Origin of the sequence: Ruegeria aquimaris (assembly GCF_025751555.1) — a bacterium.
GTDB lineage: Bacteria > Pseudomonadota > Alphaproteobacteria > Rhodobacterales > Rhodobacteraceae > Ruegeria_B > Ruegeria_B aquimaris.
The window spans coordinates 1-54376 of the sequence record NZ_JAOWLB010000017.1 but is presented as its reverse complement, the minus strand read 5'-3'; the positions used below and the strand labels follow the sequence as shown (position 1 = coordinate 54376).

Sequence of the window (54376 nt, the reverse complement as noted above, 5' to 3'; positions counted from 1 at the left end):
CAAACCCTCGATCGTCTGACATCAAGGTTCGAGCGGGCGGATGCAAGCGCCGATGGCAGCGGACTCGGGCTCGCGATCGTCGCGGCCATTGCGAATCGGATTGGAAGCTCGCTCTTTCTGAAGTCGCCGCGCCCAGGCGAGTCGTCCGGTTTTCAGGCGTCACTCAGATTGCCGACTGATGTGACGATCCGTTCCGAGAGGTTCGATGCATAGTCGGGGCAAATACAGAGACATCGGCAGTTCAGTGCCCGCTCAAGCTTCACGAAATAGGTGCTTCGCATCTCCGCAACCGTCAACAACCCAAGCATTGAGGTCAGTTTCTAGGTCAACCGCCCCGGCCAATCATGGATGCAACCGCTTGGCTCTCTCAGCCATCCTGACTACTTGAGCGCTGGCCGTCACTGCAGCACTCCGCACAACTGCGGGACTCTGCACCACGCCTCGCCCGATCGCCTCTCCAGTGGTCAGTGCCCCGATTCTCGCCCTGCCTTTGACGCCGACCGTATTGAAGAGCCCGCGCATGATCCCGGTAGATCCGGTAACAACAGCGGGTGCCACCGCCACCATCAGGTTACCCGAGATACCGCGCACGATCAGGGGTGTTGCTGCGACGAAACCCTTCGCCAGAAAGACCATGACGAAGAACGGTACGAGCGCGCCGATGTTGGTTGCCGAGTTTGGGTCACCGAGTTGGGCCAGCAGCGAATTCGCCATGCCGACGACGGTCGAAAACATCGCTGCAATGACGATGGGGTAGAAGGCATAGCTGACCGTCGTCGAGACCCACCTATGGAAGAAATCCTTGGTTGCATCGAAGAGCGACAGCGCGATCATGATTGGTGCGAGGCCCAGCATCAGGGTCAGCATCATCTTGGCGAAGATGAGGACGATCCCGGTCATGAAGCCAAGGAGGCTGAGGAGCACCAGGCCGATCCCACCCAAGATCGCGCCTGTCATCCAGTTTAGATTGCTGCCGATCGCGTTCAGATATGTCGCGAAGCGCTCGATCAGGTTGTCGAACTCTCCTGCGAAATGGGTTGCGCCTGCGCCACCCCCGCCAACGGACGACACCAGCGCGCCCGCTACATAGTCGAGGCCCCCGATCACAGCGCTGGATACCGCGTTGAAATTGACCCAGTTGAAGGCGAAGAGGCCTATCAGTGTCAGCTTGATGAGATACCAGAAGAAGCTGGCCCCATCCATGCTGCGGAACTGGAATGCCATGTTTATGCAGACGCCAATCAGAGAGAGGGTAACCATCAGCAGGACGATCGTGCCGGTATTGCTTGCCACGGCCCCGAACTGGGACTCGGCCGCATCGACAAGGAACGCGTCTGCGGTTCCGACCATCCAGCTGACGACGCCCATTACCAGTTGCCCTGAGCTTCGCAAATTTCCTGAACTGCCAACCGTAGATCGTTCCGCTGCCTTCTGATGTCCCGCTGCGCGGTTGTGTGTTCCGCAGCCGAGTCCAGAAGGTGCTTTTCATCGAATTCCTCAGAGGCATCTTCCCAGGACGGGAAGCGGACATCGCAACCACAGTTGCCTGTCTCGACAATCTGTTCCCATGCCCGAAGTTCATAAAGGTCCATCAGCGTCAGCGCTTTGTAAGCTTCCCGCGGATTGATTTCGTCCATCCAGGTCGGGCGCGCCGGACGATCGTTGCAGATCCGGTATTGTTGAGGCGACATATCTACCGTGAGATCGTTTGAGATCGGAGGCGAAGTCTGCGCCACAAGTGGGCCCGCAAGGGCGGCAAGCATGACTGCGAGGATTGGTTTTCGCATCTGGGGGGTTCCTTTCTTACTCAGCGGCAACGGAGGGACTCTTGTTGCCTCTGCCGTCGACCGTGTCGAGGTTCAAATCTGTGGTTTGGCCCGGGAGAAAGAACTCGGTGATCCCGCGCGCGCCTTCATGGCGGCCTGCCTGAATGATCACGTCGATCGAGCCCTCAATATAATCGATCATGTCGGCGTAGGTCATTGGCACATCGGTTTTCAGGGCGGCGATGGCGAGGCGGCGGACAGCAAGTTGTGGGGTCTCGGCATGCAGCGTAGTCAGCGATCCACCGTGGCCGGTGTTGATTGCCTCGAGAAACGTCATCGCCTCGCGCCCGCGGACTTCGCCCAGGACGATCCGGTCGGGTCGCATGCGAAGCGTTGAGGCCAAGAGCACATCGGCACTGCGGGCATCCGTGTCCCGGTCCGCGATCAACGTCACGGCATTGGGCTGCTCGGGGCGCAGCTCGGCCGCCTCCTCGATGGTGATGATCCGCTCTTCGGGCGGGATCAGCGAAAGGATCTTGCGCGCCGCGACCGTCTTGCCGGTCGATGTGCCGCCCGAAACGATCATGTTGAGCTTGTTCTCGACGCAGAAGCGCAGCGCGGCGTCGATGTCGCCGGAGGCAACCACATTGCGCAGCGCGGCGTTTCGTTCGCGCCGCAGACATTCGAGGCTGCGCACCTTTCCATAGAGGAAGCCGAGCCGAATTGCCTCCAGCGGCAGGGAGGAGAAGAACCGCAACGATATTGAAAACCCGCCCTCGACTGCCGGCGGCTGGATCACCTGCGCGCGGATCGGGCGATCTCGATATAGGATCGAGACCGAGACGATAGGCTTCTTGGTGCTGAGTGTGGTCGAGGCGGCGGAGGCAATCTGGTTGCCGAGGTCCTTGATCTCGGTTGGGCTCAGCGGGCTGCCGAGACCTCGCATGAAGTGGTCGCCCTGGAATTCGCCCCAGACTTGTCCGTCGGGATTGATGCAGATCTCGATCGTGTCGTCGCGCAGGACCTCGGGGCCGAAACGGTCGAGCGACGCTTCCAGATAACTCGCAGCCATGTCAGAAAATCTCGAGGTCACGATCAACCATGACCGTGATCCGTGTGCCCTGATCGACATGTATCACTGGCCGGATCGCCAGATAGTCCTGCATCACGCTTTGCGTACTATCGCGCAGGTCGGTGCCGACATCACTCGCAACATCGGCCGCCGCCTCGCTGTCGATTTGACCCGCTGCAGCCGCAGGCAAGGCGCCGATCAAGGAGATCAGCGCGGCGGAGCCGAAGCGTTGCGCGAAACGGGTGTCGACAAACCCGGTGGTGCCAGTACGGCCGAGTTCGTCTCCACCGAAGGCGCTGATCTGCACGGTCTGATTATCGGGCAAGATGATCCGATCCCATGCCACCATGACGCGCGATTGGGCGAGTGCGACATCGGAGCGGTAGCGCCCGATCAGCCGCGCGCCGCGCGGGATCAGGATACGCGTTCCATCGAAAGAATGGACGTCTTCCGAGACGATGGCGCGGATCGCGCCGGGCAGTGTGCTGTCGAGGGCCGTCTCTGTCACAGCCTGAATCATGGTGCCCTGAACAACCGTGTTCGATGGGTTCGCGATCACTTCGGCACGTGTCACCTGTGCTGGTTGCGCGCCCGAACGAACAAAGGCTTCATCTGCATTCAGACGCGCGGCTTCCAGCGTATTCTCCCTATCCGCACCCGCGCCCATCCCGGAGAACGCGATCATAGGAGACGCGATGCGCTCTGCGCGGGCCTCAGCTTCGGCTGCGCGCCGCCTTTCGAGTTCGGCCAGCCGCAATTCTTCTTCACTTGGTCCCAATGAGGTCGGCTCTGGTGGTACAAGCCGTGCAAGCTCCAAGTCCATGCGGAGCTGATTCAATTCGCGATCCCGCTCGGTCAGCTGCCGCTCGAGGGCACGCTGAGCCTCGGCGGATGCTTCCTGTAAGGTGGCAATTTGCGCCGTCAGGTCCGCAATCGCCTGCTCCGCCCCGCTATCTGCGGCCTCGGCCGGTCTTGCGCGCAGGTCCTCGAGTTCCGCTCTCAATGTCGCAAGACTTTCCATCAGCGCGAGTTCCGACTCGCTCGGACCTGTGTCCGCAGGCGGGGCTTGGCTGGGCTGCGGGGCAGAAATCGGCGCCAAATCTCCGAATCCGGGGCCGCTGCTCTGGAACTCCTCCGGCGCGGCGGTCGCCATTGGTGCTTCTGCTGACGGCTGCAGGGCAGCCCATGCCAGACCGCCTGCTGCCGCGATGCCGACGACCCCAAGGATCGCGGCAAGCGGCGCAGGCCGCTTGCTTGCCTTCGCTTTGCCTGTCGAGCCTTCGAGAGCCGCGAGGCGCGCGGCGAGGTCTTCCGTACCTTCGGTCATGATGTGGCCTGTCCTGCGTCCTGGACGCAAACCACCTCTTCGCCAAGGCGAAGGACCCATTGTAGGTTGACGCCGGACACGCGGATGACGCCGTTACTCAAGGCTTGGCTGTTCACCGCGCGTTCCCTGCCGTTCGAATAACGGAAGATGGCGGGCACCGGCGCATTCCGTGCGAACCGGAAATACGTGAAGGTACCATCATCCCAGATGGCCGTCGGCGTGAACTCTTCTCGGGCGCTGACCGCATAGTTCGCATTCGGCGCATCGGCCGCAACCGCCCTGGTGGGTTGCACGTGGTTTTCAGGATAGCGGAACTGAACGACATAATGCGGCGTCTCCCGGGCTTCGGCGACATGGAAGTAGTAGGAGCGACGGTTGGTGTAGACGGTGATGTTGGTGGCGACGCCAGATGCTGTTGGCTTGATGGCGAAGGCACGGCCACCCGGGACACCGTCGAATTGAAACCCGACCGTATCGCCGGCGATGATCGAGCGGATGGTTTCACCCTCACCGAATTCGACTGTGGTGACGCGGGTCAGAGTCGTGACGACACGGTAAACCTGGCCTTCAGTCCAGGTCGCGACGCGCACGCGATTGTCATGAGAACCTGGACGGGGCGTAGTTTCGGCCAAAGCAGTCGTTCCCGCGAACGCGAGAATACTGGCGGCCAGCAGCGCAGAGATTGGAGTGCTAGTCATTCGGAACGGTCCGATCGGATGGCATATTGGGTAACGGTGAAGCCGAAAGGGTTTTGCCAAACATCGTCGATCGCGCGGGTCCGCTCGGGCCGGAATTCGAACATCAACGTGGCAGTGAACGATCCATCCTGTACCCCTTGCGGGCTTGTCAGGCGCTTTCTGAGCCGCACCTGGGCGCGGTTATCGCCAATAAGGGTGATCGATGCGATCTCAACGGCCATCTCGGCCGCAGCCCCGTAACGCGTCGGCGGATAGCTGTCCTGCCCCGATGTCCACATCGCGCGCATGTTGGCTTCGGCCGATCCGGAGGACTGTGCGAGGACACGGCGGACGCGAAGATCGTTGTCGAGCTGGTTGTAGGTTTCGCGGTCGAGAATGTAGCGGTAGATTTGCGCTTCGATCACGGCAGGCCGTTCGGCGAGCGACACGGTTTCAACCGTGGCATTGGGGAGCGCCATCCCGGTCGCGGGATCGTAGGGGACAACCACGGGAGGCGGCGTCTCGACCATCAGCGCGACAGCCGCAGCCGTCAAACAGCCGAATACGCCAAAGCCTGCCCCGGAAATGCCGATCATCCGCCAAAGCTGTTCCCGGCGCAGGGCACCGTAGACAAGTTCCTCTTCCACGAGCTCGCGCGCAGTCATCACCCCTGCCCCACTCATGGCTCAAGATCCGGCAAGGTGAAGTCCATGTAGCGGCGTTCTTCGGCAACGGTGGCGGCGTCAACCACGCCTGCATTGCCTGCGCCTAGGGTTTGGATCGCTTCCAGCTCCCACATCCGGGTCATGGCGATGGCGAGTTCCGCCGTGACGCGTGTGTTATGATCCATCGAGGCTTTGAGATCCTCCATGTCGGGGATCATCTCGACCAGACGTTCCACCCGTTCGAGAGACTGCTCCGCCTCTGCGTGGCTGTTCTGCGCCGCCGCCGACATCACAGCACCTGTGGTTGCCCGCGTGGCCACGCCTTCGGCGCCCGGATTGCCGCTGGTGGCGATCTCGCGGAGTGAATCCTCGTCGAACCCGGCGCTTGCCAGCGCCTGTTCCATCTGCGTGCGCATGGGCCCGGCATTGGGCCCGATGAGCGCGCTCCAATCGCCCGCCTGGATGCCTCGGATCAGGCCGGGGATGTCTTCGAAGTTGGCCTCAAGCAAGGTGTCGAGGTCCCCGCCCATGGCAAGCCCGAGGATGCTGCGCGGCCCGGTGAGCGAGGCATACATCTCGTTCAGCTGATCGAGCTGGCTTTGCAGCATGTCCAGTTGCTCCAACGCATTGTCCAGAAGATCGGTCTGGATCCCGAAATCCTGCAGCATCTGTTGGAGCTGGCGGATTTCCTGAGCTATGTTCTGCGTGTCCACCGTGGGCACACCCTGTGCCGCGGCAGGTCCGGTGACATTGAGGGCAAGCGCGAGAGCGATGCTACCGGCGAAAAGGGAACGGGGCAGGCGCAGGTTCAACGCAAATCCTCCTGACTGAAATCCATGAATTGCCGCTCGGCAGCCTGGGCCGCCGCCAAGGCGATCTGCTCGGCACTGAGTGGCTCGGTTCGGGCGGCCTTGATCCGGGTCCGGATTGCGACCAGCCGGGCCAGTTCGGCCCGGGCATAGGTGTTGAGCGCGATGGCCTCGTGGAGATCCTCGGTCTCACCGATGCGGGTGATGATGTCCTGCACGCGCAGGGCGGCGGCACGGACCGAGACCAGCGAATAATCGCCATAGACCCCGGCGCCATGGGCCGAGAGGCTGAAACTCGCGTTGGCGAGGAGCACAGGGTCGATGGTGCCGAGCGCATCGATGCCGCCCACGGCCGCGAGGTAGCTGTTGTACTGCTGCGGGATCACCACGACATAATGCTGGGTTTCCGCGAAGGGCGGCACACCGCCATAATCCTGCACATTGCCCGGACCGGCGTTATAGGCGGCGAGCGCATGGATGATGTTGCCATCGAACATGTTCAGCATCTGGGCGAGGTATCGCGCACCGCCCGTGACCTGCAGATAGGGATCGTCGTAATAGGCCGGGTAGATCCCGAGATCGCCTGCGGTACCGGGCATGATCTGGGTGAGGCCGAACGCCCCCACGGGTGAGCGTGCCCCGATCTGGAAACGGCTTTCCTGCCAGATCAGCGCCTGCAGGAGGCAGCGCCATTGCACGAGCGAAAGACCTGCGCGGCCGATCCCGGACAGACTATGGGTGTCGCGTGCTGCGCGGATGATCAGCTCCTCGATCCCCTCCCGGGCATCGCCGAACATCCGCGCTGCCGCTGGATTGGTGTCCTCGGGCGCATAAAGACTGGCGGCCGCGCTTTCGACGTCGTCTACCGCTCCCTGCCCCGCCTCGAGCCCCGCCACGGTTTCGGCCACGTATCCAGCGCCAAGCGACATGGCATCCATCAGCCCTTCGAGGGAGGCGAGTTGCTGGCGCTCGATCTCGGCCAGTTCCTCCTCGCGGCTTAGCCGGTCCTGCTGCAGTGCCAGGTCCCGATCGGTCTGCTCAAGGATGGCCTGCCGCTCTGCGAAGAGGCGCAGATCGAAGGTCGGCACGCCTTGGGCGACCGCTGGCCCCGCCGTGGGACCTGCCAGTGCAAAGCCGATCATCGAGAGAGGAAGCCAGGTCCGCATTGGCTCAGCTGCCCGCCCCCAAGAGGACGAAATCGCAGGCCGTGTCGCGGCGCGTGACCTCCGCCCCCATGGTCGAGATCGTGGCGGTGGCGGTCCCTGCCTGCGCAGGAGCCTCGCGAAAATTGAAGCAGTTGGCCTCTGCGGGGTTATGCTGCGCACAGGCTGTCAGGGTCAGGCCGAGCCCGAGCAGCACGACGCTGCGAATGATGGTACGGGTCATGTCACTCTCCAGAAATCAGGACGTTCGCGATAATCGGCGCCGACAAGCGCTTCGCCCTTCTCCATTCCGCCAAGGATGGTCACGAGCGGGCCGAGCGCGCTGAGATCGGCATCGATCACGACGGAACCACGGTCGTCGCGTACAAGCGCGAGCCGCGAGGCCGAGCCGACGCCCAGAAGCACGTCGAGCTCTTTCTCGGTCAGGCCGAGCATCGCGTAGTCAGCGGCGGAAGCACGAATGTTGGGCAGGAGCACCTGGGTCGGCACCGCTTCCACGATGGTCTTGCCGGTGCGCGTGCGCTCGAGCTGGCTGGCATATTGCGTCATCATCACGACGACGGCGTTCTGCTTGCGGGCTGTCACCAGCCAGTTGCTAAGCCGCTCCGCAAAATAGGCGTTGTCGAGGGCTTTCCATGCCTCGTCGATGACGATGATGGTGGGCTTGCGGTCCTCGATCACCCGCTCGACCCGGCGGAAGAGGTAGGACAGGACCGCCATGCGTTCCCGCTCGCTCTCGGAATCGAGGATGCCGGTGAGGTCAAAGCCCGCGACGTCTCCATCGATGCTGAAACTGTCCTCGGCATTGGCCCCGAAGATCCAGCCGTAGCGACCCTCGGCCGTCCATTCCTGCATACGCTCGAAGAGATCGCCCTCGTCATCGGTCGAGACCAGCAGCGAGGCGAAATCCGACCAGTTTCGTAGGCCCGCATGTCCTGCGCTCGCGTTCTGGCGCACGACTTCCTGCAATCGGTTGGTCTGAACCGGGGTTAGCGGTCGATCGCGCCGCTCCAAGAGGCTCGCGAGCCAATCAGCAAGCCATGCCTGGCCCCGCACGTCGATCTCGGTCTGGAGCGGATTGAGGCCCGTGGGGCGCCCCGCCCGCACGGTCGAATAGCTGCCGCCGAGCGCGCGGACGGCCATCTCCATGCCCGCGCGATAGTCGAATACGAAGACTCGCGCACCTGCCCGCCGTGCCATGGTCATCAGGAAAGCCGCCAGGACGGATTTGCCGGAGCCGGGACGGCCGAGGATCAGCGTGTGGCCTCCCGTGGGCTCGCGATCCGGCGCGCCCTGTTCGTGGAAGTTGAAGCGAAAACCACTGCGCTCGGGTGTCGGAAAGAGCGTGATCGGCACGCCCCAGGGGACTTCCCGCCCTGTCTTTCCGAGCGGGGTGCGGTGGAAGGTAGCGAGATCGGCGAAGTTGTGGTTCGTGATTGCGGCCTTGCGGCTGCGCGCCCCTGTGTTCCCGGGATGCTGCGCCATGAAATGCGCCCGCGCCCCGAAGGCTTCCGAGATCAGGTTGATCCCGGAAGTGGCGGAGATGTTGCGGATTTCGGCCGCGATATCGTCAAGCGCCGTCTGGGTGCGGGCATAGACGGCCACGGTCATGTGGTGCTCGCCGAAGATCAGGCGTTTGGATTCCAGATCGTCCTGCGCGAGTTCCAGTTCCTGGGCGAGACTGACGGCTCCGTCATTGGCGGCCTGCATTAGCCGCAGCTGCCGCTTGATCCGGCCCGCCATGATGTTGGCGTTGATCGGCACAAAAGAGTGCGTGACCACCATGTCGACGGGCAAGTTCAACTCGTCGAGCATCAGGCTATCGGTCTTGGCGGGGTAGTTCTTCACCGCAAAGATCGCCCCGAGCTTGTCGCCGACGGCACCGTCCGAGAGTGCGATGGTCGTGCCGCGGAAGGTGACGCGGGTATTTGCGACGTCCTCGGCGATCACACCGAGGCGCGACCGGGGGAAGAGCGGGTGCTCCTCGCCTGTGTTGAGTGAACCGAGGAAGCCCAGAAGCTTGCCGCTGCTGGCGGCCATCAAGCGGGGCTTCAACTCGTCGAAGGAGGACAGCAGAAACCCCACGACCTCGTCGAGCTTGCGCAAGCGGCGGGTGGTGTCGGCCGCATGTCGCGAGCGAGACGCCCCAAGTCCTAACGGCAAGCGGCTGCCGGTCTCAGGTCGCTTCAGCACCGTCAGGGTCAGCGTCTTGTCGCGCAAGCCCGCGCGGCCGAGATGCGCGTGCCATCGTTTGTCGACGGCGGCAGAAAACCCCTCACCCGGAATGGGCGGCAGGGTCACGTCGACCGCTTTCGAGACCTTGTGCAGGTAGAATGAGAACTCGGTCCCGACCTGCGCGACGATGCCAGCCAGCAACCCTCCGATCCGGTCGAGATGCCCGTCCTCGCTCGTGGTGCTGTTCACCCCTTCGAGGCGGATGCATTGCATCAGCTCGTTGCCGCGTGTCCGGATCGTTCGGTCGTTCACGAGGCTCACATAAGGCAGCATCATTGAGAGCCGCTTCTCGCCCTTGACCCATGCGGGTAGCGCGGTCAGCGGATCGATGGCGTTCTCAACCTCATCGGCAATTCCATCACGGGGCATAGCTGTCGCCTCCGTGCAGCTTGCGGTTCGTCGTGGGCGGGGTTTCCTGCAGGGTGATCACCAGGACATCGAGGAAGTTCGGATCCCAGTCCGCGGCTTTCCAAAGCGCCGGCCAGGCCAGCCCCGCGAACACAGCCACCACCCAGCTCTGCACCCAGAGGAACAGAAGCGTCGAGCCGAAGAGCCAGACCATTGCGTACATGATCGGCAAGCCCATCAGCTTGGGTGGCCTGAGAAGACCGATGAACACGCGGGACTGGTCAGCCATGGATGGAGCTCAGGTGGTCCAGATGGCGGCGACGATGGTGGGTGCTGCGGCGATGCCGGCGATTGCAACCACGACCCAGAGCGCCTGACGAAAGTCGAGGATGCCAAAGAGCCAGGAAAGGAACACCCCGATCAGCGCAAGCGTTCCGATCACGATCCCCAAGGGACCGGTGATCGCATCGACAATGCCTTGAAGCAGGGTCTGCACCGGCGAGAGGTCAATGCTCTGCGCAAGCGCTGGACCCGCCAGCACTATAAGGGCCATCGCGCCGGACGCGGTGATCGCCCGCGTGCGGAGCACGCTTTGACGTTTTCTCGATGTCATGAAAGATCTCCTCTGAGCCGCTCAAACACGGCGGTCACACGGGCCACATGCCCTTGGGTTTCGCGAAAAGGGGGAATGCCGCCGTGGCGTGTGACCGCCTCAGGGCCAGCGTTGTATGCCGCAAGGGCCAGAGAGCCCTCGCCGAACTGGTCGAGCATCATCAGCAAGTAGCGGGCTGATCCGTCGAGGTTCTGCGCAATGTCATGTGGGTCGACGCCGAGGTCGCGGGCAGTATCTGGCATAAGCTGCCCGAGGCCTATGGCACCGACAGGGCTACGTGCAGCCGGATTGTATGCGCTCTCGACTTCGATATTGGCCCGGTAAAGGAGCGCCCAATCAGTGACTGAAAGCCCTGCGCGACGCAGCGCACCATGCCCGGCATACCGCAGAGCCGTGGTCTCGATCGCATGGAGGATTTCTGGAGTGGCGCGGGCGGCGGATCGTGCCGGGATCGCTGTCTCGCTCGTTGCGTCAGGAACGCGAGGTTCTGCGAAGAGAAAAAGGCGCCCGTTTGCCTCTTGAGAAGAGGAAATCAATTGGCCGTCTGGACCAACCGAAAAGATGAAACCGTCGGCCAGGGCCGGGGGCGCGGAACAAACGCCTGTACCCAAAGCAACGACGAGCGCAGTCGCGCGGTCAGCTGCCTTTGACCGGAGGCGCGGCGTGGCGCTCGCGGCCACCTTCTTCAAGTGGGATGCTAGCGGTCGTACAGCCCATGTCGGCCAGGAAACTGACAAGGCCAACGATGGTTCTGAAGTCGCGGAGCTTGAGGACGCTTCGGCTGGTGACGAGCATCTTATCGTCACGCCCATCAGTGGCGACGGCGCGGATGACCCACGAGCCGTACCAGCTGTTATGGCGCTTCTCTGCTCTCTCCTTGCAGACCACCTCAATGAGGTAGCCCTCGGCGAGCAAGCCGCGCAGTCCGTCTTCTGTAACCACATTCGGGGCTTCTTCTATCATGGCCTTCCCTTGGGTCCTTGTTCTGCCTGGGTGCAGTATCAGGCCCACGGGGTCGCAACACCGTGAGCGATACAAAACAACATTAATGATAGCAAGACAATAATAACGTGTTGACGAAGTTCGCCTTGCTCCGATAACGGTGATAGCCGACAGAATGATAATCTTAAAGGCGGCAAAGGAGTTTTGCCCTGCGCTTGTTTATTGCGCGCAACGCACCGTTGCTGTTCGCGTTCCTGCTTGGAAGCATGCCGATAGCCGCGGCGGCAGATTGCGTACCTCCCGAACGACCGTTCTTGCCTCAGTCGCAAGAAGACATGCGTGCCCATGCCGATCTGTTGCGTTCTGATTTTGAGGGCTACATCGCCGACATCCAGGACTACTTCCGCTGTCTTGATGCCGAGCGCGCCCGCGCGTTTCAGGAGGCGCGCGAGGTCAGTGAAGACTATGGAAGACTAGTCGAGCTATTGGAATGAGGAAACGCATGGGCTTATCCGCCGTCGAGATCCTCGTAGTAGACGAGCGCGGGCATGTTGCGGCGCTGGTGCACGATGCGCAGGATGACTGCCGCGCCTTCCGCCACATCGAGACGCTTGTAGAAGATCACGTGACGCTGGCAGTTGACGGACCGCATCCCGGGGACGAAGAGACTCCTGTCCCGACCCCGGTCGGGATCCCCGGTGATCCGCTCGAAGGCGGTGACCAACTGGCGGTAATAGACGAGCCATTGGTCCCTCCCCCAGGTCTCGACTGTGTAGGCACGGATCTCTTCAAGGTCGGACGTGGCCCGACTGGAAAGCCGAATAGTCATGCGGGTCAGCGATCAAACGCATCCGGTTCGAAGGCTTGGGCATCGAACTCGGCGAAGTCTCCATTTTCGGCCAGGGTGGCTGCCATCTCGAGGTCGGCCTTTAGGGCGTAGAACTGCCGCGCGCCGTCCTTCTCCATCAGCATCCTCACGCCGGCGCGCACGACTTCGCTCAGATTGGCGTAAGCGCCGGACTCGATCTGCGCCTGCACATATTTCTGCATCGGTTCGGTCAGGTGGACGTTTGGCATCAGACTCTCCTATCCATGCTCAATCGTATCAGATACTGACATAAATCTTCAAGGTCATGTTCGGTCCCAACATAGGCTCGTTGCTCCACCCCGTCCTTCTGCGCCCGGATTCCCGCCGGGGAACCAGGCGAGACAGTTTTCCGTTCTGCCATTCCCGAGACCATGAGCGCTGCGACTCGCCGTGTGACGGGCTCATGCGGCCTGTTCTTCCATGACCGCTTTCGTGGCCGCATTGAAATGCCATATTTGTATTTGGTTACAGATATTTGAGTGAAAGTTAACATGAAAGAGGTCCGCAATTTTGGCCACTTTCAAGACGCCGAAGCAGCCAGAACCGACGTCAGTTCTTGGAAGCCATCAAGCTAGACAAGCGAACAATCGCACGCAACCATCAATCAAATCTCCTTGCTATCATTAATGTTGTTTCGTATCGCTGCACCATTATAGATGGAGTCGGCATCATGAAGCACGTGATCCACGGCGTGGCAACAGCCACGGCAATAAGCATATCCGGACTAATGGCCTCGTCAGCTCCGGCTCAGGCCTATCAGGTGGATTGTGCGATCCTCCTCTGCCTTGCGGGCGGTTGGCCTGCCTCTGCGCCCTGCGCGCATGCCAGAGCGGTCTTCATTCGGCGGATCACGCCATGGCCGATCGAGCCGCCCTTACAAATCTGGCGGTGCCCAATGGGTGTGTCGTTCAAAGACCCCAGTCCAATGTCGCCTATGGAACGCCTTTATGACATCACGTTCCGCGATCCGCCCGAACCGCAGGAATCGACTCCTATGCCCCTTGTCCGCGTCCAAGCGGATGAACAAGCCGACATCGACATCTCGGGCGACGCCTTTGATTTCGTGCGCAGCATACGGGTCTATCACATCCAGTATCGCCAGCACGAAAACCGAGATGGCGACTGCAATCGCAGCGACTCGACGCGATTGGGGTCCTACGGCGTGCAGGGCGACTACCGATGGACAAGATCCACCGTGGGCCAGGTGCCAGCCGCATCTGGCCTGAGCATCCCGAATGGATGTGGCAGCTACTTTTACCGTTCCGTCTTCGTCGACTGGCGTGATCACGCCGGGAACTATGGTTCTGAAGAAGTTCGCTACTGACAAAATCTGCGCGCGGTTTTTACCGCGCGCGTCCTGACAACCCCGCACGGAAGGCTGTGCAAAACCCCCGAAAAGGAGACGACGCCAGACCGTGAAGCCTGACGCCGTGCTAGAAAACTCCGTGAACAAGAGTTTCCTAGCGCACCGCTAAAACACCTGCAACCAGCAAAGTTGTTTTGCTGGCAAGAATGTTGTTGTCTCACGACATGGCGTCGGATCTCCAAGGAGACCTCGACCATGGAACCTACGACCGGCCTGATCCTGCGACGGATCACGCAGACAAATCTCTCTGTTGCAGCGCACAAGCTTGCCACCCTCATCCTCGATGCCATCGCCTGGAAGGATGGCTACAACGGTTTGTCGCGCGGAACGGCAGCCTTCACCCTCTCGGCCCTGGCGGAGAAGATGGGTGTCTCACGGCAGTATCTTGCGGTTCTTCTGAGCGAACTTGAGGCTTCGGAGTTGCAGCTCGAGCGGGCGAAGCCGAATGGCAAGTTCGCGCCCTGGATCTTTCGGTTTTCCGCTTTCGACGAGGAGAGTGAAACCCATGATCTCGTGTCAGGTGAAGGCGACACATCACTATCTAGAGATAATAAAAACAAAACTATCTTCTCAGGGCTGATCGATATCACCACGAGTTCGAACGTTTTTCAGACAAGTTGGGCGGAGCTCATCAAAGCAGCGAAGGCCACGTTGCCCTGCTGGAACATCGACACCCAGGTCATCTGGGATCGCTTCCTTGCCTTCAACCGGTCCCGAGGCAACGGCAGGGTGCCGGCCGGCTTCCTGCTTGGCTTCATGCGCCGATGGCGAAATTCGTGGGGAACTCCAACTCGTCCCGCGGTCAAGCCGCCCGCGAGACCAATAACGGATCCCAAAGAGCGCGAATTGCTGAGACAGATGCAAGCCGCACCAACTGCGAACCGCCAGTTCCACGCGTCCGACTTGTGTCGCTTGATCGGACACGCTGCCTACGAAGCGCGGGTACTCGATGTGATCCGCAAGTTTGGGTGCCAGAGGTTTTCAGCAACCTTGGCGGTGCACGGACGAGCGGTGCTGGAAGGGGAGATATCCCGGTAGCTTCGCTTGCTCGGACTTGGAGTCCATGAAAGCCCCGCTACAGATGTCAAGTTCCGATAGTGAAGTTTATGTTAAATTTCGAAGAATTCAGCGCGTAGGGACTTATTATGCAGCCTAAAGTCGACATCAAACTGCATCGGATTGTTTCATCCGAGCAGACAAATGTTGCTGACTACATTTAGATCGTTCCGTTCCTCCATTAATCGTGAAGCATCTGATGTGATGTCAATTTCCAGGCCAGAGTCCTTTTCTTGCAGAATCGCTGGCTACCCGTCACGCGCCCACGCAATTGCGGACTCGGTATCGCTGGATTCGAACCACTGCATCTCGGAGCCCGTCAATAGGTTGACCACCCGTGCGCCCCATTCCATCCATCTGCGTTCTCCGACAACCGCTATGCGACCGAAATCGTTCGCGTGGGCGGTGTCGACCTTCAGATCTTCTAGCATCGCCGAAGGCTCTTCGTAGCCCTCGAAACTTGTAAGGTCGAGAACCAGACCCGGATTATCGGTTGTTCCAAGACGCTCATGAAGCAGCGCGTGCATTTACTTGAATTCTGTCTCCGTCAACTTGCCTTCGCAGACGAGCCCGATGACATCATCACGCTCGGTCAGCGTTTCCTTGAACATTGGTCTTCTCCTTTTCACTTGCGTTGCCGTGACCGTAGAGATCGGCGTTCTGATGAGCGCGATCCTCGTGCTCGAATTCGAGGCTGGAATGGCTGATGCCGAATTCTTCCTTCAGCCGCTCCTTGATCGCGCTCTTGATCTCTTCGATCTTCGACCATCCCTCGGCTGCCACGACGACATGACAGTCGAGCGCAGCCTCGTGCTCTTGCATTTGCCAGAGATGGACGTGGTGGACGTCGGCGACGCCTTCGACTTTCCGCATCGCTTCGACGACGGCCTCGTTGTCGATGTCCGGCGGGCTCCCGAGCATCAGGGTTCGGATTGGGCCGCCTATTTCAGTGAAAGACAGATACAGGATGTAGGTCGCGATGCCGATGGTGATGGCAGGATCGACCCAACGCATGTCGTAAAGGATGATCAGCGACCCAGCGACGATAACCGCGACCGAAGCAAGCGCATCCGAAAGGTTGTGGAGAAAAAGCGCACGGATGTTCACGCTCCCCTTCTGCATCGAATAGGTCAGCATTGCGGTCAGCGTGTCGACCACAAGCGCGATTCCACCGAGAATGACGACGGTCCACCCCATGACTTCGGGTGGATCAATCATGCGCATGCCACCTTCGTAGATCAGATAGAAGCCGATCACGATGAGGGTGGTGTAGTTGATCAGGGCCGCGACGATTTCGACCCGGCCATAGCCGAAGGTCATGCGCTCATCGGCCGGGCGGCGCGCGATCTTGCGTGCGGCAAAGGCAATGACAAGCGAGGCCATATCGGAAAAGTTGTGCAGCGCATCGGCGATCAGTGCCAGGCTGCCCGACAATATGCCCCCGACGATTTGCGCAACGGTAAGAAGCCCGTTCGCCCAGATCGCGATGGCAACCCGCCGATCGCCAGAATCCGGATCGATATGCGCGTGCCCGTGGTCATGTGGCATTGGCAGGCTCCTCATGCGCGTGTGTCGCGCGTCGGTCAGTCTTGAGGCGGTCGCTGCGGAAACCACGAACGCGCGCATTCATCCAGTGGCGTATGATATGACGGTAAAGGGCACCACGCAGCCATCCAAAGGATTGCTCATGGGAAAAATAGAAGGCGTCCGGCGTATCAAACACGCCGAAATCCTGCACGATGCCGGTTTTCTGAATGTAGGTATCTTCTCCGTTCCAGGCGACGGGAGGCGCGCCAAGGCAATCCGTGCCCGCGCCATAACCGCAGAGACTTTCTGTGTCCGAGAATGACGTTTGCAGGACATCGAGGAAAGCGTCATCCAGGATGAAGCCTTCAAGGTTGATCCAGGCACCTTGAAATTCGATCTCGACCCATGAGTGGAGAATTTCCTGCGGAGCAAGCGGATACACCAGCTCAGGGACAACACCGCGCTGCAAGCCTTTGTGGATCGTAAACCCATGCAACCGGCAACGAATGCCGACACCACGCAGCAGCGCCATCAAGAGCGTGCTTTTGGTATTGCACTGCCCATAGCCGTCGGAAAGCACTTCGGATGCGGGGATGTCGTCAGCTCGATTGTATCCGAACGCGATTTCATTCCGAACGAAATCATAGGCAGCTCCGATCCGATCGTATTCGGATAAGCCGCGCCAGCTGCGGTTCTCAATTAGACGCGCAAGAGGCGCGGCATCAAAATCCAGTAGTTTGGTGGGTACAAGTAGGGGGTCGATCATCTGCAACGGGTCGCTCCTCGAATCGTCTTGGAACAAGACTAATTGCTATAGTCACTATAGCTTCAATCCTTTCTTTCAGAAAGAATCTCCCGCAACTATTTGTCCGTGTGAACCGCTTTGTGGTGTTCGCCGTGTGCGTCGCGCAGGATGTCGATACCGCCCCAGGCCGCGATCCCGGCGACGATCACACCGACGACAAGGTCCGGCCAGTTGGTTCCTAGCCAAGCGACGAGGCCACCGGCCACGACGATCCCGAGGTTCGCGGCGAAATCGTTGTAACTGAAGGTGTTGGCCGCGCGGATATTGACGTTTGGATTTTTGAGCTTAGCGAGCAGCCAAACGCAGACTGCGTTGATAGCCGCCGCGATCAGGGCCATTGCAATCATGATCGTCCCGAGCGGATCTGACCCACCGATGTAGCGGCGCCACGCATCGTAGAGGATGCCTGCAGCGAACAGGATCAGCAGCCCGCCGGAAACGTTCGCCGCCCCGCGTTTCCATTTGGCGGATCGGGACAAAGCGAAAAGGCTGATCGCGTAGACGAAGCTGTCGGAGAGGTTATCGAGCCCGTTGGCGATCAGGGCACTTGAGTCGCCGAAGGCGCCTGTTGCGAAAAAAGCCACGGCCAAACCGATATTGAGCGCCAGAACGATCCAAAGCGTCCGTCTCTCCATTGAATCTTGTCTAGCGGCCATTTTGTGGTTCCAGCTTGTGTTGTACGACACATTAACTTCTGCGGCAGATCTGCGTTCCAGCCGGAATGTTGGCTGAATTCCTTCAGGCCCCGATTTCCTCGTGTTCGGTCAAGCATTCCGAATGGTCCCGCAACACCTCAAGCACCTTGCAATCTCCCGTCCGCCCGCCGCTGCATTCGTGAACCATGCGTTTCAGTTCCGTGCGCAGCGCCTTCAGGCGGGCCATGCGCTGCTCCACCTGTTTGAGCTGGCGACGCGCGATGGCATCAGCCTCATCACAGGGCCGGTTGGGATGGTCGCTGAGGTCGAGCAGCTCGCGGATCGCATCGAGCGAGAAACCGAGTTGTCGCGAATGGCGGATGAAGGACAGCCGGTCGAGCTGTGCATTGTCGTAGCGCCTCTGCCCGCCTTCGGTCCTGCCAGGTTCGGGCATGAGCCCAATCTGTTCGTAGTACCGGATGGTCTGCACCTTCGTGCCAGTCTTCTTTGACAGAGTACCGATCGTGAGCATTTTCGCCTCCATGAAAAAGATACAGTTTGTGTAGGTTTTGCCGTCGGAATAAACAAGTGTCGGTTTCACAGACGCGTGAGTTCAAGCTATACCATGATTTCGTGCTTGAACCTCTAGCGGCTAGAGGATGTATCCGCACTTGCAATAAGAATCAAAAACAGGCGAACAGGATTGTCCCTTACATCGGCACAGAAGTTTCTTTGGGTTTTGGCAGGCGTGGCAGCGCTTGCCTTCGTATGGCTCTTGCTATGGTCCGATTATCGTGCCGATAGCGCCCGAACTGACGCCGAGCCGCCTTTTTTCGCTGAGTTCGAACTGACGGACCACCAGGGTATGGTTCAAACCGAGGAGGACTTTGCGGGGCGCTGGATGCTGGTTTTTTTCGGCTTTACCAACTGCCCCGACGTCTGCCCGACGACCCTATCTGAGGTCGCGGCGGTGATGGACGGTCTGGGCGACGATGCCGCCAAGGTCCAGCCGATTTTCATCACCATCGACCCCGAACGGGACACGCCCGCCGCACTCGCCGAATACGTCCCGCTGTTCGATGCGGGCATCATCGGTCTGACCGGCACGCCGGAACAGATCGCCGCCACATCCGAGACGTTTCCGATCTTCTTTGAACGCGTCGAAGAGGCTGCGGCGCCGGATGGTTACACGATGGGCCACACGTCGCATTTGTTCCTCTTCGATCCCGACGCGGGCTTCGCCGACTCGTGGCCCTACGGCACCTCCGCCGAAGAGATACTCGCCGATCTGGAAGAGAGGTTCTGACCGACATGAACCGTATGTCCGGAGAAACAGCCCTCGGGCTGGCGTGGATCATCGCGCTCGTCGCCTCGCTTGCCGTGCTTTTTGTCGGCGAGGTGCTGGGGCAGACGCCCTGTGTGCTGTGCTGGTTCCAGCGCGCCTTCATGTTCCCCTTGGCCATTGTCCTCGGGCTCGGCCTTTGGTGGCGGGACGGCCGCGTGGGGCGCTACGGCATCGCATTGGCGCTTGGCGGCGGCGCAATCGCCCTCTGGCACATGGGGCTGTACGTCGGTCTTGTTCCCGAACGCGTCCAGCCCTGCACGGCCACCGGCCCCTCTTGCACCGATGACAACCAACTGGTCTTCGGCATCCCTATCCCGCTGATGGCGCTCGCCGCCTTCGCGCTGATCGGGGCGCTGTCGGCCCTTTCATTGAAGGACACACGAACATGAATCGACGCGGCCTGATCCTGTCCGTTCTTGCCCTCGGCGCCGCCGGTTTCGGCGGAGCCACCTGGTTTGCAATCCGCCCCGGCCCAGTGGCCGAAGCGGAGCCCGTTGCTCCGGAACTTGCGGAGGCGATGATCCGCCCCTACTCGCCCATCCTCGGGCCTGCGGATGCGCCCGTCACGATCGTCGAATTCTTCGATCCGGCCTGCGAGGCCTGTCGCGCCTTTCATCCCATCGTGAAGGACATCATGGCCGAGCATGGGGAAGCTGTCCGCGTCGTGATCCGCTACACGCCCTTCCACGGCGCGGCATCCGAGGAAGCCATCCGCGTGCTCGAAGCGGCGCGCATGCAGGACGTTTACGTGCCGGTGCTCGAGGCCGTTCTGCGGGAACAGCCGAGATGGGCGTCGCACGGTGCCCCGGCGCCTGGCCTGATCCTTCAGATCGCCGCCACGGCCGGACTCGATGCCGAAGCCGCGCGCACGCAAATGCTGGCACCCGGTGTCGTGGCGATCCTTAACCAGGATCGTGCTGACGTCGAGGCCGTGGGAATTCGCCAGACGCCCACATTCTTTGTGAACGGCAAGCCGCTCGATCCATTCGGGGAGGCAGAGTTGCGTCGTCTGGTGGCCGCCGAAGTCGCTGCCGCGCAAAGCTGAATGGAAAGGGCAGGATCAGAACGATGAAAAAGTATATTTTGACTGGCACACTGGCCGCGCTTTTGACCCTTGGAGGGCTCTCGGTGCCCGCGCTGGCCGGACCCGAGGATGTTGTCGTCGAGAACGCGTGGTCCCGCGCCTCCATCGGGATGAACCGTCCCGGGGCCGCTTACATGACGATCCGCAACACTGGCGACGAGCCGGTGACGCTGATCGGCCTTACAACACCGCTCGCGATGATGCCCGAAATCCACGAGACGAAGACCAATGCCGAAGGTGTGAGCTCCATGAGCCCGGCGGGGGAGATCGCGATCGCCCCGGGCGAGAGCGTCGCGCTCGAACCGGGGGGCCTGCACGCAATGCTGATGCGGCTACAAGAACCGATGACGGAAGGGGACACCTTTCCGCTGACCCTGCTTTTCGACGACGGAGGCGAAGTGACGGTCAAGGTGCCGATCCTCGGAATCGCCGCGCGGGGGCCAGAGGACTGATGCGGCGACGGGCGGTCCTGGGGTACGGCGCGGCTGGTGTCGGGGCGGTCGCCCTGATGCTCTTCGTCGGTTGGTGGCAGGTCGATGGACCCGGTGGACCCGAACCTGTCGGGCAGCGGCCTGTGGCCCTGACCGAGATGGATTTCCGTCTGACGGATCATGAGGGCAACGCGGTCGGGCCGGAAACCCTGATCGGTCGCCCGACGATGGCGTTCTTCGGCTTCACCTACTGTCCCGATGTCTGCCCGACCACGCTTTCTGACATTTCGGGATGGCTCGACGATCTGGGAGACGAGGCCGACGAGATGAACGTGGTTTTCATCACGGTCGATCCCGAGCGCGACACTGTCGAAACGATGGCCGAATATGTCGGCTACTTCCATCCGGCGATCCGCGGCTGGACGGGACCGGAAGAGCAGATAGCGCGCGTCGCGGACGGCTTCCGCGCCACCTACGAGCGAGTACCGGCGGAGAGCGGCGATTACACGATGAACCACACCGCGAGCGTCTTCCTGTTCGCAGCCTCTGGGCGATTCGTCACCATGATCGACTATCACGAGCCCAAAGAATTCGCGGTGCCGAAGATCCGCCGCGCGCTGGAAGAAGAAATGGAGGGGGCGACATGAGGCTCAGAACTTTGGCGGCTTGTGTCGCAATTGCGGGGACGGTTTCGGGAGCGGCTATCGCCATCTCTGATTCCATGTCGAAAGAACCCGTGCCGCCGGAACTTGCCCAGGCAGGTAGCTGGATGCCCCAAGGTCCTGAAGCCCCCCAGAACGTTGACATCCCCGTGACGCTGCCCGCGGCGGCATGGGCAGACGATGCACCCGACCTCAGCCCGCTGCCCCTTCTGCAGGCCGCGTTTGCCGACAGGCCGGTGCAAGCGATCGAGCCACCCCTGTCGACGTGGTCGCGCGACATTGCTCCGGGCGAAACGCTCGATTTCTTGCTGTCAGAGGCCGGTCTTGCGGCACCTGACAGAGCCGAAGTTGCCCTCGCGCTTGGTGCGGAATACGATCTGCGACGGCTGCGGCCGGGGCACTCGGTCACTGTCGCTTCGACCGTGGACGGCAGCCCCCGCACCGTCTCACTCGCCGTCGAGGACGGGGTTCGGATCGAGGTGGTTTTCGGCGAGCAGATGTCCACGCAGGTCGTGGCTCCGGATCCGGAAATCGTAACCCTTGCCGGCGAAGCCATGATCGACAGCTCGATCTTCGCGGCACTCGACGAAGCCGGCATACCCGCCCGTTTTTCCGTGGACCTTGCGCAGATGCTGGGTGGGACCGTGGATTTCCGCCGCGAGATGGCCGGTGGCGAAACACTAAGGCTTCTCTGGCGTGAGGCGCGGGTCGGAGAGGACAGGATCGGACAGCCCGAACTCGCCTTCGCCGCACTGGAGATCGGCGGTTCGCTTTACGAGATCGTATGGCCGGACGACGGCAGCGGTCAGGCGACGATCTACGTCGATGGCGAGGTGCTGCGCGTCTTCGCACAGCCGGTAGAGGGTGCGCGCCTCAGCTCGGTGTTCGGACGCCGCACGCATCCGGTCTTTGGCAACGTCCGGATGCACACCGGCGTCGATTTTGCAGCGGCACGTGGGACACCGGTTCAAGCGACGGCACCGGGGCGGGTCAATTTCATCGGCTGGCGCGGCGGATATGGTCGCGTGGTCGAAATCTTGCACGGCTCCGACACCATGACGCGCTACGCGCATCTGAGCGCCGTGCCGGAAGACTTGGCACAAGGCCAACGCGTTGCGGCGGGAGACGTGATCGGCCGCGTCGGCGCGACTGGCACGGCGACAGGTCCGAACCTGCACTATGAGGTGCTCGTGGATGGGCGCCCGACTGACCCCCTCTCTGACGACCGGCTCGCCGAAGCGGCCGAGAGCGATGCGGATGATACCGCCGCGCTCTCGCGTCTGGCCGAGGCGCGGGCGCTTCTGAATGAAAACCTCGGCAGCGAGATTGCCAAAACGACAACCGAAAGGCTCTGACCCATGAAACGCATGACACAAGTTCTTGCCATCACGCTCGCCCTGTTCCCAGCGGCCCAGGCCCTCGCAGAGGCAACGGCGATCGACGTCCGCAAGACCAACGGATGCGGCTGCTGCCTCTCGTGGATGAAACATCTCGAAGAGAACGGGTTTGTGCCGACCGGCCAGGACATGTTCGGCGGGCTTCTCGTGCGCTTCAAGCTAGACAACGGCGTGCCGCAGCGCATGGTCTCCTGCCACACCGCGCTCATTGACGGCTACGTGATCGAGGGCCATGTACCGGCCGCTGACATCCGCCGCCTTCTCGAGGAGCGCCCGGACGCCGTCGGCCTCGCTGTTCCGGGGATGCCCTATGGCTCGCCCGGCATGGGGCCAGAAGACGACCGCGAGGCCTATGATGTCTTCCTCATCCGCAAGGACGGGTCGACGGAAGTCTTTTCGAGCTACGCCGAAGGATAATCTGGCCCGCCCATGGAAAATCTGTCTCCGATAATGCTCGGCTTTCTCGGAAGTCTTGCCGCCGGATCGCTCACAGCAGTCGGAGCAGTTCCCGTGCTGTTCGGGCGCATCCCGTCTCGGGCCACACGCGATCTGTCGCTCGGCTTCGCTGCCGGTGTGATGCTCGCCGCTTCTTTCTTTTCGCTGATCATCCCGGCATTGGATGCGGCGGAGCCGATGTTCGAAAACGGCGCGATGCCTGCGGCCATCGTATGCGTTTCGATTCTTCTGGGCATGGGGGCTGTCGCCCTGATGAACGAAAAGCTGCCGCACGAGCACTTCAAGACGGGACGCGAAGGGCCCGAAGCGGCGTCTTTGCGGCGGGTCTGGCTGTTCATCATCGCAATCACGATCCACAACTTCCCCGAAGGCCTTGCGGTTGGGGTCGGCTTCGGATCCGGAGGTATGGAGGGCGGTCTGCCGCTCGCCATCGGCATCGGGCTTCAGAATGCGCCCGAAGGATTGGCCGTCGCTGTATCTCTGCTGGGCGAGGGATATCCGAAGCTGCGCGCCTGGGGCATCGCGGCGCTGACGGGCATGATCGAGCCGATTGGCGGTTTGCTCGGGGCCGGCATCATCACACTGTCGGAACCGCTGCTTCCATGGGGTCTGGCCTTTGCCGCGGGCGCAATGCTCTACGTCATTAGCCACGAAATCATCCCCGAAACCCATCGCAGCGGCCATCAGAACAGGGCGACGCTCGGTCTCGCAGTCGGGCTCGTTCTGATGCTGTTCCTTGATGTCTGGTTGGGATGAGGCAATGTCACTAAACAAGGTATCTCCGATGATCGGCGTCTTCGCAGCACTTGCTGCGTTCGCGATCGATCAGATCACCAAAGCCATTGTCGTTGCGAATGCCGTCACTTTAAGCGCCGGAATTCCCGTGTTTCCGGGATTCAACCTCGTCTTTTATCGTAATGACGGCGTGACTTTCGGGATGTTGGGCGGCGCGCCGTGGTGGAGCCTCATCGCTTTCGCTCTTGCCATCTGTGTTTGGCTGGGGGTTATGCTGTTTCGCGCCGACAATGCGGTGGAAACGCTTGCCTACGGTGCGATCATTGGCGGAGCCCTGGGCAATGTCATCGATCGTGTGCGGTATCGGGCTGTAACAGACTTTCTCGATTTCTACATTGGCACAACACATTGGCCTGCCTTCAACTTGGCCGATGTATTTGTCGTCAGTGGCGTGGGGCTCTTGCTCGCCGCGCCATGGATCAGCGCGCGGCGTTCGATCAAGTCGTGAAGCCGGAAATTCTGAACCGCATCGCTCTGCGCCACCGTTTGCTTTCGCGGATGACGCTTGGTTTCGCCGCCGGGGCGATGACCGTTCTGACTTTCCCGCCTCTTTCGATTCTCCTGCTCGTTCCCGTTGCCTATTCCGCGTTGTTTGTCGGGCTTCGCGATCTCTCCTTCGGGCGCGCTTTCCTCGTCGGCTGGGCGTTTGGTCTCGGCCAGTTCGGTTTCGGGATTTGGTGGATCGCGGAAAGTTTCTACGTCGAGGCCGAGCGGTTTGGGACGATGGCGATTCCGGCGGTCGCGGGATTGTCCGCAGGTCTCGCGATTTTCCCAGCCATTGCCGCTGCGCTTTTTGCCGAAATCGCGCGGCGCGGAGCCATGGGCAGTCTCTTGGCCTGCCTCCTGTTCGCGACCTCCTGGACCGTGGCCGAGTGGTTGCGTGGTCACGTTCTGACAGGGTTTCCCTGGAACCTGGCCGGTTACGCACTTGTAGACTACGCCGCCCTTCGCCAGACCGCCGCCTGGGTCGGAAGCTATGGGCTAAGCTTTCTCACCGTGTTCGTCGCGGTACTCCCTGGCGCGGCTGCTATGGCGTCCGGGCGGCAACGATTGACCATCTCGCTCATGGCGCTGGCCGGAATCGCGACGATGTGGGCTGTCGGCACGCTGCGCCTCCAGTCGGATGCACAACAGCCACCCGGTGTCGACCTGCGCATCGTCCAGGGCAACATTCCACAAGAGGAGAAATGGGCTCCCGAGAACCGCGAGGCGACCTTCGCGCGCTATCTTGAGCTTTCAACCCGGCCCGGCGATTTCGACGTGCTTCTCTGGCCGGAAACCGCCTTTCCGGGTTTCCTCGATGAGGATACGGAGGCACGGGCCCGCATTGCCGCAGCGCTACCAGACGGCAGAGTGCTGCTTACCGGTGTGCCGGACCGTGTACCGAGCGAGGATGGCACCCGATATTTCAACACGGTCCAGGCATTTGACGAGACCGGCGAGATCCTGACCGGATACGCGAAACACCATCTCGTGCCCTTCGGCGAATATGTGCCATTCCGCGGCTGGTTGCCCATCGAGCGGCTCACGGCGGGTCTGGGCGATTTTACGCCCGGACCGGGCCCGAGAACGCTTGCGCTTCCGGGTGTGCCGCTGGTCGCCGTGGCGATCTGCTATGAGATCATCTTCCCAGGGCATGTGGTCGACGACCTGTTCCGGCCGGACTGGATTTTCAACGCGACAAACGATGCCTGGTTTGGCACCAGCATCGGACCCGAGCAGCATCTGGCTTCCGCACGTATGCGCGCCGTAGAGGAAGGCCTTCCAGTCATCCGAGCCGCGAATACGGGCATCTCTGCGGTCATCGACGCGAGCGGAGAGATCGTTGCGCGGCTCGATACCGGCGAAACGGGCATCATCGACGCTAGCCTGCCCTCCGCGCGACCGCCGACACTCTACGCGAGCTTCGGGGACTGGATGCTGTTGGCGCTCATCTTGGCTTCGTGGAGCTGGGCAATGGCGCCAATGCGACGGCTCACTACCGCCGCATGAGAAAGACCGTCATGCAAAGATGTGGATAGGTGTCCCGTCCTTCACCATTGCATAGATGTCCTCGATCTCCCGATCCGTGACCGCGATGCAGCCAGCTGTCCAGTCGCGGACATTTGTCGGGTCGATGCCGGGGCGTGGGCCACCATGGATGAAGATGTCGCCGCCGGGGGAAAGGCCCTGCGCTTCGGCAAAGGCGATGTCGGCCTCGTTCGGATAAGAGATGCCAATCGAAAGATGGTAGGTGCTGTTGGGGTTTCGCCTGTCGATTGTGTAAACTCCTTCCGGAGTCCGGCCATCCCCCTCGAATTGTTTGTGACCCTCAGGAGCGAAACCCAGCCCGACCGGATAGGTTTGCAAGACGCGATCGGCTCCGTCGAGAACAAGCAAGCGCTGTCCCTTGTAAAGCCGAACACGGGTGACTTCGGGTCCGTCATAGCTGCGGAACTTGCTGGCACACCCGGACAGAAACGCTACCAGCCCGCCCAACAGGACGGCGCGGCGGGGAAATCGGATGGTTTTCACTGCTCGATGCCTCTTTCGTGAGGTCTGTTATGGACATTACGTTACCTTGCAAATGCTGCGTGATCAATGTCCGTGGGCAAGCGCGGCCTTTGCCATCTGTGGGCCAACCTGCTCACCGCCGGACGGCGGCGCCTTGGCCTCTTGGCTGTTCAGCAGGCGCAGGGCATTGGCCACCACCAGCAATGACACTCCTACGTCGGCTGCAATCGCGCCCCACATCGATGCCAGTCCGAACGCGGTAGCGACAACGAAAACGCCCTTGGTCGCCAAGGAAATACCGATGTTCTGATGAATGATCGACATTGTCCGGCGCGAATGACCGATCAGCCAAGGCACCTTGCCGAGATCGTCGGTCATCAGGGCTATATCCGCCGTCTCGATTGCCGCGTCCGAACCAACGGCACCCATTGCGATGGCGTAATGCGCGCGCGCCATGGCCGGGGCGTCGTTGACCCCGTCGCCGATCATGGCCACCATGTCATGCGTTTCGACCAGTTCTTCGATGGCAGTCACCTTGTCTTCGGGCAGAAGCTCGGCACGGACCTCGTCGATGCCGACCTCGGCTGCAACAGCGCGCGCTGTCCGCTCGTTATCACCGGTCAGCATGACGATGGTCTTCACACCCTGCGCGTGAAGCTGCGCCACGATGCCTTTGGCATCCGGGCGGATACGGTCGCGCAATTCCAAGATGCCGGTGACACCGGTGTCGTCGCCCACGGCAACAAGGGTGCTGCCAGCCCCTTCGATGCGGTCGCGCAAATCCTTCGGAATGGCGTCGCCGAAACCCTTCTCCTCGGCAAACCGGTCCGACCCCAGCCAGATCGACCGGCCGTCTGTGCGTCCTTCAAGTCCCCTGCCCGGAACGGTTCGGGTATCTTCCGCGGCGGATACCTTGATGCCGTCGGCTTCTGCCCGCGCAAGAATGGCGCGCGCCAAGGGATGCGAGGAACGTGCCTCCAGCCCAGCGGCGAGGGTCATCAGATCTTGCGCCGATGCTTTGCCCAGCGGATGCACCGCCGCCACCTCGGGCTCGCCCATGGTGATCGTGCCGGTCTTGTCCATGGCCAGTGCAGTGGTCTTGCCCGGTGCCTCAACATATGCACCGCCCTTGATCAGCACCCCGGCCCGCGCTGAGGCGGTGAGTGCAGCGACGATGGAGACCGGTGTCGAGATGACCAGAGCGCATGGGCAAGCGATCACCAGCAGCACGAGTGCATTGTAGAACCAATAATCCCAGGCCCCCCCGAAAATGAGCGGCGGCAGCAGGGCAATTGCAATGGCGAGAGCCATGACGATAGGCGTATAGATGCGGGCGAATTTCGCCACCCACTGCTCCACCGGCGCGCGGCGGGCATGGGCGTCGCCGACCATGCGGATAATCTTGGCCAACACGGTGTCCGAGGCGGCCTTCGTGGCGCGCACCGTCAGTGTGCCTTCGCCGTTGATCGTACCGGCATAGACTTCGTCGCCCCGTTCCTTTGGGACCAGCGCACTCTCTCCGGTGATCGGCGCCTGATCGACGGCCCCTGCCCCATCGACAACCTCACCATCCAATGGGATGCGGTCTCCGCCGCGCACGATGAAACGTGCGTTGATAGCAACCGCAGAAGCCGGAACGTCCGCTTCCGAGCCGTCATCATGAAGAACTCTTGCCGTCGGCGGCGCGAGGTCGAGCAGAGCTGAAACCGCATTCCTCGCACGCCCGACGCTCCAGCTTTCGAGGTAGAGCGAGAGCGAAAAGAAGAACGCGACTGTCGCCGCCTCGAAAAATTCGCCAAGCCCGATGGCACCGGCCACGGCGACCACCATGAGCAGGTTCATGTCGGGCGACAGCCGCCGAGCGGACGACCATGCCTTGGGTGCCACGAGCCAGACACCGAACAGGATCGCAACCGCGAACAGCCCTGCCTCGACCAGTGGCATCGGCGCTTCGCCGTGACCCGCGAAGAGGCCGAGCGCCCCGCCCATGCCGGTCTCGATGATGTGCCACAGAAATCCCGCGGCCCAGAAGCCTCCACTGAGCGCCGTAAACAGCCGCTGTCTTGCAAGATGGGCCGCCTGGTCGACCGACGCGTTCTCGGCATCCCAAGGCTTGGCGGTCATGCCGGTGCTTGCGACCAGTTCTGCAATTTCGCCGTCCGATAAACTCTTGGCGCTGTCGAGAATAGTCATCCGCCCATTGATCACGTCGAACGCGAGATGCTCGGCCCCGCCGATCTTCGGGCCGACCACCTTGTTCAGGATTGCTACCTCCTCGGCGCAATCGAGGCCGGACACCTGAAAACTGCGCCCGCCCGCTGGCGCGGGGGTCGCCGGAACGATGTCGCCGCACGTTCCGGCGCTCCCGCAGCAGCTGCCGCCGCTTGTCTGGGCATCTTCGGCGTGATCGTGGTCGTGACGATGGGTGTCGGGCGGCATGAATGGACCTCTGGATTCGGGTGCTTTACCATGACATAGCCCCTACAGTAGCTAGAGCTTCAAGAGCAAAATACGGTGGTATTTCAGTTTGTTTTATTGCTAGAGGATGCGGCGACCGGCTCCATCACGCCTTGAGGCATGAAAAGCCGATGCAAAGAAAAACAGACACGAAAGGAAGCTTGATGCGGGTTTTGATGCTGAAGCAAAAAATAATTGTTGCAGTGGCGCTGTCTCTTACGGCCGGGTGCGCAATCCAGCCGACTGGACCGGGCGACTCGGCAGACCGGCGGGGCAAAGTTCCCGAAGCCGTGATTGCAATGGCTGCCCCGGATCAGGATGTTGCAACCGCGCGCTTGGTGCCCGAGGACGGGTGCTACTGGTACAAACACAGCGGCCCCGTAGAAACAACCTTGCTGCCGCTGCGCACGGCGAACGGCAATCGTATCTGCACCCCTCGCGAAACTTAATTGCGTTTGCCGTCCGCTGCTTGGCTTAGCTGCGGGCAGTCACGCTGTCCTCCGCCGAGTAAAGATAGGCGGTAGAGCCGGTCTCGACGTTCGGGTAAAGATCATTGATATGAGCCATGACCATCCGTACGCAGCCCGAACTTGCGCGGCCACCGATACTCCGTGGGCTCGGAGTGCCATGGATGCGCAAAAGGGTATCGCGATCCCCGACGTAGAGATACAGCGCCCTCGATCCAAGCGCGTTTTCCGGTCCCGGTTCCATGCCATCGGCAATGTCAGCATAAAGTTCGGGGTCGCGATTGATCATGCTCTGTGTCGGTTGCCAGTGCGGCCACCTGACCTTGCGCTTGATGGTATAGACACCCGGCTCGTAGAGGTTCCCCCGCGCGATGGCCACGCCGTAGCGCATCGCGGTTCCACCCTCTTCAATGTGGTAAAGATATCGTGCGACCGCGTCGACATGGATATCTCCCGGCACGAGACCGGCCTTCGCGACCACACGTTGCGGTAGGAACCGCGGGTGCAATCCCCATGGGTTGGAAGTCTCGGCAACATAACCCTGAGGCGTCACCTGTGCGTCCCATTCAGCCTTCTGAGCCTCGGTGGGCCAAGTGTCGGCAAAAGCCATACCGGGACCGGTCACCGAAAAAAGCGCCGTTGTTGTCTGAATGAAGTGTCGTCTTGTCAGCATTTCGTACCCTTTCGGTTCTCACCGGCGATTGATGGCAAGAACGGTATGTGTTCTCCTTGAACAGATAGGACTTCTAGTGGCTAGAGGTTCAAGGGCAAATTTTCGTAAGTAGACATGCGATCCTTGCAGTTTCCAGTTTGCTAGGGAGGAGAAAACTGCTCGCACAATACCTGGTCCGAAGTTGCGCAGCGACAATTCGTTAAGTCGCAGATTGTCTGGAAATTTAGGCACAGCGGCTTCGATATCGCGACCATGAGATCGGGAACGTCACGGCACAGGGAACTTGCGCCACTCGCAAATGCTACGATGCCATCTCTGGCTCCGGCTCTCATTCCGTTATTTCGCCCCGTTACAACCTTCACCCACTGGAGCTTCAAGCGATCAATTGTCACAAAAACGTGAGACGAATGGCTAACGAACGCTTTGGGCTGGAAAAGCCTTGTCGCATTCGAACGGAAAGTGGCTTAAACGATCATCTGGGGCGGCACTAAAGCGTGCCAGGTCAAGCCGGTGTCAGCCTCGACAAATGACCTATATTAGGTCAGCTTTCCACATGCGATACCTCCCGTTCCCCGTCACCTCGCGGATCAAACCGCTTGCCTCCATCCATGCGAGATTGCGCTGAACGGCGGCGCGGCTGGCTCCGGTCATGGCCTCAGCCATCGGGGCGGAGACCAAGGGCCATTCCGTGAAAACCTTTCGCAAGGCAACCGGCGTGCGGCCAGATAATTGCGCCATGACGTTTTCTGCCCGCCCGATCCACACTTCAATATCATCAAGTGTTCGCATCGCCGTTAGAATTGCGCTGTTCATCCCATCCAACCAGCGGGCCAAACGCTCGGGTGGCAAGCCCGAAACGCGCAGCCCCCCGGCCCCGGCCATAGCGAGCGGCGCGAAGATGGCACCGCTTCCATCGCTGGTCGCGATCCTAGACGCGGTGACGGCAGCTTCGATCTGGTCGCCGTGGCGTCCGAGGCCCGCCAAGCTCCACAGGTGATACCCCATGCACGCCCGCGTGATCGGGTGGAGACCCTTTGCGGCTGCCATGACGTCCAGCCACCCACCCGCGCGATCCTCGAAACGCTCAGCGCTGTCTTCAATGTTCTCGGGGTCGCGGCGATCCAGAAAAGCGGCCAGGTCAGCCATCGGTCCGGGACCGCCTGTCAAGCGCCGAACAGCCCATCCAACGCGTGCCAAGGCATTTGGGTCATCCTGTGCACCTGACAGCCGCATGGATACCCAGAGCGCCAGACGATCAGTACTCACCCGATCTCCTGCGACCCAGCTGAGGGCCGCTGCCTCGACAAGAGCGAGGCGATGCCGCCAGCCTTCCGGGCCGCGCAGCAGCCGGTCATCCAGAGCTCCCAGGCGTCCAGCCACCTTTGCTAGCCGCGCAGCGTGAACGCCTTCTGCCTTTGCCCAGTCTTCGATGACGGCAGTGTCCGGCGGTTCTGCACGCGGCCCGGGAGGCAAATCATCTGGTTCTTCTTCGAATGGTCCCGGCAGAAACCAGAGATCCTTTTCGTGAGCCTCTGCATCCTCCTCGGTAGTGATGAGGGGGTCGTCGTAACCATCAGTCAAAATAGAGGCTCTCGTATTCATATGTGCAAAATACTTATTTTTTGCACATTACCCAAGTGATTTTGTGGCGGTTGCCTACGCCCTTTATATAGCACGCTCGCGCGACTGCCGGCGGAACCTCTCAGATCGCGCTCAGCGCTAGGGAACCAAGGGTCTTAGGATGAACGCGACGAGAGAGCACCTACTTGCATTCGTTTACAAACGGTCGTTTATTAGAAATATCTTAAATTGCAAAGAGCCCGATTTCATGCCCCTGATAGGTTATGCGCGCGTCTCCACAGAGGATCAGACCCCCCTGCCCCAGTCTGAGGCCCTGCAGTCTGCAGGATGCATTGAGGTCTTTGAAGAGCAAGCCTCGGGCGGCAATCGTGCGCGGCCGGTGCTGGCACGCGTGCTGGAGCGCGTGGGCCAGGGCGATACGCTGGTCGTCGTTCGGATCGACCGGCTTGCGCGGTCTCTGTCTCACCTTCTCGAGGTGATTGAGCGTTTGGAGGCCAAGGGCGCCTTCTTCCGCTCCCTGCAGGACCCCATCGACACCGCATCCCCGCAGGGCAAGTTCACGCTGCAGGTTCTGGGCGCTGCGGCTGAGTTCGAACGCGCCCTGATCCGCGAGCGTACCAAAGCCGGACTTGCCTCGGCACGCTCAAAGGGCCGCGTCGGCGGCAACCCAGGTCTTCGCGCCAAGGACCCTGAAGCGCTGCGCAAGGTGCGGCTGGCGCGGCAGGACGGCTACATGGAGCGCTTGAACGAAACTGCGCAGGATTGGGTGCCCCATGTGCGCCGTTTGCGCCCCGATATGGCTTGGGAAGACGTCCTGCGGATCATCAATGGCCCCCTGCCCCATGATCGGCGCTGGACGCAAAGCCGCCTGCTCCGCGCCGTGAAGGCATACGTGGCGGACGGATTCCTGCCCGCTGAAGTGCTTGGACGCGCTGGACGTCGCGAAACCGACGATCGCCTGCCTGCGATTGTCGCCGCAATCAAAGGTGCTGACCCCGAGATTACCTTGCAGGCAATCTGCGACCGACTGGAATCCATGCGTGAGCGCACCCCTCGCGGTCGCACCAGCTGGCAGCCTTCCTCAGTCAGAATGCTGCTGGAGCGTGCTGAAAAGCTGGGGCTCCTCTGAGGATCACACTTGTGTTGGCCTAACCGATTGCCACTAAATCTAGAAAGTGCTTGCACGAATCTGGTTGGCCGGGCAATAGTCTCGAAAAATAACGCGCGGTCACATAAAAAACGCGCCCACGGATCGGGGCAGACATGAGCGAAGTAGAGCAGGATCTAGACATCGCCATCGGGCACTACGCGGAACTTCTCGCGTCGAACCTGCATGCTCAGCGCGCCGCACACTTCCCTCCGGATGCAAAGAAAGTGATGCGCACTTTGACCAGCGGCGAAGCTGCTGAGCTCCTTGGCGTCGACCATACCTATCTTCGGAAGCTTCATCGAGAAGGAAAGATCGTTGACGTTGAGACGACGGCTGGAAGTCATCGTCGCTATACGCTCGACGATATCTGGGAAATCCGGCAGACGCTTGAAGGAAACGCAAAAAAGTCTGGAACTTACGTGCCTGGGCGCCGCGACGGTGACGAGCTTCAAGTTATTTCAGTGGTGAACTTCAAGGGCGGGTCCGGCAAAACGACGACGTCTGCTCACCTCGCTCAGCGCTTGGCGCTCAAGGGGTACAGGGTTCTTGCGATCGATCTCGACCCCCAAGCATCTCTTTCGGCTCTTCACGGAATCCAGCCAGAACTCGACCTTATGGAGGGCGGAACCCTCTATGATGCCGTTCGCTATGACGATCCGGTTCCGATCGCCGAAGTGATCCGCAAGACCTACATCCGCGGCCTTGATCTTATCCCGGGCAACCTTGAACTCATGGAGTTCGAGCACGAGACGCCTGCTGCTATCCAGCGAGGCGGAGCGAAAGCATTCTTCGCGAGAGTTCATGACGCACTCGATAGTGTTGAAGCGAACTACGACGTTGTTGTGATCGACTGCCCGCCGCAGCTTGGTTTCTTGACGATGTCAGCACTTTCCGCGTCCTCGGGTGTCCTCGTGACGGTTCACCCGCAGATGCTTGACCTCATGTCGATGTCCCAATTCCTGCGAATGACCGCGGATCTCCTAGGAGTGATCAGGGATGCAGGCGCAAATCTGCGCTTCGATTGGCTGCGTTTTTTGCCAACGCGATACAAAGTCGGCGACGCGCCACAAACCGAAGTCATCGCTTTCATTCGCGGACTGTTCGGGAGGTCGGTCCTGACCAATCACATGGTTGAATCGACCGCAATTTCTGATGCCGGCTTGACCAAGCAAACGCTCTACGAAGCTGACAAGAAGGACTTCACGCGTCAGACGTTTGATCGTGCGATCGAATCCATGAACGCAGTGAACGATGAGATCGCTGAAATCATCCAGAACACATGGGGGCGGAATGGCAAGAAAGCCTAAACTTGGCCTGCCGCTGCAGACCCTTCGCAACGCTCCTGACGCTCTTGAAGGGCGCCGACTGCGTGGCGGTGTATTTGAGATCGATCCGGCGCAGATTATTACCGAAGGACGATTGGATGACAGGCTTCAGATTGAAGTTGAGGGCCTGAAGAATTCAATCTCCAAGAACGGTCAGCGTGTGCCTGTCTTGGTCCGCCCACTGGAAGGCGATCGCTACAACCTGATCTATGGCCGCAGACGCCTGGAAGCATGTCGCGAACTCGGTATCAAAGTTCGAGCCATCGTCACGGAAGTTGATGGTGATCAAGCGCTTCGAGATCAGCTTCTCGAGAACCAAGAGCGTCGTGATCTGAGCTTTATTGAACGGGCGCTTGTTGCGACGGCGCTTCTGGACGGTGACCATTTGGAAGGGGCTGAGCGCACCAATCGAGGTGTCGCCGAGGTCCTTAACCTCCACGAAGCTGGGGTTTCACAACTCTTGAGTGTCGTTCGGACAGTCGGCGAGGAACTCATCCAGGCAATTGGTGCAGCTCCCGGGATTGGTCGCCCGAGATGGGAAGAGCTCAAAAAGGCTTTGGGTGCCTACGACGGTGATCGAGACCAACTGCAAGCCGTAGCTCATGCAGCCAAGTCCGAAAGTTCCGGCTCGGTCGATGAGGTTTCTGAGCGTGCGTTTCTCGCAGTTCTGGCAGCTGCGAAGAGTCCAGAGAAGAAAGCAAACCCGTCTAGAAAGGGCGTGCCTGCTTTGGCGATCCCCGGTGTCGGAGCTGCGACAGTCAAGACCGGTCGCCAAGGCAAGCAGCTAAAACTCGATCTGACTACGGATGAACCTGAATTTGTCAGCTGGTTGGAGGGCAATGCCTCAAAGCTGATTACCGAGCTTCATGAGCGCTGGAAGCGTTCAGAAGACTGAGGAAGAGCAACCAACAAGAAGGAGGCACGATACAGGCAAAAAAGAAAAAGGCCCCGAGAAGCTAGCTTCACGAGACCTTTGTAAGGTTTCGCACCGGGATCAGCCCGCTACAAAATCTCAGTTTTCGCACTTCTGAATGTAGCGTTCTGGCCCCTACCCCGCAAGCGCAAAGCGATTCGCGGGCCGTAGAAATTTTGCCTTCGTGAACGTTTTCATGGAGTACACACCGATTTCGCCGTTTATGCGGCCGATCTCGCACGCCCATCTGCGCGTGATTGAGCGACCCGAGGCTTCTGTTCCGGGCAGACCCGTCAACAAGTGGGAACTCCTGCGCGAGCTCTCCAAGGCGCAAGCGGCCTTTGGCGTGTCAGAACGTGATTTGACTGTTTTGCAGGGTCTCCTCAGCTTCTTTCCAGACGATGCACTTGGCGGGAACGCCGAGATGGTAGTCTTCCCCTCGAACAAGGCGATCTGTGAGCGCCTGAATGGTATGCCCTGCTCCACGATGCGTCGTCACCTCGCGCGTCTTGTCGAGGCTGGCTTGCTCCAGCGGCGTGATAGCCCCAATGGAAAGCGCTACGTCCGCAAGCACGGCGAAGAGCGCGTCGCCTTTGGCTTCGATCTTTCCCCGCTCTACTGCCAATCCGAGGAGATAGCACGGGCCGCAGAGGCCGTACGTGAGGCTGAGGAGCGCGTCAGGCGTCTGAGAGAGGTTGTAAGCCTCATGCGGCGTGATCTCGCGGCTCTCGCGGAGTTCGGAGACGAGATGCAGCCAGGCCTAGGCATCTGGGACCAGCTTCGTGACAAGGCTATCCTCACAGCGCGCGCGCTTCGCCGTAAGCTTTCAATTGAGGACCTCGCGGCATATCGAGCCGATCTTGAAGCTCTCCTCGACCAGGCACGCAACATCATTGATGGCTCTGAAACAGAAGAAATGAACACCAATGATGCTCGATCTGAGCGTCACCATCATAATTCAAATAAAGAATCTATAGATCTTGAACCTGCTTTAGAAAAAAGCGGGGCGGCGGCCGGCGTGCCAGATGTGGACAGGGATGAGCCCGTGGCTGACGTCGATGAACAGGACACAAGACACCTGCCAAAGATCCCGCTGCACCTGGTGATCGCAGCATGTCCCTCGCTCAAGACCTTCTACCAAGGCGAAATCCGGCATTGGCACCAGCTTTTCGATGCAGCATGCCATGTGCGACCAGCTATGGGGATCAGTGCGTCTGCATGGGAAGAAGCGCAGCGGTTCATGGGTCCGGAGCAAGCGTCGATCGTCGTTTCTGCCATGCTGGAACGCTTTGAGGACATCAGATCGCCTGGTGGATACTTGCGAGCTCTGACTGCCAAAGCTGTGGCCGGTGAGTTTTCCTGTGGGCCGATGGTCATGGCATTGATTGGACGACGATCTGCAGCTTAACAGCTGTTAAGGTTGAGAGACTGCGTACTGTTCCGCCACCTCGGGACTGACGACTTAACAGCTGTTAAGGTCCTGTCTCGGGAGTGTCAGAACAGGAGAGGGAAAGGTTTGTTGGTTGGAGGGGTGACGGGAAGTGAGATCGGAAGAGTGGCTTCCGGCGCCCGTCGTGGAGAAGATCTGATGGCGAAATCTGCCCAGAAAGTCACCCTGTCCCCGTCCCGGGACATTCCCTTCGACAAGCTCGTGCTGAGCCAATCCAACGTCCGGCGCATCAAGGCCGGCATCTCGGTCGAGGAATTGGCCGAAGACATCGCCCGCCGCGGGTTGCTGCAAAGCTTGAGCGTCCGGCCCGTTCTGGCCGAGGATGGGTCCGAGACCGGTGAGTTCGAGATCCCCGCGGGCGGTCGGCGTTTCCAGGCCTTGTCTCTCCTGGTGAAGCAGAAACGCCTGGCCAAGACCACGCCCATTCCCTGCATCGTGCGGGATGCCACTTCCGCGATCCTCGCCGAAGACGACTCGCTCGCTGAGAACATGCAGCGCGCAGCCCTGCATCCGCTCGACCAGTTCCGCGCCTTCGTGGCGCTTCGGGAGAAGGGTCAAGGCGATGAAGAGATCGCAGCCGCCTTCTTCGTCACGCCGCAGGTGGTGAAACAGCGCCTGAAACTCGCCGCCGTGGCCCCTGCCCTGCTCGAACTTTATGCCGAGGATGAAATGACGCTGGAGCAGCTGATGGCCTTCACCGTCAATCCGGATCACGAGCGTCAGGTTCAGGTCTGGGAGGCGATCCGGTCGTCGTGGAACAAGGAACCCTATCAGATCCGGCGGATGCTGACGGAAACCTCGGTGCGCGCCTCTGACCGTCGTGCCGTCTTTGTCGGCATCGAGGCGTACGAGATGGCTGGCGGCACCATGTTGCACGACCTTTTCCAGGGTGACGACGGCGGTTGGCTGGAAGACCCTGCCTTGCTTGATCGCCTGGTCAGCGAGAAGCTTCAGGCTGAAGCCGAAGCCATCGCGCCCGAGGGCTGGAAATGGATCGAGGTCTCGCTCGACCTGCCCTATGGCTACAGCCACGGTTTGCGGCGACTGAGCGGAGATCCAGCGCCGATGACGGATGACGAAGGCGCGGCCCATGCCAAGCTGCTTGCCGAGTACCGGGCGCTCGAGGAGGAATACGAGGGCCAGGATGAATTCCCCGAAGAGATCGACGCGCGCCTTGGCGCGTTGGAAGTCGCGATGGAGAAGCTCGAGGCCCGGCCGCTGATCTTCGACGATGTGGAGATCGCACGGGCAGGGGCTTTCGTGACGCTTGACCGCTTTGGCGAGCTTGCCGTCTATCGGGGCTTTGTGCGGCCCGAGGATGAGCCACGGGAAGACGCCGATGTCCACAGCGGTGAACCGGCAGCAGACGGGCAGGGCACTGAGCTTTCGGCTGCGAGCAGCGCGGATGGTGTCGGCCATGGCACGGTGATCACCTCTGCCGGTCAGGCGCTTGCCGCCAACGTGCCCGACGACGAGGACGATGGTGCGTTGAAGCCCTTGCCCGAGCGGTTGGTCATGGAACTGACGGCGCACCGCACCCTGGCATTGCGGGAAGCTGTCGGGCGCTCGCCTGACGTCGCCCTGACCTTGCTGCTCCTGAAGCTTGTCTGCGACACCTTCCGGACGTCCAGTTCGGCCGGCAGCTGCCTCGAGGCTTCGGTGCGTCACGTCTACATGTCGGCGCAGGCGAGCGATCTGAAGGACAGCGTGGTGGCCAAGCTGTTGGACGATCGCCACGCGGAATGGGAGGCCGACTTGCCGCTCGACGACGATGCCGCGCTCTGGGACTACCTGACCTCCCTTGATCAGCCGAGCCGGCTGTCCCTGCTCGCGCATTGCCTCAGCTTCGGGATCAACGCGCTCCACGAGAAGGTGAACCCTTATGGTGCCGGTATCTCCGCCGGCGGTTTGACCAGGCGGATGACCCAGTCCGACTTGGTCGCACAGGCGGTCGATCTCGACATGGTCGAGGCGGGCTGGGAGCCGACGGTCGATACTTATCTGAACCGTGTGCCCAAGGCCCGGATCCTCGAGGCCGTGCGCGAGGCGAAGGGGGAGGGGACGGCGCAACTCCTCGATCACCTGAAGAAGGGCGAGATGGCGACCGAAGCCGAGCGTCTGCTGAAAGGCAGCGGCTGGTTGCCGGAGGTTCTTCGCCGTCACGATCTGGCAGCACTCGACGAGGCGGAAGGGCGGGGGGCGTCTGCGCCCGTTTCCGACGCCGGCCAGACCGAGGATGTCGGCCTTCCCGCCTTCCTAACCGCTGACCTGCCGGGTGATGATGCATCGATGATGGCTGCGGAGTGATCCGCGCCATTCGAGGGCGGGTTTCCCCGCCCTCAATCACATAAAAATCAACAATATCAATATGATGAATGCAAAATGACGCATTCAGGATGAGGAATCATGTCTGCAACCACTATTCTCGATGACGCGCCCCTGGGCGCGCTCATTCGCTACACCGACAACAGTCCGAAACCGCCTGCGCGGTTTACGAAGAAGCTTGCGGCCTGGGAACGCTCGAACGGCGTCGGTCGGCTTGTGAAGAAGGAGCCGCCGCGACCCTATCGGACCTGGACGGCGCCGGCGTCGTTCACGCTGCACGAGGGGAACTTCTCCTCGGACGGGGTCATACTCGTGACGATCATGCGGACCCATTCGGCGGATAGCGCCTTGACCTTCGAGGTCGCTGAGGAACCACAGCCCGGGCAGGTGCGTGTCCTTTTGGATTTCGGCGGTTGCACGGAGCTGCTCCACCTGGCCGAGTCTGTCACGGCTGCGGAACTCTGGATCGCCAGAGAAGGCTATCGCAACGCGCGGCTGGAGATTGTCGGCAGCGAGGACGGCGATAGGGCAGGGAACGCAGAACTCGCCGCCTGAGCCTGTAAAATCCAAGGGGCCCGCCCAAGCGCGGGCCTCTCACCCATCACGACTCTGTCCTGTGAGATCGCGGGGCACCATAGGATCCAATCCATTACGGAAAGAGATCTTCACCCAAGAGCCTGCCCGGGAGGCTGGCAGCGATAGCATCAGCGGGACACTCGGCTCCAGTCAGCGGTCGCACCATCCCCCGCTCGCCATTCCCTTCCTTGCCCCAAACCCTGTCTTGGAGATCAACCCGCAAAGGGGTCGGACTACGGGCGAGCCCGTGCCGCCGGGTGGATTCGGACGAGCCGAACGCACCCGGTGATGTCAGCCAGTCTTCGGGCCTGCGGGGTCCTGTCGCGCGGGGGATGGTCCTCCGCCTCCAAGACAGGAGCCAAACAGATGTCCCGCAAAGATGCTCACGCCTTCGCCGCCTCTCTCGCCGCCACGCTCATGGTCTCGATCGTCGTCTTCCAGGCCGGTGATGGAACCTATGGCGCCGTCCCCGCCGATGAAATCGACGGAGACGAGGTCGTGATCGTCTCGGAATACGATCCCTTCGGGTGAGGCTTCGGCCTCACTTCCCGAGGGCCCAGGCAAGGCGCAGGTGCGCCCCCGGGCCTATCGCCGACAGAGTGACCGGCGGTACCTATCTGAAGAACGCCTGTGTGCCACCAGCGCAGATTATAGAGCTTACAAGGGCTCAAGCACGCGAAAATTGACTTGGAGAGAGCACGCTAGGATAAGTGGGAAAAACAAATCGTTAAATGATTGAGGAACGACAGTGACGCTGGATATCCGCGGTAGCCTAAAAAACACGCGCATCAGTAAGAATCCATTGGTGGTCGTGGATGAGCTACTGGCGAACTCGATCGACGCGTTCCTGATCCGAAAGAGGGATGAGGCCGACGCGGTTGCCCTGGAAGTGACGCTCAAGGTGAAAGCTACGAAAGCGGACTTGCTCGGCGAGGTGTTCGAGCTTGAGATCACCTGCGAGGACAACGGTTGCGGTCTTGGGCCAGAGCAGCGCAAGGCCTTCCTGACTAAGGACACCTCCTACAAGGACGACCTCAACATCCCTGGCATTGGGAAGTGCAAGGGAACGGGTCGCGTCCAGTTCTTCCACCATTTCACGGCGGTGTCACTATCATCAACCTACAGAGAGGGAGACGGGCTTAAGCATGTCTCACTGCCTTTTCTGCGCGACCGAAAGACCATCGAAGAGACCGATTTCACGGTAGAGGATCGGGACACCGGCGAAGTCGGGACCCATATACGACTTTCGCACGTGGTGCCGAAGCTGCGCGAGACCATCCTATCCGTCGCCAGCGTGCACAGGACGTTCACTGCCGAGGCGATCCGACAGCACGTTCTCTTCAACCTGCTGCAAAGGTTCGTCAGCCTTAAGGATGACCTCGGCGACTTCCGGATCAAGTTCGTCAGTGACCTCGGGGGCAACAAGTCTGAAAAGACCCTGACGCCCGCGGATATCCCCGAGCACACGTCCGTGACGTCGATTACCGTCGAACACGTCGAAGGTAAGGAAAAGGTGTCAGCCGACTTCACCATAACGCACTACAAGCTGGACGAGACGCAGTACCCGTTGCCTCGCAACATCATAGGTTTGTGTGCGAAGGCATCGATCGCTGAGCTCATCACTGGTCGTTACCTCAAGACCAAGACGCTCGAAAACAATGCGATTGACGGTCATTACCACATTGTCCTGATCGAGGGGGCCCTGTTGGATGATGGTGTGAACGAGCAGCGCGATGGGTTCGATAAGATTCCATTGGACGACGGCTCAGGCGACCTCTTCGGAGGGATGCAGATTACGTTCGAAGACATATTCTCGGTTCTCGACGACAAGGTACAGGAGCTCATAACGCCACCGGATTGGTCCAGGGACACTATCGTGAAAGACGTGGCGAAGGACTTCGGCGTGTCTGAGGAGATGCTCTCGTACTCGAACACGCGCGTGAAGTTCGGGGACACCCCGAACGAGGTCGCGAAGCGTGTCTTGACGAACCTTCAGGAGCAGGTGGTCAACGAGACGTCCAGCCTCTCGGCCATGAAGGAGGCCATCAAGGGCCTCGCCCCGGACAGCGATGACTTCCGACGCAAGATCGACGATCTTTCGTGGGAATTCGCCTCCTCGCTCAAGACGATAGACATGGCCAACCTTTCGCAGCTGGTTGTTCGCAGGTCAGCATTGATCGACGTGCTGGACTTGGCCGTGAAACAGGGCCTCAACGTCCAGACCGAACTACCCGACGGAAAGCGCCGCAAAAACGAGGCCCTGATCCACAGCATCTTCTTCCCGATGCGGAAGGACAGCGAGGATGTCTCGGACCACGACGTCTGGTTGCTCAGCGAGGAGTACCACTACTACGACTACATCGCCTCTGACATGCCGCTGAACCAGATCAAATGGGACAATGGCCAAAGCCTCTTTGAAGCCGACGTCGATGATGCCGTTGGCGAGTTGCTAAACCGGATAGGTGAGGAGAACGGGGGCTGCCGCCCGGATATAGCGCTGTTCCACGAGGAAGGCTCCGTTGTGATCGTCGAGTTCAAGGCGCCCGGCGTCAGTCTCGACGAGCACGACAACGACCTGATGGAATACGCCACACTCTTGGCCGCGAAGTCCAACGGAAGGCTGAAGAAGTTCTACGGATACCTGATAGGGGATACCATCAATCCGATCCGCCTGAGAGGCTACAATCGCTTGCCCGGTGAGAACGGCTTCTTCAGCACCGACGACGTGAAGGAGCCGAAAAGCCAGGCTACACTTGGGCAGCTGTACTCGGAACTTCTTTTCTACGGGGACGTCGTGGATCGTGCTCGCAAACGCATCGGAGTATATAGGGACCGCCTGAAGCTACCACCGCTTTGATCAAGGTCAGCTTGTTGCCGCTCCGCCGACCCGCACCCACCAAAAATGCTGCGCGATGGACGAATGACCGGTTCTGTGAAGCTGCGTGGCAGCGCTCGGCTGGGAGGCGAACTGCCGCTCTGGGCCGATCGCGTAGACCAAGCCTTCAACTGATGGCCAGATCGCTCGCGGTCTTTCCTGCTTCCAGGGCTTCCACGAACCACTGCGGTTTGCGTCCTCGGCCTGACCAGGTGAGCGCCGGGTTCTCAGGGTGCCGGTGTTTCGGTGCTGCAGGCGAACGCGAGGATTTCGTCTCGGTGCCGACAAGTTCGGCGAGGGTGTAGCCCAGTTCCTGGGCGAGAGCTTCCACCTTGGCGCGGGCTTTCACCTTCTGCCGATCCTCAAAGGTGGCAATCGCCTTGGCGACGTCCTTCTACATTTTCTTCAGCTCGCTGAGCGACAGTGCCTCGAGATCGTGATCAGCCATTGGTGCGAACCGTGTCCTGAATGCTCCGGTACCGATAGCCCGTCGCGGCAGGGTGCCGCAACTCCCGGAAGGCGGGCAGGGGTGGCGGAGGCTTGTGATCGCCGCTTTCGTCCCCAAGGAGGTGCTGGACTGGGGGTCAGGCTGTCCCGGTTGCCGGGATGTCAGGGTCTGGCATGCGCTCTCCCCGCATCTCTGTCTCCTGGGCCATCCCTTCGACTGACAATCCCCTAATCCCGTTTGGTCTCCTGCGCGCAACCCCGCGTCAGTCCGGGCCGTGTTGGCCGCCGTTGGCGTCCTGCCCGCTCCACCCCGGTCCTCTGGGGGTGTCCGGTGTCCATGCTGTCCACCGTGCACGCGTCGCCCGACGGGCTTTTTCAGGGTCTTGTCGAAGGGACGGTCCCGAAGACAGGAAACACAGGAGCTTATCATGCAGAACATCGTCATCCTCGCCGGCAACATCGGTCAGACCCCCGAAGTCCGCACCACCCAGAGCGGCACCAAGATCACCAACTTCAGCCTCGCCACCTCGCGTCCCCGCCTCTCGGAAGGCCGTGTAATGCGCGACGAGAACGGCTACCGGGTCATGGACACCGAATGGCACCGCATCACCTGCTTCAACGGTCTCGGCAAGACGGTCGCCGAGCATTGCGAAAAGGGCATGAAGGTCCTCGTCCACGGCCGCATCCACTACACCAAGTGGATCGACAGCATGGGGAACGACCGCTACGGTTGCGAGATCATCGCCGAGAAGGTCGACTTCCTGAGCCGCCCGAAGTCGGCCGAGAACGAAAACCCCGAGCTGGTCGACCGCGACGATGAGATCCCGTTCTGAGGAACGGGGTTTCCCCCGGACCCGGCGGGGCAACCCGCCGGAAACGGCCAAGTTCAAGACTGAACGATAAACCTCACGTCAGTTCCAAACCGAAGGCCACTGGCATCGCAAAGCGCCTTCAGTGCGCGCATTAGGTCTTCTTGGCCTATGTTTTTGCTGATCCACCAGCCAGAAGTCGTGCGTTTGGTCGGGAGCTCTTTGTTTCCGGGATGAATAGCCTCGGGGTTACGTGCGACGTAGCGTCTGGATCGGGCTCTCATATCGGCGAGCCTCTCAAGGGCCTCAGGCGCAATTTCGGCGGTCAAGTCCACGATTGCGGCAAATACATCGGGGAGCGTACGGCCTCCGATACTCACGCCAAGATACTCGGCTTTGTATTTGTGGTGGCGCGGCTCGTTCAAGGGCTTCGGCAGCGTGCCAGTTTCCTTGATTTTCACATTGGCGTCACCGGCGATGCTCGCTGCCAAGCTTGCCATGAGATCCCGATCAAGACTGTCCCGCATCTTGAGGATAGCGTCGACGAGATGTACGGGCATTCGAACCAACACGGTTGGTTCTTGTGTTGCAGGTGTCATAAGTGCCTCCAAGACTTTCGATGGCTACGACGCGTGCGCTGCGTCGCGTGATAGAGGGTGATAAGCGTCTCTCCCTCGACGATTACTTGGCTTCCACGCAGCCGCTCGAGTTGCTGAATTTCTTGTTTGCGTTTGCGGATGGCACGGGCAGCATCCTTGTCGGTCAGAAGAAAAGCATCATCCGCCACCCGGGTGCCGACACGGTAGACCAAATCGGCGTCCTCCTCCTTGAACCCGCGCTGGCGCATGCGTGCTTGGGCGTGATGTGTGAGGGCTAGTTCAGTCATCGTTGCCTCCCTTGGGGAATGTTGTGGGAAGATCGATAGTATCGAGCAGGGACATTAGGCTATCACGCTCTGCCTTGCGTACTGCGAGTTCCTCTTCAGGTATCTGTGCGATCATCCACGCAACGCGCTCTTCTTTCTTTTTGTCGCCCATGAGCTCTTCAGGGATGTCCTTCATCCGCACGTGGCCGCGCAGAAGCGCGTACTCGGCATCGGGATCATCGTCGGTTAGATGGTCGATGATCTCAGCGCCGATGCGGTAGTTCGGAAGTCCCTCACTTGTCTTCCATCCGAAGTCCGCATCGAAGCGAATGTTTTTCGCGCCCACTTCTTTCGCAAAGTCCTGCAGGTAGTCGGCGAAGGGATTGTTTTGCGATCTATCGTAGCCGCAATCAAAAGCTTCTTCAGAAACGTCGATACCAAAGAAGTCCTTTTTTTCAATGGACTTGCGCTCGGCCGCAGTACCTGCGTCTATCCGCCACGCTGTATAAACATAAGAGGAATGGCCGCCGCCGAGGCCTTGTAGCGCTTCCGAGGCTTCTTCGATCGCTTTGACGCGCTCGCGGCGCCAAGCAAGACTACCTTCAGCCAGCAGAGTCATGAAGAGCGGCGCCATCTCGATCTGTGAGCGGATCGGGATGCCGTAGATGTCCTGCACCATGTTAAACGCGAGCGCCGTCTCGGCGTCGATCATAGTGCGCAGCGGGCGGTAGCCCACCTTGCGAAGCGATTCTTCAAGTTGCGCGCGCTCGGTCGGTTCTTTGCCGAGCTCTTCGGTGCTGACTCCGAGTACCTTCGCAAGCGTCAGTGCCACCCGATCTTGAGCGGGATAGAAATCTTCTTTTGTGCTCTCGATCCTCTTGATGGTGGGAAGGCTGACCTTGTTCGGGCCGCTTGTTGCTTCGCAAAGCTCTTCCTGTGTCCAGCGCTTGCGCGAGCGCTGCGCTTTTAGTGCTTCAGGGTGAATGGGTATGGTCATGACATCCTCCAAGTCTCTGGAGATAAAAGTGATACGGAAATACCTATAAATCCAGAATCAAAATTAATTAGATAGACTGAAAAAAGGCGAGGTAAGATATCGTCAGATAAAGGAATGTCTCTGCTGCTGATGCCTTGGTACGACGTTCCGAGGTTGACGTCGCTCGACATGATACTTCCGCGTATCACGCACTGCGGCAGTTCAAGCTGTCAGTCTAAATCGATTGAAGTCGAGTCATGGGTTAGAGAGTCAGAGCAAGGATGGTTCCTTTGCGACAGGTTGGAGACTGGGAGAGTGGCTTCCAGCGTCTGTCACGGAGGAATGCCGATGGGCGTTGTGGAAGTTTTGGATCCGGTTCAGCCGGCGCGGGCTGTTGGCTGGAAAGTGGATGCAAGCCGGGGCGAGCGGAACGGGCGGGTGTCGTCCGAATGGTTCAATCGGCCGGATGACGAGCGGTATCTGTCGCTCGACGATCTCTGGGCCAATGTGAAAGGTCGCTCCGAGCGCAGCCGCAGCAGGGTGGTTCAGACAGCCGACATCCGTGTCGAGGCAACGCGCGACAGCGCCGAGCGATTGCACCTGGTCTTGCCGAAAGCGCAGGAACCCGTAGCGCCCACACACTGGGCCTTCGGCCAGCTCGCCAGCATTGTCGGCGCTCCGGCCTCCTACCTGCGGCAGCTGCCTGCTCCTCTGGCGGGGATCAACCTGCAATACGGTTTGACCAACCACCGCGCCGAGCAGGTGAAGACCTTCGAGACCGAGGATGGCCGCACGGAACTGCGCGCCGTGACCGGTCCCGACTACGGCCGCATCCATGACTTCGAGCTTGTCGAGGCGGTGCAGCGCATCGCGGGCAATGGTACGGGCGATACGCGTTGGAAGGTGCCGGGTGTGCTGGATTGGTCGACCGGGGTCTACAACCCCGATGTCGAGATCAGCCGCGACACGACCACGCTCTACGCCTCGGACCGCGATGTCTTCTTGTTCCTGGTCGACGATCGCAATCCGATTGAAGCGGGCAAGCTGGCGGACGGCTCGCCCGACCTCTACTTCCGGGGATTCTACTGCTGGAACTCCGAGGTGGGGGCAAAGACCCTCGGCATGGCGAGCTTCTACTTGCGGGCGGTGTGCCAGAACCGGAACCTGTGGGGCGTCGAGGATTTCCAGGAGATCAAGATCCGCCACTCGAAATACGCCGCCTCGCGCTTTGCACATGAGGCCGCGCCCGCGTTGACGCGGTTTGCCAATTCCTCGCCGCAGGGGTTCGTGAACGGCATCAAGGCGGCGCGCCAGCAGATCGTGGCGCGCAGCGACGAGGACCGCGCGGATTTCCTGCGCAAGCGCGGTTTCTCGAAGGCCGAATCCGGCAAGATCATCGAGAAGGTGCTGATGGAGGAAGGCCGCCCGCCCGAGAGCATCTTCGATTTCGTGCAGGGGATTACTCGGCTTGCGCGCGACAAGACCCAGCAGGACGCCCGCCTTGATATGGAAGGGCGCGCCAAGAAGCTTCTCGACCGCGTTGGTTGAGGTGGCGACCGGAGGCGATATCGCCTCCGGTCTCGTTCCTGTTTCATCGATCTGCTACTGTGCCCGGCACGATTAGGTGTTGGAAGTACGCGCATGGACGAAATTGATTGGTCAGATCGTGCATTTTATGATGACGGTGAATGGGTTACCTGGTCGGAAATCGACGAGCAGCTTCGCTACAAGGAGTGGGGCGCTAAATACCCGAACGCGATCAGGTCTATGATCCCATATTTTGAGGATCTCCTGTCCCTTGCGGAAAGCTATCACCTCGAGACCGGTCTTCACCTCTCTGTCTACGGCGATATCGGTGAGCTGTTCGGTGCTATTACGTACGGTATCAAGCTGAACAAGACCTATGCCCAGGGTGCTGACGGAAGACTTGGCAATGATCATGTCGAGGTCAAGACCATTACGCCATTCAAGACAAAGGATGTGGTTGTGGTCGATACAAATGGGCATTTCAACAAGCTCTTGGTTGTAAAGATCAACGAGGATTTTCAGGTCTCGGGTCGGATGATCGACCGAAAAGATCTTCCAAAGCGCGAAGGGCGCTACTTGCGGGTTCGATGGGGCGATTTACCAACGCCGAAATGATCGGCCCGATCAGCGACAGAGAGTCCGAGGGGGCGGTTTGGTCTTTGACGGTTTGAAGCGGAGAGAGAGGCTCTCCGCACCGTCGGAGATATGCCATGTTCGACCTTCCTCTCCAAACTCAGCCGGAAACGCAGAAAACAGATTTGCCGCCGAGCTTCCCGACCGCTTTTGCAGATCAAGATTTGCCGTTCGCACTCACGACGGCTTGCCATACGCCCGGGGCTCTCATGTCCGGGCAGGCACACCCCAAGGTACTGGAGCGGTTTGCCACGCTGGCCGAGGCCATGCAGGGGGCAATCGTTCACGCCGAAGATATCACACCTGAAGACGCTCCGCGCATCCTGGCAATCCTCGATCGGGAGGGCCGTCTCGTTCTGGCCGGAGCTACCTGTGATGGCGGAGTCGCATGGTGCCACCCGGTCTTGGATGCCGCCGAAGCCCGCGCCGTCGTGTCCGAGGCCAGCCAGACCCGCGCGCAGGCCATGCGGGCGGCCGAGTGGCATGAACATGGCCTCGCGCGACGGCTGCGGCACCACGCCGACCTTCTCGATGCCCGTCTTGTCGATCCGCTCTGGCGTGTCTTCGCGTCTCGCGCCCTGCAGATCGCGGCGTGACGCGCGAGAGTCAGAGAAGGGCAGGGGAGGATGTGAGCCTGCGAGGACGAGAGAGAGCCTCGGGGTTCAGATCCCTTTCCTCATTCCGGAGTTTCCAATGTCCAAGATCGAACCCACCCTGGCCGCGCCGATGGCGCCGTCCAAGATTGATTTCGCCGCCGTGCTGGCTCGGCAGTCCGAGCGTGACGCGCGTATCGCAGCTTTGCGACCGGCCAACAAGGAGCGCCTCTTCGATGGCCTGACTGCCGCGGGCATCGCCCATGTGACAGTGAGCTTCGACGGCTATGGCGATAGCGGCCAGGTTGAAAGCATCGAAGCCTACGCTGGCGAGACCGAAGTTCCTTTCCCCAAGACCGAGATCGCCTATGCCGCATTGACCTGGGACGACCCGGAGGTCGAGATGCGGGCGCTTTCGCTCGAAGATGTCGTCGAGCAACTGGCCTACGACTTCCTCTCCGACACCCATGGCGGCTGGGAGAACAACGACGGGGCTTACGGCGAATTCTGCTTCGACGCGAGCGCTCGCACCATCCACCTTGAGTTCAACGAGCGCTTCACCTCGTCCGAACTCTACACGCACGATTTCTGAGGGGGCGGCGATGGCACATCCCTACCACCACGCCCTGTCCTCGGTGAAGAAATGGGGCGGCACGGTCGACGACTACCTCGCCGTGCATTCCTGGTTCGACCAGAGCAAGGAGATCACAGCCGACTTTCGGCACCGGGCGCTGCGCCACCATGCGGAGGGCATCTTCATGGCCGAGACGATTTTCGGCCCGACCCTCATGCTGTCGACCGGGCGCGTCATCCCGACCCGCTGGGTCGGCGAGCAGCATGTTAAGGAGGACCTCGGCTTCATCCCGAGCTTCGCCGATTGGGTGAAGGCCATTCGGCCCGAGCCTTGGATGGGTCGGACCGAACGGATCGAGGCACAGGTCGATCCGCATCTCGTCTCGCCCGTGGTCGAGGTCACGTGACATGACCGATCCCACTTATCTAAGTCTTGACTTGCCGCCGACCGCTTCGCCACTGGCAGTGGTTCGCGCGGCGGTCCGGGCGCTGCACCCCGACACACGCGCTGTTTGCGGCCTCCGGTCGGCGCGCAAGCGCTTCTACCGACAAATGCTCTGCGCGCATGTCGCACGACAGGCGGCAGACGACACGTCGATCGGCTGATCGCTCCCGGCCGACCCTTCCAATCCAGTACTCGGCCTTCTGGCCGGGTCTTCCCCATTCAGGAGGTCCCCATGGCGGATTACTTCACCCATTTCTCATGCCTGCTCGACGTCGGCACTCCCGAAAAGGCGGCCCGAGCTCTCGCGCTGTTTCACGATCTGCGCGCTGCAGATCAGGACGCCGACGACCCGGGTATCGCTGGCTTCGATCTCGTGCACCAGGATGCCGCCGAGGGCAGCAGCCTCTGGATCCATGATGACGAACACGGCGATGTCGAAGCCGTCATCCGCTTCGTCTTGCGTCTTGCTGAAGAGCTCGACCTCACCGGCCTTTGGGGGTTCCAGTATTCTCTGACCTGCTCTCGGCCACGACTCGACGCCTTTGGTGGCGGCGCGCATGCCATCGATCTCGGCGCTCGCAAATCCATCTGCTGGTCCAGCACGCAAGAGTGGCTGGCCGCCGCATTGAACGGGGAGGACATCGATGCCTGAGGTGATCTGCACCACCGTCTACCAGTTCCCCGAACTCTCGGATGCCGCCAAGGAGAAGGCGCGCAGCTGGTATCGCGAGCTTGGCCCCCATGACGATTGGTGGGACGCGGTCTATGAGGATTTTGAGCGGGTCTGCGAGATCCTCGGCATCCGCCTGAAAACCACCCCCGTCCGCTTGATGGGCGGCGGGACGCGGGCCAAGCCCTGCATCTGGTTCTCCGGCTTCTGGAGCCAGGGTGATGGAGCTTCGTTCGAAGGCTACTGGTCCCACGCCAAGGGCGCCGCCGCGCGCATTCGGGACTACGCGCCCACGGACACGACGTTGCACGGCATCGCCGACCGGCTGCAGGCCATCCAGCGCCGGAATTTCTACCAACTCGCCGCCGAGGCCAGCCACCGTGGCCGCTATTATCATGAATACACCATGTCGGTGGACGTCACGCGGGACAGCCCGACCTGGCAGCCGCCGACCGAGGACGCGGAAGAAGTCATTACCGAGGCGCTGCGTGATCTGGCCCGCTGGCTCTACCGCCAACTTGAAGCCGAATACGACCATCTCACCTCGGACGAGGCCATCGAGGAGGGGATCATCGTCAATGAGTATACGTTCACGGAAGGAGGGCGGCGGTTTGGGTGAGCTGATCTCGTTTCACGCAGACAAGCGGGGGCTAGTCTGTTGTAAGATATCGGCAGTGGTCACGGCTTCTGCCGCACAACCGTCATGACCCGGGAATATTGTTTGATCCAGATGGCCTTATCTGGGCTCAACCATTTAATCAGTTCCATGATCTGACTATACTCAGCGGTGATATTTCGATGAAGAATTGGTTCATGATGAAAGACGCGGTTGCGAAATTCACGGACATCGTCACAGCGCTTGTATAGTTGTGCATAGGAAACAGGCCCCGGCAGGTGAGGGAATTCTCCATGCAGATTTGCCCAGAAGACGGGTTCGTGCCTTGGCAGCAGCATTTTCACCCAGAATCCAAAATTGAGCTCTGCGGTCATTCGCCCTGAGGTAACCGCGCCCGTTGTGACGAGCTTGTCGCGTGCTGTCTTTACTATGCGCTTGCCGCCGCTCTTGATCTGCAAGAGAAAGGCAGGGTCATCCCACCATTGCGGACCATAGAGCGCGATGAGGCGAGCGACGATTATGTTCCTTAGACTGACCTCGGCTGCGCTCAGTACAGGGAAGAAAGCCTCACTGAGCTGAATGTTCCAGCCATAGAGGGCCAATGCGCGATCTGGATTGTGACCAGCAGCAACGAGGTACTTCGTGAGGCGTTCTTGAGAAATTATATTTGTTACCAAATACTTAATGCTCCGATCGACTGTTCGCGTACCGTCAGACTGCGCTTGACAGTCGTGCGAAGATACCCATATATGAGAGCAATCGAAGGCAAAGTCAGGCCTTCAAACCCTTAGAAGCCCGCGACAGCCGTTACAGGTCCTCGCGGGTTTTCGCTTTTTATACATCTACTTACGGAAATCCAAGAAGATTTGGCGAGGCAAACTCTCAGCCCAATATGGTGCGGTGGCGCTTGGTCATCCCACTATTCTGCTTCTAGTCGACCTTCACCAGGAATGGCTCTTCCAAGCTCAGAGTTATGATGTGTGAAGATACCGCAGGCCTGTGACCCCGTTCGTCGGGGGGCGAGCGCCCCGTTTCTGTCACTTGTTCCCGTCGATCCACTTCGACAAGAGCCCCTTGTCGCGGAAGCATTCGTCCGGAACGGCGCGCCGTTTGATCCGGGCGAGTTTCTCCGCGAAGGCTACTTGCTTGGACGTGGGCAGCCGGTCCATGTCCGATACAGGCTTCAGCCGGGCCTGAACCTCGATCCAAGCGCTCAAAGATCGCCGGTCTTGCTGAACCTCCCAGGGCAGGAGCGTCCGGTTGCGCAGGGCGAGCGACCGCGCATAGGCAATCTGCTTGGGTGTTACGGGCAGGGCGCGGGTGCTGCTTTCCATGGTGGAACCCCCTTTCTGGCTTGGCTCTGAAAATAGAACATAACAAGAACAAAATCAAGCCAAGCGTCGGGAACACCTTGGTGCGAGAGGGAGAGAGGGGCCGGGAAAGATCAGGTCCGAGGCTGCCCGAGAGAGGGAGTCCGGGCCTGATCCTGTCCTTCATTCCGGAGTTTCCCGATGACCCATCTTGCCCCTGTTGCGCAGGCGTCCTTGCCTGCGCCCATTGTCCCGTTGGCAGCAAATCCTGCCTCTGCGATCGTTGCTGTTGCCGAAGCGCTGCAGCCCGATCTGGCGCAAGGGCTTCAGATCGACGCGCTGCGCCTGCGCCGCGAGATGGAACATGCCTTTGGCGGTTCCGATGCGACCGGTGCTTGGGACTGGAAGCTCGCCTATGAGGCGGGCGAGGTGGCGCTGGTCCTCTTTCTGCGAAAGTTCGGTCGGGCGCTGCTTGCGCGTGCCGGCTCGCCTGCGGCGCTGTTGCCGATCCTCGCCAAGGTGGCAGGTCTCTTGCCCACGCACACCCGGCGGTCGGAAGAGATGGAGCGGTTTCAGCAATTCAGCACGCCCTTGCCCATGGGACTGGCGGCACTGGCGGCAGCACAGATCACGCCCCGCGACCTGGTCCTCGAGCCGTCTGCCGGGACCGGGCTCCTGGCGATCCTTGCCGAGATCGCGGGCGGCAATCTTTCGCTGAACGAGCTGGCCGAAACCCGCGTCGATCTCCTTCGGCTGCTTTTCCCGGGCCGACCGGTCACCCGGTTCGATGCCGCGCAGATCGATGATCATCTCGACGCCTCCTCAAGCCCGAGCGTCATCCTGATGAACCCGCCTTTCTCGGCTGTGGCCAATGTCGGTGGTCGGTCGACCGAGGCGACGGCCCGGCATCTGCGCTCGTCGCTCGCGCGCCTGGCCCCCGGCGGGCGGCTCGTCGCCATCACAGGGGCCGGTTTCGCGCCGGATGCGCCGGCCTCGGCCGAGACCTTCGGCCGTATGACCGAGACGGCCCATCTCGTCTTCACCAGCGCGGTGTCGGGCGCCGCTTTCGCCAAGCACGGCACCAGCTTCGAGACGCGGATTTCTGTCTTCGACAAATGCCGCGGCGGCGAGCCGGGCGGCACCACCGCAGACCTGCGCCAACCCATGTCTAGGGACGTGGCGCATCTGATGTCCCGGGTCACTGCAGAGATTCCGCCGCGCCTCGAACTGGAACAGGCCGCAAATGCAGGTCTGTTCCATTCTTCCCTCTTCCCGGGAAGTCCTGCCCGCGCCACACACACAACCACCAGCCGATCGCGCGCGACCTCTGCGGCTAAAATGGCGAAACCCGAAACGCCGATTGAGGCCGAGGAACTGGACTATGCTCTCCGCGACGCCGCCGAGGACGAAGACGCCGCACGGCTGTCCGACGCGATCTACGAGACCTTCCGTCTGCAGGCGATCGACATCCCCGCAGCGACCGGACACCCGACCAAGCTTGTGCAATCGGCGGCCATGGCCTCTGTCGCACCTCCGAAACCGAGCTATCGCCCCAAGCTTCCGGCGGCCGTCCTGCGCGACGGCCTGCTGTCAGACGCGCAGCTCGAGACCGTTATCTACGCGGGGGAGGCGCATGGCGCGCGTCTCGCGGGCTCTTGGACCGTCGATGAGACCGGAGACGTGGTATCCGCAGCACCGGAGGACGCCGCTGATGCTATCGCCTTCCGCCGGGGTTTCTTCCTCGGCGATGGCACCGGGGCGGGCAAGGGCCGCCAATCGGCCGGGATCCTGCTCGACAATTGGTGCCAGGGCCGCCGCAAGGCGCTCTGGATTTCGAAGAGCGACAAGCTGCTGGAAGATGCGCAGCGCGACTGGTCGGCGCTCGGGCAGGAGCGCCTGCTGGTCACGCCGCTCTCGCGCTTTGCACAAGGCCGCGACATCCCGCTTACCGAGGGCATTCTCTTCACCACCTATGCGACGCTGCGTTCGGAAGAACGAGGTGGGAAGAAATCCCGCGTCGACCAGATCGTCGACTGGCTCGGGGCGGATTTCGACGGGGTGATCCTGTTTGACGAAAGCCATGCCATGGCGAATGCCGCAGGAAGCAAGGGCGAACGCGGCGACACGGAAGCCTCGCAGCAGGGCAGGGCGGGCCTGCGGCTCCAGCACAAGCTGCCCAATGCCCGCGTGGTCTATGTCTCCGCCACAGGCGCGACGACGGTCCACAATCTCGCCTACGCGCAGCGTCTCGGGCTCTGGGGCGGGGAGGATTTTCCATTTGCTACTCGCGCCGAGTTTGTGGAAGCCATCGAGGCTGGCGGTGTCGCGGCGATGGAGGTTCTGGCCCGCGACCTTCGGGCGCTCGGCCTCTACACCGCCCGGTCGCTTTCCTATGACGGTGTCGAATACGAGATGCTGGAGCATGCGCTGACACTGGAGCAGCGCGGCATCTACGATGCCTATGCCGGGGCCTTCCGGACGTTATGCGCAGCTGCGCATAATGTGCGTAATCGCGAGGACGCGATAATGCGAAGGAACGCGGCACCATCGCTATCATTTGAGGAGTTCTGGGTTACGTCCTTC

At 60.7% G+C, this 54376-nt stretch carries 62 protein-coding genes and 1 pseudogene (1 of these 63 cut by a window edge); 32 read left to right on the top strand and 31 right to left on the bottom strand.

What is annotated here, in order from left to right; translation table 11 throughout:
- Positions 1-213, top strand: the 3' end of a protein-coding gene (locus OE747_RS18865; RefSeq protein ID WP_263830055.1) for an ATP-binding protein. It extends 1146 nt beyond the left edge of the window; only the last 213 of its 1359 coding nucleotides appear in the window; the start codon falls outside the window, past its left edge; its stop codon occupies positions 211-213.
- 129 nt (positions 214-342) lie between these two features.
- Here the strand turns inward: OE747_RS18865 and OE747_RS18860 are convergent, their stop codons facing one another.
- Genes OE747_RS18860 through OE747_RS18795 form a run of 14 tightly spaced genes read right to left on the bottom strand, consistent with a single transcriptional unit; the run spans position 343 to position 11638 of the window.
- Positions 343-1368, bottom strand: a complete 1026-nt coding sequence (locus OE747_RS18860; RefSeq protein ID WP_263830054.1) for a type IV secretion system protein — start codon at positions 1366-1368, stop codon at positions 343-345.
- A complete protein-coding gene (locus tag OE747_RS18855; RefSeq protein ID WP_263830053.1) occupies positions 1368-1787 on the bottom strand; it encodes a hypothetical protein in 420 nt (139 codons plus the stop codon). The genes OE747_RS18860 and OE747_RS18855 overlap by 1 nt, the downstream gene beginning before the upstream one ends.
- A 16-nt stretch (positions 1788-1803) precedes the next feature.
- Entirely contained in the window at positions 1804-2838 is a 1035-nt protein-coding gene (locus OE747_RS18850) for an ATPase, T2SS/T4P/T4SS family (RefSeq protein WP_263830110.1), read from the bottom strand.
- A gap of 1 nt (position 2839) precedes the next feature.
- Positions 2840-4165: a TrbI/VirB10 family protein gene (locus OE747_RS18845; protein WP_263830052.1), complete on the bottom strand. Its 1326-nt coding sequence runs from the start codon at positions 4163-4165 to the stop codon at positions 2840-2842.
- Positions 4162-4863 carry a TrbG/VirB9 family P-type conjugative transfer protein gene (locus OE747_RS18840; protein WP_263830051.1) on the bottom strand — a complete coding sequence of 234 codons (702 nt, stop codon included), beginning with the start codon at positions 4861-4863 and terminating at the stop codon, positions 4162-4164. The genes OE747_RS18845 and OE747_RS18840 overlap by 4 nt, the downstream gene beginning before the upstream one ends.
- Entirely contained in the window at positions 4860-5507 is a 648-nt protein-coding gene (locus OE747_RS18835; protein WP_008336086.1) for a virB8 family protein, read from the bottom strand. Before OE747_RS18835 ends, OE747_RS18840 begins: the two co-directional genes overlap by 4 nt.
- A gap of 14 nt (positions 5508-5521) precedes the next feature.
- Positions 5522-6319 carry a type IV secretion system protein gene (locus tag OE747_RS18830; protein ID WP_008336087.1) on the bottom strand — a complete coding sequence of 266 codons (798 nt, stop codon included), beginning with the start codon at positions 6317-6319 and terminating at the stop codon, positions 5522-5524.
- Positions 6316-7482, bottom strand: coding sequence for a lytic transglycosylase domain-containing protein (locus OE747_RS18825; RefSeq protein WP_008336088.1), 1167 nt, complete (start codon positions 7480-7482; stop codon positions 6316-6318). Before OE747_RS18825 ends, OE747_RS18830 begins: the two co-directional genes overlap by 4 nt.
- A gap of 4 nt (positions 7483-7486) precedes the next feature.
- Positions 7487-7702 (bottom strand): hypothetical protein, encoded by a 216-nt coding sequence (locus OE747_RS18820; protein WP_018001735.1) that lies wholly within the window; start codon positions 7700-7702, stop codon positions 7487-7489.
- Positions 7699-10083, bottom strand: a complete 2385-nt coding sequence (locus OE747_RS18815; RefSeq protein WP_263830050.1) for a VirB4 family type IV secretion/conjugal transfer ATPase — start codon at positions 10081-10083, stop codon at positions 7699-7701. The genes OE747_RS18820 and OE747_RS18815 overlap by 4 nt, the downstream gene beginning before the upstream one ends.
- A complete protein-coding gene (locus OE747_RS18810) occupies positions 10073-10351 on the bottom strand; it encodes a type IV secretion system protein VirB3 (protein WP_009574151.1) in 279 nt (92 codons plus the stop codon). The genes OE747_RS18815 and OE747_RS18810 overlap by 11 nt, the downstream gene beginning before the upstream one ends.
- Before the next feature lie 9 nt (positions 10352-10360).
- Positions 10361-10675: a TrbC/VirB2 family protein gene (locus tag OE747_RS18805; protein ID WP_051693698.1), complete on the bottom strand. Its 315-nt coding sequence runs from the start codon at positions 10673-10675 to the stop codon at positions 10361-10363.
- On the bottom strand, positions 10672-11355 hold the full coding sequence (locus OE747_RS18800; protein ID WP_043872336.1) for a lytic transglycosylase domain-containing protein: 684 nt from the start codon (positions 11353-11355) through the stop codon (positions 10672-10674). Before OE747_RS18800 ends, OE747_RS18805 begins: the two co-directional genes overlap by 4 nt.
- Positions 11312-11638 (bottom strand): hypothetical protein, encoded by a 327-nt coding sequence (locus OE747_RS18795; protein ID WP_040885981.1) that lies wholly within the window; start codon positions 11636-11638, stop codon positions 11312-11314. The genes OE747_RS18800 and OE747_RS18795 overlap by 44 nt, the downstream gene beginning before the upstream one ends.
- A 245-nt stretch (positions 11639-11883) precedes the next feature.
- On the opposite strand from OE747_RS18795, the gene OE747_RS18790 reads away from it, so the two are divergent.
- Positions 11884-12111, top strand: a complete 228-nt coding sequence (locus tag OE747_RS18790; protein WP_040885992.1) for a hypothetical protein — start codon at positions 11884-11886, stop codon at positions 12109-12111.
- A gap of 14 nt (positions 12112-12125) precedes the next feature.
- On the opposite strand, the gene OE747_RS18785 is transcribed toward OE747_RS18790, so the two are convergent.
- Positions 12126-12446: a type II toxin-antitoxin system RelE/ParE family toxin gene (locus tag OE747_RS18785; protein ID WP_008336095.1), complete on the bottom strand. Its 321-nt coding sequence runs from the start codon at positions 12444-12446 to the stop codon at positions 12126-12128.
- A 5-nt stretch (positions 12447-12451) separates the two neighbouring features.
- The gene (locus OE747_RS18780) at positions 12452-12694 is read right to left on the bottom strand and encodes a type II toxin-antitoxin system ParD family antitoxin (RefSeq protein WP_008336111.1); all 243 of its coding nucleotides are present in this window, start codon (positions 12692-12694) and stop codon (positions 12452-12454) included.
- A gap of 518 nt (positions 12695-13212) precedes the next feature.
- On the opposite strand from OE747_RS18780, the gene OE747_RS18775 reads away from it, so the two are divergent.
- Positions 13213-13809 carry a hypothetical protein gene (locus OE747_RS18775; RefSeq protein WP_102017048.1) on the top strand — a complete coding sequence of 199 codons (597 nt, stop codon included), beginning with the start codon at positions 13213-13215 and terminating at the stop codon, positions 13807-13809.
- 237 nt (positions 13810-14046) lie between these two features.
- On the top strand, positions 14047-14889 hold the full coding sequence (locus OE747_RS18770) for a hypothetical protein (RefSeq protein ID WP_008336115.1): 843 nt from the start codon (positions 14047-14049) through the stop codon (positions 14887-14889).
- Positions 14890-15155: 266 nt separating this feature from the next.
- Here the strand turns inward: OE747_RS18770 and OE747_RS18765 are convergent, their stop codons facing one another.
- The 5 genes from OE747_RS18765 to OE747_RS18745 form a co-directional block, all read right to left on the bottom strand.
- Positions 15156-15434, bottom strand: coding sequence for a SpoIIAA family protein (locus OE747_RS18765; RefSeq protein ID WP_234988885.1), 279 nt, complete (start codon positions 15432-15434; stop codon positions 15156-15158).
- A 55-nt stretch (positions 15435-15489) separates the two neighbouring features.
- The gene (locus tag OE747_RS18760) at positions 15490-16455 is read right to left on the bottom strand and encodes a cation diffusion facilitator family transporter (RefSeq protein ID WP_010138164.1); all 966 of its coding nucleotides are present in this window, start codon (positions 16453-16455) and stop codon (positions 15490-15492) included.
- Positions 16445-17200, bottom strand: coding sequence for a transglutaminase-like domain-containing protein (locus OE747_RS18755; RefSeq protein WP_026155634.1), 756 nt, complete (start codon positions 17198-17200; stop codon positions 16445-16447). The genes OE747_RS18760 and OE747_RS18755 overlap by 11 nt, the downstream gene beginning before the upstream one ends.
- 95 nt (positions 17201-17295) lie before the next feature.
- On the bottom strand, positions 17296-17874 hold the full coding sequence (locus OE747_RS18750) for a cation transporter (protein WP_009573601.1): 579 nt from the start codon (positions 17872-17874) through the stop codon (positions 17296-17298).
- A 103-nt stretch (positions 17875-17977) separates the two neighbouring features.
- The gene (locus OE747_RS18745; protein ID WP_013959865.1) at positions 17978-18406 is read right to left on the bottom strand and encodes a MerR family transcriptional regulator; all 429 of its coding nucleotides are present in this window, start codon (positions 18404-18406) and stop codon (positions 17978-17980) included.
- Positions 18407-18613: 207 nt separating this feature from the next.
- Between OE747_RS18745 and OE747_RS18740 the strand changes: the two genes are divergently transcribed.
- Genes OE747_RS18740 through lnt form a run of 10 tightly spaced genes read left to right on the top strand, consistent with a single transcriptional unit; the run spans position 18614 to position 26036 of the window.
- On the top strand, positions 18614-19180 hold the full coding sequence (locus tag OE747_RS18740) for an SCO family protein (RefSeq protein WP_026155633.1): 567 nt from the start codon (positions 18614-18616) through the stop codon (positions 19178-19180).
- A 5-nt stretch (positions 19181-19185) separates the two neighbouring features.
- A complete protein-coding gene (locus OE747_RS18735) occupies positions 19186-19608 on the top strand; it encodes a disulfide bond formation protein B (protein WP_018001722.1) in 423 nt (140 codons plus the stop codon).
- The gene (locus OE747_RS18730; protein ID WP_018001721.1) at positions 19605-20264 is read left to right on the top strand and encodes a DsbA family protein; all 660 of its coding nucleotides are present in this window, start codon (positions 19605-19607) and stop codon (positions 20262-20264) included. The genes OE747_RS18735 and OE747_RS18730 overlap by 4 nt, the downstream gene beginning before the upstream one ends.
- A gap of 23 nt (positions 20265-20287) precedes the next feature.
- Positions 20288-20755, top strand: coding sequence for a copper chaperone PCu(A)C (locus tag OE747_RS18725; protein ID WP_018001720.1), 468 nt, complete (start codon positions 20288-20290; stop codon positions 20753-20755).
- A complete protein-coding gene (locus OE747_RS18720) occupies positions 20755-21381 on the top strand; it encodes an SCO family protein (RefSeq protein ID WP_026155632.1) in 627 nt (208 codons plus the stop codon). The genes OE747_RS18725 and OE747_RS18720 overlap by 1 nt, the downstream gene beginning before the upstream one ends.
- On the top strand, positions 21378-22751 hold the full coding sequence (locus tag OE747_RS18715) for a M23 family metallopeptidase (protein ID WP_026155631.1): 1374 nt from the start codon (positions 21378-21380) through the stop codon (positions 22749-22751). Before OE747_RS18720 ends, OE747_RS18715 begins: the two co-directional genes overlap by 4 nt.
- A gap of 3 nt (positions 22752-22754) precedes the next feature.
- Positions 22755-23210, top strand: coding sequence for a DUF411 domain-containing protein (locus OE747_RS18710; protein ID WP_018001717.1), 456 nt, complete (start codon positions 22755-22757; stop codon positions 23208-23210).
- A 12-nt stretch (positions 23211-23222) separates the two neighbouring features.
- The gene (locus OE747_RS18705; protein ID WP_026155630.1) at positions 23223-24005 is read left to right on the top strand and encodes a ZIP family metal transporter; all 783 of its coding nucleotides are present in this window, start codon (positions 23223-23225) and stop codon (positions 24003-24005) included.
- Positions 24006-24033: 28 nt separating this feature from the next.
- On the top strand, positions 24034-24492 hold the full coding sequence (gene lspA, locus OE747_RS18700; protein WP_018001715.1) for a signal peptidase II: 459 nt from the start codon (positions 24034-24036) through the stop codon (positions 24490-24492).
- Positions 24459-26036 (top strand): apolipoprotein N-acyltransferase, encoded by a 1578-nt coding sequence (lnt, locus tag OE747_RS18695; protein WP_018001714.1) that lies wholly within the window; start codon positions 24459-24461, stop codon positions 26034-26036. The genes lspA and lnt overlap by 34 nt, the downstream gene beginning before the upstream one ends.
- A 9-nt stretch (positions 26037-26045) precedes the next feature.
- On the opposite strand, the gene OE747_RS18690 is transcribed toward lnt, so the two are convergent.
- Both OE747_RS18690 and OE747_RS18685 read right to left on the bottom strand, forming a co-directional pair.
- The gene (locus OE747_RS18690) at positions 26046-26558 is read right to left on the bottom strand and encodes a L,D-transpeptidase family protein (protein WP_018001713.1); all 513 of its coding nucleotides are present in this window, start codon (positions 26556-26558) and stop codon (positions 26046-26048) included.
- A gap of 63 nt (positions 26559-26621) precedes the next feature.
- The gene (locus OE747_RS18685) at positions 26622-28976 is read right to left on the bottom strand and encodes a heavy metal translocating P-type ATPase (RefSeq protein WP_018001712.1); all 2355 of its coding nucleotides are present in this window, start codon (positions 28974-28976) and stop codon (positions 26622-26624) included.
- A gap of 182 nt (positions 28977-29158) precedes the next feature.
- On the opposite strand from OE747_RS18685, the gene OE747_RS18680 reads away from it, so the two are divergent.
- Positions 29159-29443 carry a hypothetical protein gene (locus OE747_RS18680; protein WP_038068706.1) on the top strand — a complete coding sequence of 95 codons (285 nt, stop codon included), beginning with the start codon at positions 29159-29161 and terminating at the stop codon, positions 29441-29443.
- A gap of 25 nt (positions 29444-29468) precedes the next feature.
- Here OE747_RS18680 and OE747_RS18675 read toward each other — a convergent pair whose 3' ends face one another.
- Together OE747_RS18675 and OE747_RS18665 are read right to left on the bottom strand one after the other, a co-directional pair.
- The gene (locus OE747_RS18675; protein ID WP_026155629.1) at positions 29469-30134 is read right to left on the bottom strand and encodes a L,D-transpeptidase; all 666 of its coding nucleotides are present in this window, start codon (positions 30132-30134) and stop codon (positions 29469-29471) included.
- Between the two features lie 531 nt (positions 30135-30665).
- A complete protein-coding gene (locus OE747_RS18665) occupies positions 30666-31736 on the bottom strand; it encodes a hypothetical protein (protein ID WP_038068700.1) in 1071 nt (356 codons plus the stop codon).
- Between the two features lie 226 nt (positions 31737-31962).
- On the opposite strand from OE747_RS18665, the gene OE747_RS18660 reads away from it, so the two are divergent.
- The 8 genes from OE747_RS18660 (at position 31963) to OE747_RS18625 (ending at position 42311) form a co-directional block, all read left to right on the top strand.
- Positions 31963-32844 (top strand): recombinase family protein, encoded by an 882-nt coding sequence (locus tag OE747_RS18660; RefSeq protein WP_263830049.1) that lies wholly within the window; start codon positions 31963-31965, stop codon positions 32842-32844.
- Between the two features lie 134 nt (positions 32845-32978).
- Positions 32979-34172, top strand: a complete 1194-nt coding sequence (repA, locus tag OE747_RS18655) for a plasmid partitioning protein RepA (protein WP_040179904.1) — start codon at positions 32979-32981, stop codon at positions 34170-34172.
- Complete coding sequence (repB, locus tag OE747_RS18650) at positions 34156-35085, top strand: plasmid partitioning protein RepB (protein WP_263830048.1); 930 nt, start codon at positions 34156-34158, stop codon at positions 35083-35085. The genes repA and repB overlap by 17 nt, the downstream gene beginning before the upstream one ends.
- Before the next feature lie 214 nt (positions 35086-35299).
- Positions 35300-36511 carry a plasmid replication protein RepC gene (gene repC, locus OE747_RS18645; protein WP_071167364.1) on the top strand — a complete coding sequence of 404 codons (1212 nt, stop codon included), beginning with the start codon at positions 35300-35302 and terminating at the stop codon, positions 36509-36511.
- A 180-nt stretch (positions 36512-36691) separates the two neighbouring features.
- A complete protein-coding gene (locus OE747_RS18640; protein ID WP_263830047.1) occupies positions 36692-38860 on the top strand; it encodes a ParB/RepB/Spo0J family partition protein in 2169 nt (722 codons plus the stop codon).
- 99 nt (positions 38861-38959) lie between these two features.
- Positions 38960-39433 (top strand): hypothetical protein, encoded by a 474-nt coding sequence (locus OE747_RS18635; protein ID WP_263830046.1) that lies wholly within the window; start codon positions 38960-38962, stop codon positions 39431-39433.
- Positions 39434-39820: 387 nt separating this feature from the next.
- Positions 39821-39985 (top strand): hypothetical protein, encoded by a 165-nt coding sequence (locus OE747_RS18630; protein WP_009574204.1) that lies wholly within the window; start codon positions 39821-39823, stop codon positions 39983-39985.
- Positions 39986-40202: 217 nt separating this feature from the next.
- Positions 40203-42311 (top strand): hypothetical protein, encoded by a 2109-nt coding sequence (locus tag OE747_RS18625; protein ID WP_209507370.1) that lies wholly within the window; start codon positions 40203-40205, stop codon positions 42309-42311.
- 145 nt (positions 42312-42456) lie between these two features.
- Here OE747_RS18625 and OE747_RS18620 read toward each other — a convergent pair.
- A pseudogene (locus tag OE747_RS18620) lies at positions 42457-42777 on the bottom strand (H-NS histone family protein).
- A 427-nt stretch (positions 42778-43204) separates the two neighbouring features.
- Between OE747_RS18620 and OE747_RS18615 the strand changes: the two are divergent.
- On the top strand, positions 43205-43609 hold the full coding sequence (locus OE747_RS18615; RefSeq protein WP_008335991.1) for a single-stranded DNA-binding protein: 405 nt from the start codon (positions 43205-43207) through the stop codon (positions 43607-43609).
- Positions 43610-43662: 53 nt separating this feature from the next.
- Here OE747_RS18615 and OE747_RS18610 read toward each other — a convergent pair whose 3' ends face one another.
- The 3 genes from OE747_RS18610 to OE747_RS18600 are packed head-to-tail and all read right to left on the bottom strand — an operon-like array spanning position 43663 to position 45447.
- A complete protein-coding gene (locus OE747_RS18610) occupies positions 43663-44184 on the bottom strand; it encodes a hypothetical protein (RefSeq protein ID WP_263830045.1) in 522 nt (173 codons plus the stop codon).
- A complete protein-coding gene (locus OE747_RS18605) occupies positions 44181-44471 on the bottom strand; it encodes a hypothetical protein (protein WP_209507375.1) in 291 nt (96 codons plus the stop codon). Before OE747_RS18605 ends, OE747_RS18610 begins: the two co-directional genes overlap by 4 nt.
- A complete protein-coding gene (locus OE747_RS18600; RefSeq protein ID WP_263830044.1) occupies positions 44464-45447 on the bottom strand; it encodes a helix-turn-helix domain-containing protein in 984 nt (327 codons plus the stop codon). Before OE747_RS18600 ends, OE747_RS18605 begins: the two co-directional genes overlap by 8 nt.
- Positions 45448-45774: 327 nt before the next feature.
- Between OE747_RS18600 and OE747_RS18595 the strand changes: the two genes are divergently transcribed.
- The 7 genes from OE747_RS18595 (at position 45775) to OE747_RS18560 (ending at position 50486) form a co-directional block, all read left to right on the top strand.
- Positions 45775-46974, top strand: a complete 1200-nt coding sequence (locus OE747_RS18595) for a DUF932 domain-containing protein (RefSeq protein WP_263830043.1) — start codon at positions 45775-45777, stop codon at positions 46972-46974.
- Between the two features lie 93 nt (positions 46975-47067).
- The gene (locus tag OE747_RS18590) at positions 47068-47568 is read left to right on the top strand and encodes a hypothetical protein (RefSeq protein ID WP_076367269.1); all 501 of its coding nucleotides are present in this window, start codon (positions 47068-47070) and stop codon (positions 47566-47568) included.
- A 95-nt stretch (positions 47569-47663) separates the two neighbouring features.
- Positions 47664-48182, top strand: a complete 519-nt coding sequence (locus OE747_RS18585) for a DNA repair protein RadC (protein WP_263830042.1) — start codon at positions 47664-47666, stop codon at positions 48180-48182.
- Between the two features lie 97 nt (positions 48183-48279).
- The gene (locus OE747_RS18580) at positions 48280-48771 is read left to right on the top strand and encodes a DUF6878 family protein (protein WP_263830041.1); all 492 of its coding nucleotides are present in this window, start codon (positions 48280-48282) and stop codon (positions 48769-48771) included.
- A gap of 10 nt (positions 48772-48781) precedes the next feature.
- Positions 48782-49159: a DUF6915 family protein gene (locus tag OE747_RS18575; protein ID WP_263830040.1), complete on the top strand. Its 378-nt coding sequence runs from the start codon at positions 48782-48784 to the stop codon at positions 49157-49159.
- Between the two features lie 270 nt (positions 49160-49429).
- A complete protein-coding gene (locus OE747_RS18565) occupies positions 49430-49849 on the top strand; it encodes a hypothetical protein (RefSeq protein WP_263830038.1) in 420 nt (139 codons plus the stop codon).
- Entirely contained in the window at positions 49842-50486 is a 645-nt protein-coding gene (locus OE747_RS18560) for an antitoxin of toxin-antitoxin stability system (RefSeq protein WP_263830037.1), read from the top strand. The genes OE747_RS18565 and OE747_RS18560 overlap by 8 nt, the downstream gene beginning before the upstream one ends.
- A gap of 59 nt (positions 50487-50545) precedes the next feature.
- On the opposite strand, the gene OE747_RS18555 is transcribed toward OE747_RS18560, so the two are convergent.
- Together OE747_RS18555 and OE747_RS18550 are read right to left on the bottom strand one after the other, a co-directional pair.
- Positions 50546-51085, bottom strand: coding sequence for a hypothetical protein (locus tag OE747_RS18555; RefSeq protein WP_263830036.1), 540 nt, complete (start codon positions 51083-51085; stop codon positions 50546-50548).
- 435 nt (positions 51086-51520) lie between these two features.
- Positions 51521-51817 (bottom strand): hypothetical protein, encoded by a 297-nt coding sequence (locus OE747_RS18550; RefSeq protein WP_263830035.1) that lies wholly within the window; start codon positions 51815-51817, stop codon positions 51521-51523.
- A 177-nt stretch (positions 51818-51994) separates the two neighbouring features.
- Between OE747_RS18550 and OE747_RS18545 the strand changes: the two genes are divergently transcribed.
- Positions 51995-54376 (top strand): strawberry notch-like NTP hydrolase domain-containing protein (locus tag OE747_RS18545; protein ID WP_263830034.1); only part of this gene is annotated, 2382 nt, incomplete at its 3' end.

Excerpts from the sequence above, each read along its gene's own strand:
- OE747_RS18860 (WP_263830054.1), bottom strand. The coding sequence starts at position 1,368 with ATGGGCGTCGTCAGCTGGATGGTCGGAACCGCAGACGCGTTCCTTGTC.
- OE747_RS18855 (WP_263830053.1), bottom strand. The coding sequence starts at position 1,787 with ATGCGAAAACCAATCCTCGCAGTCATGCTTGCCGCCCTTGCGGGCCCA.
- OE747_RS18850 (WP_263830110.1), bottom strand. The coding sequence starts at position 2,838 with ATGGCTGCGAGTTATCTGGAAGCGTCGCTCGACCGTTTCGGCCCCGAG.
- OE747_RS18845 (WP_263830052.1), bottom strand. The coding sequence starts at position 4,165 with ATGACCGAAGGTACGGAAGACCTCGCCGCGCGCCTCGCGGCTCTCGAA.
- OE747_RS18840 (WP_263830051.1), bottom strand. The coding sequence starts at position 4,863 with ATGACTAGCACTCCAATCTCTGCGCTGCTGGCCGCCAGTATTCTCGCG.
- OE747_RS18835 (WP_008336086.1), bottom strand. The coding sequence starts at position 5,507 with ATGACTGCGCGCGAGCTCGTGGAAGAGGAACTTGTCTACGGTGCCCTG.
- OE747_RS18825 (WP_008336088.1), bottom strand. The coding sequence starts at position 7,482 with ATGCGGACCTGGCTTCCTCTCTCGATGATCGGCTTTGCACTGGCAGGT.
- OE747_RS18820 (WP_018001735.1), bottom strand. The coding sequence starts at position 7,702 with ATGACCCGTACCATCATTCGCAGCGTCGTGCTGCTCGGGCTCGGCCTG.
- OE747_RS18815 (WP_263830050.1), bottom strand. The coding sequence starts at position 10,083 with ATGCCCCGTGATGGAATTGCCGATGAGGTTGAGAACGCCATCGATCCG.
- OE747_RS18810 (WP_009574151.1), bottom strand. The coding sequence starts at position 10,351 with ATGGCTGACCAGTCCCGCGTGTTCATCGGTCTTCTCAGGCCACCCAAG.
- OE747_RS18805 (WP_051693698.1), bottom strand. The coding sequence starts at position 10,675 with ATGACATCGAGAAAACGTCAAAGCGTGCTCCGCACGCGGGCGATCACC.
- OE747_RS18795 (WP_040885981.1), bottom strand. The coding sequence starts at position 11,638 with ATGATAGAAGAAGCCCCGAATGTGGTTACAGAAGACGGACTGCGCGGC.
- OE747_RS18790 (WP_040885992.1), top strand. The coding sequence starts at position 11,884 with ATGCCGATAGCCGCGGCGGCAGATTGCGTACCTCCCGAACGACCGTTC.
- OE747_RS18785 (WP_008336095.1), bottom strand. The coding sequence starts at position 12,446 with ATGACTATTCGGCTTTCCAGTCGGGCCACGTCCGACCTTGAAGAGATC.
- OE747_RS18780 (WP_008336111.1), bottom strand. The coding sequence starts at position 12,694 with ATGCCAAACGTCCACCTGACCGAACCGATGCAGAAATATGTGCAGGCG.
- OE747_RS18775 (WP_102017048.1), top strand. The coding sequence starts at position 13,213 with ATGGCCTCGTCAGCTCCGGCTCAGGCCTATCAGGTGGATTGTGCGATC.
- OE747_RS18770 (WP_008336115.1), top strand. The coding sequence starts at position 14,047 with ATGGAACCTACGACCGGCCTGATCCTGCGACGGATCACGCAGACAAAT.
- OE747_RS18765 (WP_234988885.1), bottom strand. The coding sequence starts at position 15,434 with ATGCACGCGCTGCTTCATGAGCGTCTTGGAACAACCGATAATCCGGGT.
- OE747_RS18760 (WP_010138164.1), bottom strand. The coding sequence starts at position 16,455 with ATGCCACATGACCACGGGCACGCGCATATCGATCCGGATTCTGGCGAT.
- OE747_RS18755 (WP_026155634.1), bottom strand. The coding sequence starts at position 17,200 with ATGATCGACCCCCTACTTGTACCCACCAAACTACTGGATTTTGATGCC.
- OE747_RS18750 (WP_009573601.1), bottom strand. The coding sequence starts at position 17,874 with ATGGAGAGACGGACGCTTTGGATCGTTCTGGCGCTCAATATCGGTTTG.
- OE747_RS18745 (WP_013959865.1), bottom strand. The coding sequence starts at position 18,406 with ATGCTCACGATCGGTACTCTGTCAAAGAAGACTGGCACGAAGGTGCAG.
- OE747_RS18735 (WP_018001722.1), top strand. The coding sequence starts at position 19,186 with ATGAACCGTATGTCCGGAGAAACAGCCCTCGGGCTGGCGTGGATCATC.
- OE747_RS18730 (WP_018001721.1), top strand. The coding sequence starts at position 19,605 with ATGAATCGACGCGGCCTGATCCTGTCCGTTCTTGCCCTCGGCGCCGCC.
- OE747_RS18725 (WP_018001720.1), top strand. The coding sequence starts at position 20,288 with ATGAAAAAGTATATTTTGACTGGCACACTGGCCGCGCTTTTGACCCTT.
- OE747_RS18720 (WP_026155632.1), top strand. The coding sequence starts at position 20,755 with ATGCGGCGACGGGCGGTCCTGGGGTACGGCGCGGCTGGTGTCGGGGCG.
- OE747_RS18715 (WP_026155631.1), top strand. The coding sequence starts at position 21,378 with ATGAGGCTCAGAACTTTGGCGGCTTGTGTCGCAATTGCGGGGACGGTT.
- OE747_RS18710 (WP_018001717.1), top strand. The coding sequence starts at position 22,755 with ATGAAACGCATGACACAAGTTCTTGCCATCACGCTCGCCCTGTTCCCA.
- OE747_RS18705 (WP_026155630.1), top strand. The coding sequence starts at position 23,223 with ATGGAAAATCTGTCTCCGATAATGCTCGGCTTTCTCGGAAGTCTTGCC.
- lspA (WP_018001715.1), top strand. The coding sequence starts at position 24,034 with ATGATCGGCGTCTTCGCAGCACTTGCTGCGTTCGCGATCGATCAGATC.
- lnt (WP_018001714.1), top strand. The coding sequence starts at position 24,459 with ATGGATCAGCGCGCGGCGTTCGATCAAGTCGTGAAGCCGGAAATTCTG.
- OE747_RS18685 (WP_018001712.1), bottom strand. The coding sequence starts at position 28,976 with ATGCCGCCCGACACCCATCGTCACGACCACGATCACGCCGAAGATGCC.
- OE747_RS18680 (WP_038068706.1), top strand. The coding sequence starts at position 29,159 with ATGCGGGTTTTGATGCTGAAGCAAAAAATAATTGTTGCAGTGGCGCTG.
- OE747_RS18675 (WP_026155629.1), bottom strand. The coding sequence starts at position 30,134 with ATGCTGACAAGACGACACTTCATTCAGACAACAACGGCGCTTTTTTCG.
- OE747_RS18665 (WP_038068700.1), bottom strand. The coding sequence starts at position 31,736 with ATGAATACGAGAGCCTCTATTTTGACTGATGGTTACGACGACCCCCTC.
- OE747_RS18660 (WP_263830049.1), top strand. The coding sequence starts at position 31,963 with ATGCCCCTGATAGGTTATGCGCGCGTCTCCACAGAGGATCAGACCCCC.
- repA (WP_040179904.1), top strand. The coding sequence starts at position 32,979 with ATGAGCGAAGTAGAGCAGGATCTAGACATCGCCATCGGGCACTACGCG.
- repB (WP_263830048.1), top strand. The coding sequence starts at position 34,156 with ATGGCAAGAAAGCCTAAACTTGGCCTGCCGCTGCAGACCCTTCGCAAC.
- repC (WP_071167364.1), top strand. The coding sequence starts at position 35,300 with ATGGAGTACACACCGATTTCGCCGTTTATGCGGCCGATCTCGCACGCC.
- OE747_RS18640 (WP_263830047.1), top strand. The coding sequence starts at position 36,692 with ATGGCGAAATCTGCCCAGAAAGTCACCCTGTCCCCGTCCCGGGACATT.
- OE747_RS18635 (WP_263830046.1), top strand. The coding sequence starts at position 38,960 with ATGTCTGCAACCACTATTCTCGATGACGCGCCCCTGGGCGCGCTCATT.
- OE747_RS18630 (WP_009574204.1), top strand. The coding sequence starts at position 39,821 with ATGTCCCGCAAAGATGCTCACGCCTTCGCCGCCTCTCTCGCCGCCACG.
- OE747_RS18615 (WP_008335991.1), top strand. The coding sequence starts at position 43,205 with ATGCAGAACATCGTCATCCTCGCCGGCAACATCGGTCAGACCCCCGAA.
- OE747_RS18610 (WP_263830045.1), bottom strand. The coding sequence starts at position 44,184 with ATGACACCTGCAACACAAGAACCAACCGTGTTGGTTCGAATGCCCGTA.
- OE747_RS18605 (WP_209507375.1), bottom strand. The coding sequence starts at position 44,471 with ATGACTGAACTAGCCCTCACACATCACGCCCAAGCACGCATGCGCCAG.
- OE747_RS18600 (WP_263830044.1), bottom strand. The coding sequence starts at position 45,447 with ATGACCATACCCATTCACCCTGAAGCACTAAAAGCGCAGCGCTCGCGC.
- OE747_RS18595 (WP_263830043.1), top strand. The coding sequence starts at position 45,775 with ATGGGCGTTGTGGAAGTTTTGGATCCGGTTCAGCCGGCGCGGGCTGTT.
- OE747_RS18590 (WP_076367269.1), top strand. The coding sequence starts at position 47,068 with ATGGACGAAATTGATTGGTCAGATCGTGCATTTTATGATGACGGTGAA.
- OE747_RS18585 (WP_263830042.1), top strand. The coding sequence starts at position 47,664 with ATGTTCGACCTTCCTCTCCAAACTCAGCCGGAAACGCAGAAAACAGAT.
- OE747_RS18580 (WP_263830041.1), top strand. The coding sequence starts at position 48,280 with ATGTCCAAGATCGAACCCACCCTGGCCGCGCCGATGGCGCCGTCCAAG.
- OE747_RS18575 (WP_263830040.1), top strand. The coding sequence starts at position 48,782 with ATGGCACATCCCTACCACCACGCCCTGTCCTCGGTGAAGAAATGGGGC.
- OE747_RS18565 (WP_263830038.1), top strand. The coding sequence starts at position 49,430 with ATGGCGGATTACTTCACCCATTTCTCATGCCTGCTCGACGTCGGCACT.
- OE747_RS18560 (WP_263830037.1), top strand. The coding sequence starts at position 49,842 with ATGCCTGAGGTGATCTGCACCACCGTCTACCAGTTCCCCGAACTCTCG.
- OE747_RS18550 (WP_263830035.1), bottom strand. The coding sequence starts at position 51,817 with ATGGAAAGCAGCACCCGCGCCCTGCCCGTAACACCCAAGCAGATTGCC.